We start from the raw sequence: 57,671 nt of genomic DNA, 5'->3' as shown, positions 1-57,671 counted from the left end.
GATGGTAAGCGTGCTCTGCGTATGGCACTTCAAACACGCGAGCAACACATCAAACGCGATAAAGCAACGTCAAACATTTGTACCGCACAAGTACTACTTGCAGTTATGGCAGGTATGTACGGTGTGTATCACGGTCCAGAAGGATTAAAAAATATAGCAAATAAAGTACACAATACTGCGGCAACTGTAGCAGATGCACTTGAAAAATTAGGATTATATCAAGTAAACGAGAGTTACTTTGATACTATCCAGATTAAGGCAGATGCTGCAAAGGTAGCTGCAGTTGCACAAGAGATGGAAATTAACTTCCACTATCCAGATGCAGAGACAGTGGCCATATCTATACACGAGGCAACAACACTTCAAGATGTAAACGATATTATTTCCGCTTTCGCGAAAGCGTACTCAAAAGAAACAATCACAGTAACAGAAATCGCCAAAGGAAATGCGATTCCTGAAACAGTAGCACGTGAGACATCATTTTTAACGCTCCCAGTCTTTAACACATACCACTCTGAAACAGAGTTAATGCGTTACATCAAAAAACTTGAGCGTAAAGATTTATCATTAAATCACTCAATGATCTCTTTAGGGTCTTGTACGATGAAGCTTAACGCTGCTTCTGAAATGCTGCCACTTTCTGATCCGCAGTGGGGGAATATGCACCCATTTGCACCACTAGATCAAGCAGAAGGGTACCAGACTATGCTTAAAAAACTAGAAGATCAACTTACTGAAATCACTGGTTTTGCAGGCACTTCATTACAACCTAACTCTGGTGCACAAGGTGAGTATGCCGGTCTTATGGTTATAAGAGCATACCACGAGTCTCGTGGAGACAGCCATAGAAACATTTGCCTCATCCCATCTTCTGCACACGGAACAAATCCTGCAAGTGCAGTAATGGCAGGTATGAAAGTAGTGGTAACTAAAGCATTAGAAAATGGAAACATTGATGTAGATGACCTACGTGAGAAGGCTGAGAAGCACAAGGACAATCTTGCCGCACTTATGATTACATACCCATCTACACACGGTGTATATGAGAGTGCTGTAAAAGAAATCACGCAACTCATACACGATAACGGTGGCCAGGTATATATGGATGGTGCAAATATGAATGCACAAGTTGCCCTTACTAACCCAGGTGCGATAGGTGCAGATGTGTGTCACCTTAACCTACACAAAACCTTTGCTATTCCTCACGGAGGAGGCGGTCCAGGAGTAGGACCTATTTGTGTGGCAAAGCAACTAGTTCCATTTTTACCATCTAACCCTGTTATCACAACCGGAGGAGATAAAGCTATCACAGCAATAAGTGCTGCACCTTGGGGGTCTGCTCTAGCTTGCTTAATCTCTTATGCATATATCACTATGCTAGGTGAACCAGGACTGCGTCACTCTACTGAGTATGCAATCCTTAATGCAAACTATATTAAAGAAAGACTAGATGGTGCTTACCAGTGTCTTTATGTAGGAGAACGTGGTCGCGCAGCTCACGAGATGATTATAGACTGCCGCCCGTTTAAAGCAAAAGGTATCGAAGTGACAGACATTGCAAAACGACTTATGGACTATGGTTTTCACGCACCTACAGTATCGTTTCCGGTTGCAGGAACTATTATGATAGAGCCTACAGAAAGTGAAAGCAGGGAAGAGCTAGATCGTTTTTGTGATGCGATGTTATCAATAAGAAAAGAGATAGAAACAGCTACGGCAGATGAGCCTAATCATATTATGAAAAACGCTCCTCACACCCTAGCAATGCTCACAGCAGATACTTGGGACTTTACATACAGTAGAGAGCAAGCAGCATACCCACTAAGCTACGTTGCTGATAATAAATTCTGGCCTACCGTACGTCGTGTAGATGATGCATATGGTGATCGTAATTTAATATGCACTTGTGCTCCTATAGAAGAATATATGGAAGCATAACCCTCCTATCTAATCTATTAATGAAATGGTCTAAAGCGTATGCTTTAGACCATTTATATTATAAGAAAAAGTATAAAACATTATTTAAAATTAACAATATATCAATGATAGTGTAAGTGCGTATCATAACTCGCTTTAAATGGCGTTTAATAGGTTGAAAATTATAGATTTCATAAAAGAAGTCAGATTAACAAAGCCTCACCGCTATCCCGATACATTTTAGTAACTTTACCCGATTACAAAACACCCTTTATGGCAATTAAAATTACAGGTTTAGGCAGTTTTATACCTGACGTGATTCAAAAAAACGACCAGTTCCAAAATCATACATTTTTGAATATGGACGGCTCTGCAATAACTTCAGAAAATGGAATTATTATAGAAAAATTTAAAGCCATTACAGGAATTGAAGAGCGACGTTACGCACCTAGCGAGATGAACTCTTCAGACTTAGGTTCAAAAGCTGCAGAGCGTGCGATTAAAGATGCAGGAATAGACCCAGAAACACTAGACTATATCATCTGTGCTCACAATTATGGTGATGTACAAAAAGGTTCAAACTTTAGTGATATTGTACCTAGTCTTGCATCACGTATAAAACACAACTTACGTATACAAAACCCTAAATGCGTAGCTTATGATATCCTCTTTGGATGTCCAGGTTGGATAGAAGGAGTTATTCAAGCCCAGGCTTTTATTAAAGCTGGTATGGCAAAAAAATGTCTGGTTATAGGTACAGAGATGTTATCTCGAGTGGTAGATGATCACGATCGTGATAGTATGATTTATAGTGATGGCGCTGGCGCTAGTGTCATAGAAGAAGATGAGAGTGATACAGGTATACTTGCTTTTGAGACGGCTACATTTACCTATGATGAGGCTTACTTCCTCTTTAACGGTTCTTCGTATAACGCAGAGGCAAACCAAGACACAAAATACATCAAGATGTACGGTCGCAAGATCTACAACTTTGCCCTTACACAAGTTCCTCAGGCTATGAAGTCTTGTTTAGAAAAAAGCGGATGTAGCATTGACGATGTAAAGAAAATATTTATCCATCAGGCAAATGAGAAAATGGATGAGGCTATCGTGAGTCGTTTTTACAAACTGCACGATTTAGAAATGCCAGAGCACATTATGCCTATGAGTATAAATAAACTAGGTAACAGCTCAGTTGCTACAGTACCTACCGTTTTTGACCTTGTACGTCAAGGTGCGCTAGAAAATCACGAGATTAACAAAGGTGATGTTGTTATTTTTGCAAGTGTAGGTGCAGGGATGAATATCAATGCGATGATTTATCGTTACTAGACAATCTTTACTTTTGTAAAGAAGTTATCAAGCCTAACCATTTAATAAATTATTCTTGTACGAAAACACGTTTCCAAACAAGCGCTATAAGCACACGCTACATTTTTTAAAAGATGTGGTAAGCACAGACCAGAGCATACTTGACTTGGGCGTGCGCAATCCCTTTGTAACATATATGGAGCGTGAAGGTTACAACGTACAAAACACAACTGGCGAAGACTTAGATCTAGACACCACAGCTGTAAAAAATGCAGATGCACAGGTCGTTACGGCCTTTGAAATTTTTGAACATCTACTCTCTCCTTTTACCGTATTGCAAGACATAAAGGCAAATAAGATAGTGGCGAGCGTGCCTCTCAAATTATGGTTTTCTCCAGCCTACAGATCTAAAACAGATATGTGGGACAGACATTATCACGAGTTTGAAGACTGGCAGTTTGACTGGTTATTTGAAAAGGCTGGATGGGAGATACAAAAGCGTGAGAAGTTTACTAATCCCGTAAAAAAGCTAGGCTTACGCCCCTTGCTACGTCTCTTTACGCCTCGATATTATTTGATTTACGCCACTCGCAAGTAAGATGGATTTTTATATTGTCATCCCTTGTCACAATGAGTCGGCTTTTATTGGTCAGACGCTTGCATCTTTGGTAGCGCAAACGCATCTTCCTAAAAAAGTGGTAGTCGTAAATGACCAAAGCACAGATAATAGTGCCGAGATTGTTTCCGCTTTCGCGAAAGCGCACTCATACATACACCTACTCAACATCACAAGTAGCGACAAGCATCTACCAGGAAGCAAAGTCATAAACGCTTTTTACAAAGGTTTTGAAAGCATAGACGATGAGTATGATGTGATTTGCAAGTATGATGCAGATCTCATTTTCCCGCACGACTACTTAGAAAAGGTAAATAATGCTTTTATAGAAAATAATGCTATTGGAATGGCAGGCGGTTTCTGTTACATTGAAAAAGACGGAAACTGGGAGCTAGAAAACCTCACAAATAAAGATCACATAAGAGGTGCACTCAAGGCATACCGCAAAGCTTGTTTTAAAGATATAGGCGGCATAAAGAAAGCTATGGGATGGGATACTATAGATGAGCTACTTGCAAAATATCATAAATGGGAGATTCACACAGATGACACCCTGCACGTAAAACATCTTAAACCTACCGGAAATACATACAATAAAAGTGCACAATACAAGCAAGGCGAAGCGTTTTATGCTATGCGCTACGGGCTTATACTAACACTTATAGCTTCTAGCAAACTCGCCAAAAGAAAAGGTAATATAAAATTGCTCAAAGACTACCTAAGTGGCTATCTTAAAGCAAAAGCTGCAAAAAAAGAATACCTCGTGACTCCACAGGAGGGTGATTTTATAAGAACTACCCGCTGGGCTGGCATAAGAAAAAAGCTAGGGCTCTAATTCTTAACTTTTTCTTTAAAACAGTACCGTAGACATTAACTACATTTACAAAAATTGACTCATAATGAAGTTTACCTCTTTTACACAATATCTATCTCTTTGCCTTATTGGGCTTACTATTTCTTGCGCCTCTGTAAAGACCACAGCACAAAACAAAAAACCAAAAAATGTTATCCTTATGATAGCAGACGGAACTGGTTTAAGTCAGATCTCTTCAAGTCAGTTTTACAACTCACAGCCGTCTAACTATGACAGATTTAAACACATAGGGCTTATTAAAACTTCATCTGCCAGTGACCTTATAACAGACTCTGCAGCTGGAGCAACAGCATTTTCTACAGGAGTAAAAACATATAATGGAGCTATAGGTGTAAATACAGATACAATTGCTGTACCCACTATACTTGAAGACCTGGAGAAAAGAAATTTTGCAACTGGCGTTATTGCAACCTCAACGATTACACACGCGACGCCTGCAAGTTTTTATGCGCACCAGAAATATAGAAAAATGGAACTTGAGATTGCTCAAGATCTTGTCTCATCTGGTGTAGACTTTTTTGCCGGTGGAGGACGTAAGTTTTTTGAAAACAGAGAAGATGGCAATAACCTTGTTGCTGCACTAGAAGGTTCTGGATATGAGATGTACTTAGATCGTCTTGACCCTTCACTAAAAATGAAAGCCTCAAAAAAATACGGTTTTTTACTTGCAGACTCAGGAATGCCTAAAGTACTAGAAGGCAGAGGTTCTTTTCTTTATGATGCTACAAAACTGGGAATAAAAAGACTCTCAAAAAACAAAGAAGGTTTTTTCTTAATGGTAGAAGGCTCTCAAGTAGATTGGGGTGGTCATAATAATGATGGAGAATATCTAGTGAGCGAGCTTATAGATTTTGATACTGTAATAGGTCAAGTACTTGACTATGCTGCAAAAGATGGAAATACACTTGTAGTCGTAACTGCAGACCACGAGACGGGAGGCTTTACCCTCGCATCTGATGAGGGAGACTATAATAAAATAAATCCTTCATTTTCTACCGGTGGTCACAGTGCTACAATGGTACCTGTTTTTGCTTATGGCCCGGGCGCTACAGAGTTTATGGGTATTTATGAAAACACCGCAATTTACACTAAGATTAAAGCTCTTATAAAAGAGTAGGTATTCATAAAGGTATCTTAAATACTATTTTAACATACTGATAAATCCCTACTTTAGCTTTCTAAATTACTTCAATGTCATACCTACACTCTATAGGAGCGTACTTTATAATGATCAAAGATACCTTTGTAAAACCTACAAAAGGTAAGGTATTGAGCGATCTTATTTTTAAAGAAATAGACGACCTTATTATAGGCTCTCTTGGTATTGTAGCATTTATATCTTTCTTTGTGGGAGGTGTAGTTGCTATACAGACAGCGCTTAACCTTAATAATCCTCTTATCCCAAAGTCACTTATAGGGTTTGCAGCAAGACAGTCTGTTATACTAGAATTTGCACCTACATTTATCTCTATTATTATGGCAGGTAAGGTAGGGTCTTTTATTACATCTAGTATAGGTACAATGCGTGTAACAGAACAGATAGATGCCCTAGAGGTTATGGGTATCAACTCTCTTAACTACCTCATATTCCCTAAAATCGTTGCAATGCTTGTATATCCATTTGTGATTGCAATAGCAATGTTCTTAGGTATCATAGGCGCATATACTGCTGCCGTTTACGGAGGCTTTACCTCAAATGACGCCTTTTTATCTGGGCTACAAGAAGATTTTATACCATTCCAATTATTTTATGCCTTTTTCAAGACATTCCTTTTTGCGTTTTTACTAGCAACCATACCCTCATATCACGGGTATTTTATGAGAGGTGGAGCACTAGAGGTAGGTAAGGCGAGTACAACATCCTTTGTATGGACTAGTGTTGCCATTATCCTTGTAAACTTTATAGTAACTCAATTATTACTAAGCTAGATGATAGAGGTAAAAAACATACGCAAAGGTTTTGGAGATGTTGAGGTTCTCAAGGGATTCTCTACCACATTTAAACCAGGTCAAACTAACCTAATCATTGGTCAGTCTGGATCTGGAAAAACGGTTTTCTTAAAAACAATGCTAGGTCTTCACAAGCCAGATAGCGGCCAGATTATATATAATGGCAATGCATACTCAGATCTTAATGAAGAGCAGCAACGTGACCTCAGAGAGCAAATAGGGATGGTTTTTCAAGGGAGTGCCCTCTTTGACTCTATGACGGTAGAAGAGAACATCGCTTTCCCGCTCAAGATGTTTACCAAAATGAAAAAAAAGGAACGCATCGCCAGAGCAAATGAAGTGATACAGCGTGTAAATCTCGAAAATGCAAACCATAAACTTCCCTCAGAAATTTCTGGAGGAATGCAAAAACGTGTTGCCATAGCCCGCGCTATTGTAAACAATCCTAAATATCTTTTTTGTGATGAGCCCAACTCTGGTCTTGATCCAAATACGGCAACGGTAATAGATAATCTCATACGTGAGATTACTATAGAATATGATATTACCACAATCATAAACACCCACGATATGAACTCTGTAATGGAGATAGGTGATCACATTGTGTATTTACAAAAAGGCCATCTCGCTTGGGAAGGAACGCGTCACGAGATTTTTAAAACAGATAATAAAGATGTGACAAACTTTGTCTACTCTTCTAACCTGTTTAAAATGGTGAGAGAAGCTCAAAACGCAAAGTAGAAAGGTTTTTATAGCGCTTTCGCGAAAGCGTAAACCCCATTTTACAACAAAATAAAGCATTATGCTTAAGCTTTTTATTGTCAGCTTACTAATAATCACTACTAGTTGTATATCGCAACAAGAGAGAGAAGTTGTACAACCTAAGGAAAGTACTCCTATAACTTGTACTACAAAAGAATGTTCTGGAAAATATATAGGTCCAGAATTTGTAAATGGTTCCGATGTAGCGCATCAGTTTTCGAATACTATGTCAAAGGTAGTTGGTGATAAACTTAAAGAACTTTATCTCAATCAAGATTACAAGAAAGTAGACCTCCATAATATAATAATGACTACCGAAGGGATGGGTAGTGGAAATGTTCACTATTATCTGTCAGTTCCATTTATTGAAGTAAAAAAACCTTGTGAAGCATATACCTCATTTGACCACGTAGGTGGCTGGAACCACAGACCTGAACTTAAGAAAAGGATAAATCAACTTACGCCACTATTACTCAAAGACCAGTCTCTTGATATAAGTAAACTACATCAAACTGATGAAGGATTACAGGAGTACTGGATACAATGGAAAAATAATAAAACACAAAAAGGTTGCATTTAAGAGCAAAAGCAACAAAGCCACACTTTCGGTTACTTTCTTACCTCAACATTACCACTTACCACCACAGTATCTAGCGTAAAACGTTCTTTAATCCAGAGACCCATTTTTTGTTCTTGTCTTGATCTTACCTCTTGAGATAAACTATCTGCCCACATCACACGCACGACGGTGAGTGTATCTATAGCGCCACTAAAGTCTGTAGTAATCTCAGTCGCATACCCAAAACGCTTGAGCCCATCATAATTAATCTTAGCCTCATTGCGCATAGATGCAAATGGCAAAGTAGTACTTCTAAGTTGTGTCACCTCATTTTCTAGCAATCTTATTTGCTCATCTTTTGAGCTCATTGCTTCTTGATTTTTTACATAAAGATCTTCTAAGATTCCAGAACGCACCTCTGTACTTAATCTAGCGGCTAGCTCTCCGCTTTGATCTGCTCCTTGATGTACTACGAGCGTACAGTTCTCACAGTCCTCTGTTTTTTTAAATTCATCTTCCCACCTATCTATAATATTTTGAGGCACTAGACTCCCTATAAGGTAGACATCTATTCGTTTTTTCTCGGCATCATCAGTTTCTTTTACAATCTCTGCACCTTCATACTTAATCGTATTAGTCACAAAAGCTTTTGCTTTTGTAATAAAAATTTGCTGATTGAGCAGTCTTAAGAAAGTCCACACACTAGGCACTAAAACAAGTACCGCTATGAGCGTAGCCATACGCGTGGTGCGCTTTCTCCTTTTTTGATTTGCATATTTTACAAGAGGGAATTTGAGAAGCTTTGATACTGTAAATGTTGCTAGTGCTATAAATACAGCATTTATAGAGAATAAATACATCGCCCCAAGCGCCCAGTAAAGTCCCTCACTGTTACCTATAATAGATTGTGACAATCCATACCCTACAGTACATAAAGGTGGCATAAGTGCCGTTGCAATCGCTACACCAAAAATCACACTAGCAATTGTACCAGACTTAGTCTTTGCCACGATAAGTGCAAGACCACCAAAGATGGCTATAAAAACATCAAGTATAGTAGGCCAGGTACGAGCCATAAGCTCTGGAGTTTCTTCCTTTACTGGTGATAAACTAAAATATAGCGTTGCCGTGAGCACACTAAGTACAATCATAACGGCAAGGTTTACAAACGAGCGCTTCATCATAAGCGCATCGTTTATGGCGATAGAAAGTCCTACACCTACAATAGGTCCCATAAGCGGACTTATAAGCATCGCTCCTATCACTACTGCCGTACTACTCACGTTAAGACCTATACTCGCCACAAAAATGGAGAATATAAGAATCCACGCATTGTGTCCCTTAAAAGGGATATCCTTACGTATCGCCTCTACTGTAGTAGAGCGATCTGTGTCTTCTCGTATATCAAGAAGATCGTTTAAAAATTGCTTTATAGACTCCCAGACACTCTGCGCCTCATCGCGCATATCTTCTTTAGGATTTATATCTAACTCGCTAGGCTTTGGGTCAGGATTTGCCCCTATATTATCTTTGTTTTCCACTATCCTAAATTATTACCAAATTTTGATTGTACCTCATTACGAATCTCCTTGATGTCTTGCTCCTTACTTTTTGGCACAATAACGAGAACATCTTCTTTTTCGACGATAATGTAGTCTTTAAGTCCGTCTACAACTACCACTTTATCACTAGCTGTTCTTATAATATTCCCCGATGTGTTTGTTGCAATCACACGTGCATTTACTACGGCATCTTCACCAGAATCGCCTTGCATTTTATCATATAGCGACCCCCAAGTACCTAAATCATTCCAGTCAAAAGTAGCTGGGACGACTTTTACATTTTGATGTTTTTCCATCACGCCAAAATCTATACTTATATTTTCTGCCTTTGGATACTCTTCATCTATAAAGGCTTGCTCCTCTGGCAAGTTATAAACAGCATTCCCCTTGTTAAATAACGCATACATCTCTGGTAAAAACTCTTTAAAACTATTTACCACAGTTGCTACACTCCAGATAAACATTCCGGCATTCCAGAGGTATTCTCCGCTGGCTACAAATTCTTTGGCAGTAGGGTAATCTGGTTTTTCTGTAAAACGTTTTACCGCTTTCGCGAAAGCGTTATCACTCTTATCATAATTTATATAACCATACCCCGTGTTAGGAAAAGTGGGCTGTATACCTAAAGTTACAATAGCCTCTTCCTTCTCTGCCGCATCAAAGGCTTTTTGTAAATCACCTACAAAGGCATCTTCATCTTCAATCCAGGCATCGCTAGGTGCTACAATCATCACCGCATCTGGGTTTTCCTTTTCTACCTTAAGTGCCGAAAGTAAAATACAAGGAGCCGTGTTGCGCATTGCAGACTCTAGTACAATATTTTTTTGTGCGATTTGTGGTAATTGCTCTTTTACGAGATCGTTATAATCTACATTAGTAAGCACAAGTATTTGCTCTTCTGGAACAAGCTTTGAAAGACGCTTAAATGTTTTTTGTAATAAAGTTTCTCCCGTACCTAGCATATCGTGAAACTGCTTTGGGAAAGCTTGCGTACTTACAGGCCAAAACCTAGAACCTACACCTCCTGCCATAAGAAGGGCATAATAGTTTTTATTGTCTTTCATACTTGTGTTATTTTAAATGTTCTACCTCTGCATTAGGTTGAAAAAGATACACTTTTCCGGTTGCAACTTCCACACACTCATACCTTTTAACTCTTTTGCTTCCTTTCTGAAAAATTTTTCCATTTTGGATTCTAAAGGTGCTTCCTGTAGGTATTTCAAATATATAATTTTTATCAGACGGTGGGTCGTACATTTTTAAAGCTACAGAAAGATGTGCATCTGTATCACTACTTGCCTTTGGATTTTTAAAATGTCTTGCCAGATAAGGCAATAAATCTTGAGGGAATATCTCGGGTCGTATAAAGGGTAACATAAGGTGCTGGAAAGTATGCTTCCACTCTTTCCCGTGGGGTTTTATACGTCTACCGTATTTTTTAAACGCAACGAGATGTGCTATCTCGTGTACTAGTGTGACGAGAAATCTGTATTTGTTAAGGCTTACATTAACGGTAATCTGGTGTTGCCCGTCTGGTAATATTCTATAATCTCCGTGCCTGGTGAGTCGCTCATTTACAATTTTAAGATACACTCCGTGTTCTTTTATAAGCTCAAAAACAGGTGGTGCTGCCCGCTCCGGAATGTATTTTTTTAAGGTTTCAACCATACATTAAGGTGTACTTGCAGACACTTGCAGTGTTTTACCATTATAAAAAGCATTACCCTTACGAGAGAAGTCGTAAAGATAATCTGCCATTTGCACTGCACTAAGCGGCGCCTCATAACCCGGAAATGCTTCTTCTAGCATCTCTGTTTGTACAGCCCCTAGAGCTAGCACATTAAAAGCGATACCGCTTTCTTTATACTCTTCTGCTAGAAGTTCGTTCCAGGTGATAACTGCTCCTTTACTTGAGCTGTAAGCCGCAAGGCCAGGGAATTTCATACTCCCTTGTATTCCTCCCATACTTGATACAGTCACCACGTGGCTTCCTTTGCTCATATAAGGCAGCACTGTACGAGTCATCTCTGCTACACCAAAAACATTGACACGATACACTTGTTCAAAATCTGCAATGGTAGTCTCTGCAAATGGTTTGTTTAATAATGCACCTGCATTATTAATTAAGATATCGACACCTTCCCAATCGCTCTCTATAAAGTCTACAACTTTTTGAAAATCATCTTGATTTGTAATGTCAAAAGGAAATGCGGTAAGATTTTGTAGATTAAGATCTGCACAACTTTTATGCTTTCGCGAAAGCGCAAGTACCTGATGCCCCTCCTTTGCAAACTGCTTTGCAAGCTCAAAACCTATCCCTCTACTTGTACCGGTAATAATAACTCTTTTCATAACCTGTCTTATCTACTCTTTGCTATTGCTTTACAACCTTTACTTCTTGAGTCTTGCTATTTGCCAGTCCCTCTAGACCTGGTATAAATTGTTTTATGGCTTTTTGCATAAAAGCGATATCCATCTCTTCTACCTCATCATTTACACCGTGGTAATGATCAAAGTTTGTGAAGTCAAAAGAAGAAATCGTATGTGCCGGAACACCAAATTCTAAGAAAAACGGGTAGTTATCACTACGCATAAATAAGTTAAACTCTTTAGCCTTTGGTAAAAAGCCTACAACCTTAGATCCTGCGTATTTATTAAACACTTCAGGAAAATTAGACATCTCATATCCTGACGCATACACTGTGTGATCTTTACCTACCATAGGCACTCCTATCATCTCTATATTGAAAACCATATAGACAGCAGTGTTTGCGGCTTTCATTTCTTTAGCAAGATGCTTAGATCCCAACAGTCCTTTTTCTTCTGCCGAAAATAATGCAAATACGAGTGTTCGTTTATTGTTCTTTGTCTTAGCAAAATGATCTGCAAGTGCCAGGACTGCGGTTGTACCTGCTGCGTTATCATTTGCTCCGTTTGCAATTACATCACCATCTACAGCTTTACCATTACCTATGTGGTCGTAATGAGCACCTATAACAATAACCTCGTCTTTAAGCGCAGGATCTGTACCCTCAAGCACTCCTACAATGTTATAAGCATCACGCCCCTTTGCTTCAAAATTATCTCGATAAGTATTATAATACGGTTTTACCCCTGTATCTTTAAAGCGAGCTTCTATAAACTGAGCGGCCATCTCTATACCTTCACTACCGGTATCACGGCCTTGCAACTCATCTGACGCTAAAAAGGTCATCGTATTTTCTACAGATTTCATCTTCTTGATGTCTGGCATCACCATCGTTACCTGAGTAGGGCTAGACGCTTTTACCTCTGGTACATTCTCACCCTTAACACCCACTAATGGTGCTCCTGAATTACAAGCGGCAAGTAGTACCGCTGTGCTTATTACTACAAATTTTCTCATAAAGCTAAAGATAAAAAAACCCACGCAGATGCGTGGGTTTATACATTTATAATTACTGTGTGCCTATGCAAGCATAAGTACAGGATTCTCAATATATGTTTTAAGCGTTTGTAAGAACTGTGCTCCTGTCGCACCATCTACTGTACGGTGATCACAAGCAAGCGTAAGCTTCATCGTGTGACCTACTACAAGTTGACCATTCTTTACAACTGGCTTCTCTACAATAGCTCCTACAGATAATATTGCCGAGTTAGGCTGGTTAATAATAGACGTAAAATCTGTTATTCCAAACATACCAAGGTTAGATATCGTAAAAGTAGAACCTTCCATCTCTGGAATGGTAAGCTTCTTGTCACGCGCTTTACCAGCTAGTGTCTTTACCTCTGCATTAATTTGCTGTAATGACTTCTCATTTGCAAACTCTACTACAGGTACAACAAGTCCATCTGGTACAGCCACAGCTACACCTATGTGCACGTGGTGGTTAAGACGCATCTTATCATCAAACCATTGAGAGTTTACCTGAGGATGTTGCTTAAGCGCAATAGAAGTTGCTTTAATGATCATATCATTAAAAGAAACCTTTGTATCTGGCTGTGTGTTAAACTGCTTACGGAAACTCATCATATTCTCCATATTGAACTCAACGTTCAGGTAATAATGAGGTGCTGTAAACTTAGATTTACCAAGACCACGAGCAATCGCTTTACGCATTTGAGAGTTTTCTATCTCTTCAAAGCTTTCTTCTCCGGTTGCAACAAACTGCTGCACAGAACCGCCTGTAGAAGGTGTGAAGTTTTCAACATCACTCTTTACAATACGACCGTTTTCTCCAGTTCCTTTTACTTGAGCAAGGTTTATACCTTTCTCTTCTGCTATTTTCTTTGCTAGAGGTGACACAAAGATACGTCCTCCGTTTGTGCTAGTAGTTGTGGTTGCTTTTGCTGGAGCAGCAGCCTTAGGCGCACTGGTTGTATTTTCTTTTGAAGCTTTTGGCGCTTCCTTTTTCTCCTCTTTCTTTTCTTCTTTTTTAGGTGCAGATTTCGCAGGTGCTCCGCCACTTTTTATAACTCCAGAGACATCTGTCCCTTCTGGGCCTATGATAGCGAGTAGGGCATCTACCTTTGCAGTTTCACCTTCATTGATACCTATATGTAATAGCGTTCCAGACTGAAAAGACTCAAACTCCATTGTAGCCTTATCTGTTTCTATCTCTGCAAGAATATCGCCCTCTTCTACCATATCACCTACGCTTTTAAGCCAGGTAGCTACAGTTCCCTCTTCCATTGTGTCTGAGAGTCTAGGCATTGTTACTACAATAACTCCTTCTGGCACATCACTAGATGTGTCTTCTTGAGTATCATCTTCGGCTGTTGCCTCTGCGTTATCTTCTGAATCACTAGAATCTGAAGTTGAAGTTTCTTCTTCTTTCGCGGAAGCGTCACCATTAAGCAGTCCTGAGATGTCTTCTCCTTCTTCACCTATAATGGCAAGTAGGGTATCTACCTTTGCAGTTTGCCCCTCTTCTATCCCGATGTGTAATAAAACACCCTCGTTAAAAGACTCAAACTCCATTGTAGCTTTATCTGTCTCGATCTCTGCTAGTATGTCTCCTTCTTCTACCTTGTCACCTACGCTTTTTAACCAGGTAGCGACTGTTCCTTCTTCCATCGTGTCGCTCAGGCGCGGCATATTTATTACTTCTGCCATAACTTATAATCTATGAGGTATGAATGGATAATCTTCTTGATCGTATACTACGTCGTACATAACATTTACATCTGGGAATGGGCTTTCTTCTGCAAACTTCTCACACTCTGCAACGCGTTTCTTAACGTTTTTACCCATTTCATCTATCTCCTCTTGGGTTGCATAACCTTTTTCTAAGATAACCTCCTTAACCTGAGTAATAGGATCTATTTTTTGATACTCTGCTACCTCATCTTTTGTACGATAGTGTTGTGCATCAGACATAGAGTGACCTCTATAACGGTATGTTTTTAGTTCTAAAAATGTAGGTCCGTCACCACGTCGAGCTCTCTCAATAGCTTCGTCCATCGCTTCGGCTACGGCTACTGGGTTCATCGCGTCTACAGGTCCACAAGGCATCTCATATCCTAATCCTAGTTTCCAGATATCTTCGTGGTTTGCAGTACGAGCAACAGAAGTTCCCATTGCGTACCCATTATTTTCTACACAAAATACTACTGGAAGTTTCCAGAGCATTGCCATATTAAATGTCTCGTGTAGTGACCCTTGTCTTGCTGCTCCGTCTCCAAAGTAGCAAAGCGTCACTGCACCTGTCTTGTTATACTTATCTCCAAAAGCCATTCCTGCACCCAGTGGGATTTGCCCCCCTACGATACCGTGACCTCCGTAAAATCCTTTTTCTTTAGAAAATATGTGCATAGAACCTCCAAGACCTTGTGAGGTACCAGTTCCTTTACCATAAAGCTCTGCCATTACTCGCTTTGGGTCTACTCCCATCCCGATAGGTTGCACGTGATTACGGTATGCAGTAATCATTTTATCCTTAGATAAATCCATTGCGTGTAGTGATCCAGCTAGTATTGCTTCTTGCCCATTATACAGGTGTAGAAAGCCACGTACTTTTTGCTGAATATATACTTGAGCTAGCTTGTCTTCAAACTTGCGCCAGAAGAGCATCTCTTCGTACCAATTAAGGTAGGTTTCCTTCGTGATTTTTTTCATTTAAAAGCGTATAAATGCCACCCATTTTTAGGCGAATAACAAAAATAACGATTTAAAGGAATATGTAAAAACTGTAAGAGAGGAAAAATTACGCAATCGCTTTCGTAATAAATAGTTGCCTTTTTACGCTTTCGCGAAAGCGCACTCACACCCATCACAACCTAGGTTTTACTAATGAACCAATTATAGATACTTTGAAGTAAATAGCAGCGGAAGTATATTTTCTAAAGATGCACTCTTAACCACCTTGCCCTTTTCTCCCATAAAATAAAGCTCAATAGGTGCTTCTTGCTTGATCTCATACTCTGCAATAGCCTGTCTACACACGCCACAAGGTGGTATAGGATCTGTTGTTTCTTTATCTCTGGCGCGTGCTGTGATTGCCATCGTGAGCATCTTTGCATCTGGATACTGCGATGAGGCATAAAATATAGCTGTGCGTTCTGCACATAGACCAGCGGGATAACAAGCATTCTCTTGATTATTACCTGTAACAATTTCTCCATTATCTAGCAGAAGTGCTGCACCTACTAAGAAGTTAGAATATGGAGCATACGCTCGCTCCCTGGCAGCAAATGCTGCATCCATTAAAGATGAAATCGTTTCTGGAAGCTCATCCTTAGAGGAATACACATCAAGAAACGATTCGATTTTTATTTTTTCCATAAAGTTATTTCGCTTTAAGCGAAAGTCTTAATTCTAGTACTCGTCGTACTCTTCACCAAAGGTAAATGTAAGTCCAAAACGAAGCGTGTTTTCTAAAGGACTTCTTACAGATCCCGTCGAAAATAAATAAGATAGATCCAGATCTATTGAGTTAAACTCAAACCCAGCTCCTAGTGTTGCAAATTTACGCGCTCCTTTTATATCACTCTCATTAAAGTATCCCGCTCTTAAAGCAAACACATCATTATATGTATACTCTGTTGCAAGTGACCAGGTCACCTCCTTTAGCTCTTCACTAAATCCATCTGGCGCATCTCCAAAAGACTGAAAAATACCTGAGAAGAAGTTTACATCATCATCTTGACCTGCTATAATTACAACATCATCTTCAGATGTGATTTCTCCATCTCCATTAGTATCTACTCTTCCTCTTAAAGGAGGTGTAGGCACTAGTAATTTATTAAACTCAAGACCTACAAATATTTTATTGTAGCTATCTAGTATGAAATCAAAACCCCCTCCTAACTTTAGGTTAGTTGGGATAAAGTTTTCTTGACCAGCATCGTCATAACTCACTTTAGGACCTATGTTTGAGATATTAAATCCAGCTCTCCATCTACCATCAAAGTTGTTATACACCTGCTCTTCAGACTGGTAATAACCTGAGATATCTACCCCAAAAGAACTCGCTGGACTCGCATCTGCAAACTCATCAAGTTGCTGTATACGTAAGTTACTCTGTAAAAAACGTCCAGATACCGCCATAGAGAACTGATCATCTAGCTTAAGAGCATATGTCGCGTCTATAGAAAATTCATTTGGCTTGATATCTAAACCGGGGCCTTCTGCACCGGTTCTTGTATTAATTGTACCAAGACTAAAATAACGTAGACTAGCCGCAAATGCGCTACGATCATCAATACGGTTTGCATAGACTGCTTGGAGCAGTCCTATGTCGTTTACTAGATTCCCTAAATAGGGAGTGTAGTTTATACCCACATTATGTTGATCTGGCAGAAAGGCTAGCTTTGCCGGGTTCCACTGCACCGCATAAGCATCTGGGCTCGTTGCAACTCCCTGCTCTCCCATACCTGCAGCACGCGCGTCTCCTGCGATAGCAAGAAAAGGAACTGCAGTGGTAATTGTATTTGTGTCATCTTGTGCTTGAACTGACACATTAGACAAAATAAAAGCTGCTACTAACAGCGATAAAAACTTATTCATACTAAAGGGTAATTTTGGTAAATATAGACTTTTATTTTTTTTATAATTATAAGATTACAAGCTTCTCGATTTTCTCCACTCGCTTGTTTGTTAACGTAGATTTTACGGTTATCTTATAGATGTACACACCTTTTCCTATTGCTTGGCCAAAGTCATCTAGACCGTCCCAGGTGATATCACGAGACAAAAACCCTTCTGTCATCACAGACTGATTTATAGTCTTCACAACCTTACCTGTAACCGTAAATATCTGAACCTGAACATCAAGAGGCTCAAACGGACGATTATGATTAAACCAGAACTCTGTATAATTTACAAATGGATTAGGGTAGTTAAGGACATTCTCAAGCTCTATCTCATCATCTCCAAGAACAACAAATTGCAACTCTGCAGTAGATGAATTATTATAAACATCCCAAGCTTTAAATGAAAGTGTATGAGGACCCGGCTCTAAATTTCTAATTTTTCTAGCAGCTGTTCCTTTCATAAAATTATCAACCTCGGTCTCGTAGAAGTCATTCATAATAATAGGATTAGTTTCATCTCCATCTATAATCGCTACTATATCGTGACCTATACCACTAGCAGTGTTTATACCATTCTCATCTTCGAGTTTTGCCAGAATAATAGGAGAGTCATTTGTAATACCACCGTTTACAAAGTTTTCATCATTCATAAAAAGACGTATCCTAGGCCCTAGGTTATCTTCTGGAGCATCTTCATTAAGACCTCCTATAATGATGGTTTCATTTACTCCTGCCTGATCTTCTAAAACTCCCAGTCGCTCTGCATAAAAATTGAGTCTCCCGTTACCTAGTGGTATTGCTGTATCTCGTGGCATTCTAAATGTAAATTCAAAATTACCATTAGTCACTGAGGCCTGACCTCTATAGAGTACAGCTCCTAGTGTAGTAAAATCCATTATTGCAAGATCTCCTCCTATTTGTACTCCGTCATTACCTAGTGTTTGTCTCTCTACACGTTTATCATATAAGGTCACAGCAAGTGTGCCTGTATAATTTGTAAGCGTTTGCCCGAATTCTGTGGTCACTCGTCCATTAATTTTTACAAGATCCAGTGCTTTCAGAACAGGTAACTCCTCAGTAACGGGTACGTCATTTACTGCGCTCAATTGTATATCTGGTTTTGGAAAAGCTAGCTTCATAGCAGGATCGCCCACAAAGAATATTACCCTTCTTAACGGGTCAGAAATACCATTTTTTGAAGCTCTTATATTTTCTGCGACGCTCTGTACCTCATTAGTCCCGAAAGAATAGAGTTGCTCTACGAGTGCATTATTAAATTGTACTCCAAGCGTTACTGTTATCTCACGAGTTGTAGTAACAAGTCCTACGGCTCCCCCTTCTGCATTCCAAAAAAGCTCTTCACCACCAGTAGGTCGCTCTGGGTTATCAAATTTTCCAAACTCACACGTAACCGTTACCACAAGCGGTAATCGCTCACCATTATCAAGATTGTCAATTTCATTTTGAGTAACTATAGCCTCGGCTGCGAGAAGTTCTTCTCCACCGTGACCAAGGTAAGTCACAACAAGTGAACCTACTTCTATCGCATTTTCTATAGCTTCATTTACCTGAGGATACCTATCCCCACCAGCTGAAGATTGCTGCTGAAAAGCATCACTATGTATTTTTATAACATTTACAAAGGGCTTCTCTACACTTATCTGATCTCCTAAATTATCGAGCGTGCCCTGAAGCTGAGTAAACTCAAATGCCTCATCTACATCATCTGAGACAAGGACAAAATTATTACGCCACCTACCATAAGATGCTCTTGCGTCATAATTAATAATTTTATCTACTACTGTATTTGCCAGTTGTGGTGTATCAGCCACAATGCGCCCTACAGCCAGATCTAATTTATCTGAGGCGAGCATCCTTCCCTCATCTGGATCTAGGGAGCCATAAAAATCGTCACTCATAAAAGAACGCACAAGACTAAAACTATCAAAAGTTTGATATGTGGGCATTACATTATTATTACCTGTGATACGATTTTTATAATCTACAGAGGTATCTCCAAAGAGACATACGTATTTAAGCCTATTTGCATCAGACGATGCGTTTTCATAAACATATCTCACAAAATTGCGTATTGCCCCAATATCTGCCTTACCTCCACCAAACTCTTGATATATCTGCTCTAGCGTTACTGTCTTGACGTTAAGACCTCTAAAATCTCTATTATGTTGTGCTAACCTTTCGGCTTGTGACAAGAGTGTGTTACCAGTAATCATAAGATAGTCTACATCTTGAAAGCTACCGCTACTATTCAAAAATATAGTGCCCTTTAAATTTTGATTACTTACCAAGGCACTACCTCCCTCACGAAGCGGCTCATAATAATCTGATGGGTGTACCGCTACAAAACGCCTATCTGTACCAAGATTACTTTTAAAAGTAATAGCGCTCTGATCTTGTATCTGCAAAGCACGCACACTTGCCTGGTTTGTCACCTCCCATATCTGAGAATACCCCTGGGCATTAGAAAATGTATATGCCCCTACACCTGTCTCTAGAGCAGCATTTACATTGCGAAAATTAAATTGCTCTCCTGTACCACTTAACTGTGACGGCACCTCTAGACTTATAAAATCTAAATAACCGGTACTAGAAGGATTTCCACTATTATTGTAGGTAAGGGTAACCGTTACTTCTTCACTCGTAATGGGAACTTGTACCTCAAGCTCATCTCCCCTTGCAAGCACAATACCATTAATAGGTAAAATAGGTATAGAGCCTACACCAGCACCATTTACCGAAACATCAAAAGACGTAGAACTCTCTGATGTTGCTGCAGCTACCACCCGCAAGCTTGCTGTCTGACCGGCAACTACGTTTGTAAACTCAAAATCAAAAGACTGCTCATTCTCAAAACTAAAAGATTCTCCAAACCACCTTCTTCCTATTTTAACTAGACTTACCTCATCCTCTTCATAAAACTCATAATCATCATACGTGCTATAAGTCACAGAGGCCACCCCTGCAGGCTCTACATACGCCTGGATGCGCTGTCCATTATTACCATCTACGGTTATAAAATAATATGACCTGTCTGCATATGGATTAATGTGTGTATCTAGCTCTTCGTGATATGTTCGTGTGCTTTCTCCATAAAACAAGACACCATCATTTGAGTCAAAAGAGCCATCTTGACCCCCTTCTATTTGTACGGCAATCTCCCTCAAATCAAACTCTGTATTATCACTATTGAGAAATGGTAATGGCGAACCTCCATACCCGTATACTTTTATTTTTGAAGGATCAATGTTGTTTACATTCATCCCAAGGCTTTGCAAAAAGTTCCGGCTTATGCGGTGCACTCCAGTTTCCTCTACATAGAACTTATAAAAATTACCAGTTGCAAGTACACTATTTGTAATAGGCAAGGATGAGAATTGTTGAGATTGCGCTTTCGCGAAAGCGTAATTAACCCCAGCGCTCACTACTCTTTTTATTTGGCCATTTTGATTTACAAATGGATTAAATGTAATAACTCCATAATTTTTATCTCTAGCGCGAGCCGCCTTAATCTTAGGACGCACCTGTGATGGCAAATCATCCTTATTAATTAGCCCCTGTAGGTCGTATGGCAATGGCTCTAGCTGTATGTTTACAAACTGTGTTGTGACAGGATCCAGACGAGTAGCTGTAGGAAATTGCGTATGATACTCCCAGTTACCTTCATTATCTTGTGAGAGATTAATAGACTCTAATGTGTTGCCAGCACTGGTACTCCTTGTCATCTCACCCCAATCAAGGCGTAATTGCTCCGTTTGTGAGAAAGCAGTGATTGTAAGTAATAAAAATAATAAGGTAATGGTAGATCTCATTAGTATGGTAACGCAGTGGCGCAGGGCTTAGTATTAAAGCTGAGGCAATGGCAGTATTTTTTTTGTATAGACAATAATAAAGAATAAATCACGCCGTTACTAATGAGTTACCTATAACTAGTTAATATTTTTTTGGGTTCGACGTCGTAAAATGCTTGCACTTTAACGAGTTATTACTATATTGCAACCCCAAATCTAATGAACCTAATACCTATGAAACCACACTTAGCATTAAAAATGCTGGCGCTTGCTGTGATATCTCTTTCAGTAGCAAGTTGCAGTAAATCAAACGACTACAAAGATTCCTCTAGAGGAACTGGCTGGAAAGTAGACGGTAAAAACGGAGGTTTTAAACTTAAAACAGATTATGAAGAGCAAGCTACGGGACCAGGACTCGTATTTGTAGAGGGAGGTACTTTTACAATGGGTAAGGTACAAGATGACGTAATGCACGACTGGAATAACTCTCCAAACCAGCAACACGTACAATCTTTTTATATAGATGAAACTGAGGTTACTAACGGGATGTACCTAGAATACCTTGACTATCTTAAGAAGGTTTTCCCTCCAGAAGAAGAAAATTACAGAAACATTTACAAGGGAGCACTTCCTGATACATTGGTATGGAGAAACCGTCTTGGTTTTAACGAGACTATGACAGAAAACTACCTACGTCACCCTGCATATGCAAACTACCCTGTGGTGGGTGTGAGCTGGATACAGGCTGTAGAGTATGCAAACTGGAGATCTAACCGTGTAAACGAGTTAATTCTAGAAGAGCAAGGGTTTACGGCTAGAGGGGCTAGATTTGATGTAGACGCAAGCTCTACTTTTGATACAGAAACATACTTAAACGCACCAACACTAACCTATGGAGGAAGTGATAGTCTTGCTCGTGGTGGAAAATCTAGTGAGCGTAGAATGAAGCAAAATGATAGTACGAACATTTTTGTACAACGTTCTGACGGAGTTCTTTTACCAAACTATAGACTACCTACAGAAGCAGAGTGGGAGTATGCAGCTCTAGGTCTTACAGAGTTAAGAAGCTACAATGTTTATCGTGGTCGTAAAAAATATCCTTGGGATGGATCATACACAAGATCGTCTAGTAGACGTACTCGTGGAGATCACTTAGCAAACTTTAAACAAGCAGATGGTGATTACGGAGGAATCTCTGGATGGTCTGATGATAATGCAGATATCACCGCAGAGGTAAAGAGCTATGAGCCTAATGACTTTGGCCTTTACGATATGGCTGGTAACGTGTCTGAGTGGGTAGCAGATGTTTATAGACCTATAGTAGATGATGAGTTTAATGACTTTAACTACTACCGTGGTAACGTTTACACAAAGAATGCAATAGGAGAAGATGGAAAGGTAAAAGTAGTTACTACAGACTCTATCGTATATGATACACTTGCAAACGGAAGTATTATCGCAAGAGATTTACCTGGAGAAATATTACAGGTACCGGTAGATGAAGATGAGACTTACCTAAGAACTCAATTTTCTACAAGTGACAACCGTAACTTTAGAGATGGTGACAGAAGATCTACAAGATACTTTGAGTCGTTTAATGACGATGCAGAAAATCCAGAATCTGGCAAAAAAATGTACAACTCGCCACAACATAGAGTTGAGCAAGATAGTGCCGGAACAATAGAGCGCCGTTATGATGACTCTAACAATAGAACGTCTTTAATAAATGACGAAGTGCGTGTTTACAAAGGAGGTTCTTGGAGAGACAGAGCTTACTGGCTTGACCCAGCACAGCGCCGTTTCTTACCACAAGGTATGGCAACAGATGATATTGGTTTCCGTTGTGCGATGTCTCGTGTAGGATCAAAATCAAAAACCGGAAAGAGAGCTAGATAACCCTCTTAATTAACATATATCAAAAAGCCCTCTCTCGTGAGGGCTTTTTTAATACAACAGTTTACAAGATATGACTATAGCAGAGTTGCATTTTCATTTTTTAGATAGCAATGGTGTTTGTACAGATACAAGAAGCCTTGAGAAAAATCAAATTTATTTTGCGCTCAAAGGCGAAAACTTCAACGGAAATAAATTTGCCCAGCAAGCCCTTAAATCTGGAGCGTCTCTAGCAATTGTAGATGAAAAAGAATATGTTACAGATAGGTCTGTGCTTGTAGATGATGTTTTAAGTACTTTACAACAACTTGCAAATTATCACCGCAACTACCTAGACATACCCATCATAGGCATCACAGGTAGTAACGGAAAAACCACTACAAAGGAACTTATTTATGCCGTGCTGTCTGAGCAGTACAACGTTATTGCCACAAAAGGCAATCTCAACAATCACATAGGGGTACCACTCACCCTACTAACTATGGATGCTAGCACAGAAATAGGTATTGTAGAGATGGGCGCAAATCATCAAGGGGAGATAAAAATGCTGTGTGAGATTGCACAACCTAATTTTGGGTATATCACAAACTTTGGCAAAGCTCATCTAGAAGGCTTTGGAGGTTTTGAGGGTGTGATAAAAGGTAAAAGTGAACTTTATAATTACCTCCGAGAAAACAATGAGCTCGTCTTTATAAATGATCAAGATGAGATTCAAGTACGACAGTCTGCAAATATTGTTTCAAAAACCTTTGGCTCATCACAAAGCGAGTACCCAGTATATCTAGAAGATGGCTCAGGAAACTTAAAGATTACTGTAGGTGAAACCACGATTACAAGTAATCTCATAGGTACATATAACTTCTCAAATATTGCTGTAGCTATGGCTATGGGCAATCACTTTGACGTGCCACTTACCCACATCAAAAATGGCATAGAAAAATATGTGCCGTCAAATAATAGATCACAAATTATTGACAAAGACACATACAAGATTATACTAGACGCTTACAATGCCAACCCGACAAGTATGGCTGCTGCATTAAAAAACCTGCAAGCCACAGGCACAAATGCAATTGCATTTATAGGAGATATGTTTGAAGTGGGTGAAACCTCAAAAGCAGAACATCAAGCCATTTTAGACCTTGCACATAATCTTAACATCTCAAAAGTCTATGCGATAGGCCCAGATTTTGGAACTTCTTCTCCTCACCCTGAACAAAAAGTTTATGGGAGTTATGACGCTTTCGCGAAAGCGTACTCAAAACAAATACCAGCAGACACAACAGTACTTATAAAAGGATCGCGAGGTATGAAAATGGAGCGTATCTTAGATATTCTCGCCTCTTAACTATTGCTTCATACATAAGGCGGTGATGTTTTAAGAACTGCCGTTAATACCTTAACTTTAAAAGCCACGTACACGTAAGGTTTTTAAAGTATGGATAAGAAATATATTGTTGCCTTTGACCAAGGTACCACCAGCACACGAGCTATCATTTTTGACAATAAGGGTACTATAAAGAATATTGCCCAAAGAGAACTCAAACAACATTACCCACAACACGGCTGGGTTGAACACGACCCTCTTGAAATTTATGAAGCCCAAAAAGCTGTTTTTAAAGAAGTTATATCAACTTCTGATATTGGTGCGGAAGAAATTGCTGCGATAGGTATTACAAACCAGCGAGAGACCACCGTAGTCTGGGATAAAAATACTGGAGAACCTGTTTATAATGCGATTGTGTGGCTAGACAAGCGTACAAAAACTATATGTGAGCAACTCAAATCAAAAAACTTAGACGAGTATGTGCGTAAGAATACTGGGCTCATCATAGACTCTTACTTTTCTGGCACAAAGATAAAATGGATTTTAGACAACGTACCAGGAGCATCTGATAAAGCAGCGCAAGGTGACCTCCTTTTTGGAACGATTGACACTTGGCTTATTTGGAAGTTTACAAACGGCAAAATACACGCTACAGATCACTCTAACGCGAGTCGCACGATGCTCTACAACATCATAAATCTAGAGTGGGATAAAAAACTACTAGATGCACTTACCATACCTACCTCAATGTTACCACAGGTACAGAACTCTGCATCACATTTTGGCGAGATTACAACAAATGGCATCAGCATTCCTATAAGTGGTGTTGCAGGTGATCAACAAGCTTCCCTCTTTGGTCAAGGAGGGTACAAGTCTGGTGTGGCAAAAAACACCTACGGCACCGGTTGTTTTGTACTTATGAATACGGGAAAGAAACCATTTAAATCTAAAAATGGATTACTCACTACCCTCTGTGCAAGTTTACCAGATGGCAAAGTAAAATATGCCCTCGAGGGATCCATCTTTGCTGGAGGTGCTTCTGTACAATGGTTACGTGATAAACTAGATGTTATAGACCACGCTCAAGACACAGAAAGCATCTGTGTAAACACCCCAGCTACAGATGATCTCTACGTCGTACCCGCATTTGCAGGGCTAGGCGCTCCGCACTGGGATATGGACGCAAAGGGAGCCATATATGGTCTCACACTAGACTCTACAAAAAATGATATTATAAAGGCCACTGTAGATGCCATTGCATATCAAACCAGAGATGTACTCGATGCAATGATAGAAGACTCTGGCAAGCAAATGAAAACCCTTAGAGTAGATGGGGGAGCTACGGCAAATAATTACCTAATGCAGTTTCAGTCTGACTTACTTAACGTACAAGTAGACCGCCCAAAAATGCTCGAAGTAACAGCATTAGGCGCAGCCTTTCTTGCAGGTATACAATCTGGTATTTGGAACAAAAAAGACATTGCCAAGATACGCCAAGTAGACACCATCTTTGAACCTAAAATCACTCAATATGAGCGATCAAAAATATATACCGGTTGGAAAAATGCTGTCGCAAGAACAAAGAGCACTACAAACCAAATGCTAGCTACGCAAGAAGACACACCACTTAGGTTTTCTGTACTTGATAGGCAAAGACAATTACAACGAGCGCAGCAAGAAAAATTTGACCTCATCATCATAGGTGGTGGCGTTACCGGGGCTGGTATTGCACTAGACGCATCCTCACGAGGGATGAAAGTATGCCTTATAGAAAAAAATGATTTTGCCTCAGGAACAAGTAATAAATCTACAAAGCTCATACACGGCGGCTTGCGCTACCTAAAACAAATGGAAATAGGACTTGTAAAAGAATCAGGTAGTGAGCGTGCTATTGTGCACACTCTTGCCCCTCACCTCGTAGTTCCAGAAAAGATGTTATTACCACTCATAGAAGGAGGAACTTACGGTAAGATGATGACTGCAATAGGCCTTAAAGTATATGATTTTCTTGCAAATGTAGAGGGAGCTGATAAACGCAAAATGTTAAGCGCAGAAGAGACTGCATCACGAGAACCCTTACTTAATACCAAAGATCTCATAGGTGGTGGTTACTATGCAGAGTATCGCACAGATGATGCGCGCCTTACGGTAGAACTTCTTAAGAAAGCTGCAAGCTTTGGTGCCACCATAATTAATTATTGTGAGATGACCTCTTTTAAGTATGATGCAAAAGGTAAAATCAAAAGCCTACACTGCTATGATCACAATAACGATAAGTCATTTAAACTTAAAGCACAAAACTATGTCTCTGCGGCAGGTCCCTGGGTAGATCTATTAAGAAAGAAAGATCACTCTATGAACAGTAAGCACCTACACCTTACAAAGGGAGTGCATATTGTTTTCTCTAGGGAGCGTTTCCCGCTTACACAATCTATCTATTTTGACGTGCCAGATGGACGTATGATTTTTGCCATTCCGCGTGGCAGGTCAACCTATGTAGGTACTACAGACACAAATTACAGTGGCAATCTCAACAGAGTGGTTGCTACGCAGGCAGACGCTACATATTTACTAGACGCTACAAATAATATGTTTCCAGACCTGCAACTCAAAATAGATGATATTGAGTCAAACTGGGCAGGCTTACGCCCTCTTATACACGAAGATGGCAAAGACCCATCTGAGTTAAGTAGAAAGGATGAGATTTTTGTCTCAGAGACGGGTCTTATATCTATTGCTGGTGGTAAGCTTACGGGATACCGCAAGATGGCTCAACGAGTAATAGATAAAGTACTTAAAGATATCCCAGAAAAGAAAAAAAGTCACCTCGTCACCTCCTATACAGATAAGATACCCCTCACTGCTACTCCATTATCAAATACCGAAGAGGTAGACGCTTACCAAGTCACTATTGCAAAACAACTTGAGACAGCGGGTATCATAGACTCCTACCAGAGCTGGTACCTCGCCACCACTTATGGTAAGCAAAGTGATACCATAATCTCAAAGATGAGTTACTTCTTAAATGACGACCCAGAAGAGCGACTCTTAAGAGCAGAGGTATGGTACAGTGTACACCACGAGATGACTAACAGCCTTTCGGACTTTTTTGTGAGGCGTACGGGTAGACTTTACTTTGACATCCATTCTGTACATCTCTATCGTGATCTTGTGCAAGAAGATATGATACAATACTTAGGGTGGGACGAAGCTCGTGTGGCAAAAGAAAACAAGTACCTCGATCTCTTACTACAAGACGCAAGTGCTTATTATGAAAGCGAGTTTGCCTAAAAAACTACACCCCATAGTTAAAAGCATTAGTAATGAGAATTATACAATGTTGAGGAGACCGCTTTCGCGAAAGCGCAATAAAAACACGCAAACGTTATAGTAACAAGGTTCGCAATAGAAGTGCTAATATTCTATTAAAAAGTCATATTTTAGACCCTAGACTAATAAATACTTAACCATATGGGACTCATTTCATTTCTTGGATTTACATTGCTAGTAGCAGGATACGCCTGGTGGAAAACCCGCGGCACAGACGAAAAAAGTGCAGACGGATACTACCTGGGAGGAAGAAGCCTAGGAGCACTTACCATAGCAGGGTCTTTACTACTTACAAACCTCTCTGCAGAGCAAATAGTAGGTCTCAATGGTCAAGCATTTTCTGAGGGTATCTTAGTAATGGCGTGGGAGACACTAGCAGCCATTGCGATGGTTGTAACGGCTGTTTATTTTTTACCAAAATATATGCACAAAGGTATCACGACGATACCAGAATTTATAGAAGAACGCTTTGACGAAAACACAAAAGCCATACTCTCGATCTTATTCTTACTAGCCTTTGGGGTAGTTCTCCTTCCTACTATACTCTACTCTGGGTCTATCGCATTTAGTACAATGTTTGACTTACCAGAATTACTAGGCCTGTCTGACGCTGCTACCATAATGGTATGTGTATGGACTATAGGGCTTATAGGTATTGTTTATGCCATATTTGGAGGGCTTAAAGCTGTAGCCGTATCTGACCTTGTAAATGCAATAGGCCTCTTGATAGGTGGGTTGTTAATCCCTTATTTTGGACTTAAGCTTATAGGTGACGGTAATGTAGGCGATGGACTCAACGAGCTATGGGCAGAAAATCAAGATAAATTTGATGTAACAGGTGATGTAACTTCTTCTATTCCTTTTGGAACAATTTTTACTGGGATGATGATTGCTCAGATTTATTACTGGGGTACTAACCAAGCGATTTTGCAACGTGTTTTTGGCGCAAAGAGCCTTAAAGAAGGGCAAAAAGGGATGATGCTCGCAGCATTTGTAAAATTCTTAATACCTGTGATAGTAGTACTGCCAGGTATTATTGCGTGGCACCTTTTTGGTGAAAACTTAGAATCTGCAGATAAGGCGTACCCTGTCCTTGTAAAAGAAGTATTACCACCTGCCCTAGTAGGCTTTTTTGCAGCCGTACTTTTTGGAGCGGTATTAAGCTCATTTAATAGCTTATTAAATAGTAGTGCTACACTGTTTGGTTTTGACTTATACAAGAAGTTTTTTAACCGCGACGCATCAGAGCATAAAGCGGTAAAAGCAGGTAAAATATTTGGACTTGGCCTTGCTATTGTGGCTATGATTATAGCTCCTTTTATTGCAAACGCGCCAGATGGATTATTTGATTATATACAGCAAGCACTAGGTAGTTTAAGTGTACCTATACTTTCTGTAGTATTAGTAGGTATTGTGAGTAAACGAGTGCCAGCAATAGGAGCAAAAATCGTGATGATTGCCGGAGTGATTATGTACTTAATAAGTATGTACCTCCGCCCTATCTTTCAAGAAAATGCTCTTACCGAAGCTGCTGCAAATGGAATTACAGACGCTGGAGAACTGGCAATTATAGAAGCAGAGGCTTTTCCTCACTTTTTACACGTGATGGGTATCTTATTTGTTGTAAATATTCTAATAATGCTTCTTGTGCGTGTTTTAAAGCCAAAACAAGATATCTACGTCCCAAAACAAACAGAAGCCATAGACACAACACCTTGGAAATATGCTTGGATTGTAGGCCTTTGTATCGTGTTACTTGTATTAAGCACGTATTTCATTTTTTAAAAAAGGGTTGAGTACGCTTTCGCGAAAGCAAAAAAAGAACACGCACCACTATGAAAATATTAGTCACCGGCGGATTAGGGTTTATAGGTTCTCATACCGTTGTAGAGTTACAAACTAAAGGCTACGATGTTATTATTATAGACGACTGTTCTAATGCTTCTCAAGAGGTGCTTGCGGGTATAACTGCCATAACTGGTATAGAGCCTGCTTTAGAAATTTTTGACCTACGTGAGAAAAAGCTTGTTGAAGATTTTTTCAATAAACACACAGACATAGGTGGAGTGATTCATTTTGCCGCTTCAAAGGCGGTGGGTGAAAGTGTAAAAAACCCGCTTCTGTATTATGAAAATAATATAGGGACGCTTACATACATACTACAACAGCTTAAAAAACTTGAGCTTCCTACATTTATTTTTAGTTCTTCGTGTACCGTTTATGGGCAGGCAGACGAGTTACCTATAACCGAAAGTGCACCCGTTAAACCAGCGGCTTCTCCATATGGAAACACAAAGCAGATAGGTGAAGAGATTATAAGAGATACCTGCTCAATACTGCCAGAACTAAAGGCGATAGCATTAAGATACTTTAATCCCATAGGAGCGCATCCTTCTACACATATAGGTGAATTACCGCTGGGAGTACCAGCAAATCTTGTTCCCTATATCACTCAGACGGCCATAGGACTTAGAGAGGAGCTATCTGTTTATGGTAACGACTACCCTACTCCAGACGGCACAGCCATACGCGATTATATACACGTAGTAGATCTAGCAAAAGCGCACGTCGTAGCTCTGGAGCGTTTACTTAATAACAAGAATAAATCTAACTACGAGGTCTTTAATATAGGTACTGGTACTGGTAGCTCTGTGATGGATGTTATCACTTCTTTTGAGAACGTTTCTGGTAAAAAATTAAATTACAAAATTGTAGCCAGAAGACCTGGTGACGTAGTTGCCGCTTATGCAGATACTACACTGGCAAATCAAGAGCTAGGCTGGACAGCAAAAAGTAGTCTAGATGATATGCTAGCAAGCGCTTGGAAATGGGAGCAAAAAGTGCGAAGTATTGAGTAACTTTATTCTCTCAATAAAAGTCACTTTACTCAAAAACTAGCTTATCAATAAGACCTCAAATCTCGTAAGGTATTACCTCTATCTCTGGGCGTTATACATTTTATTTTTTATAGCATTTGGCATTGTAAAAGCTCAGTTTCCAGATCTATTTGAAGCGCAATATGAGCAAAGTTTCTTAAAGGAACTCTTGCAAGACAACCCGCTTAAGTTATTTGTACTCGCGGTAATATTTGCTCCCATTATTGAGGAGATGATGTTCCGCACGCTTATAAAACCTTCTCACGCAGATGTGATATTGCTTTTATGCTCTTGGCCACTTTTTTACTCAAATAAATTTATCCCTACAGATGTGCACTGGGCTGTAAAACTTGGGTTTATAGCCGTATTCTTATTTACCATATTTACGATTCTTAAACAGCTTATACCCGAGCAAAGCACCCTCAAAATACGCAACTTCTTATCACGACATTCTACGGTTGTTCTTGTTGTGAGTTCGCTACTTTTTGGTATGGTACATATTAATAATTATGTAGACACCTTTGTGCTTAATGCAGCGCTCATTGCCCTTATTATACCTAGAATAATTTCAGGGTTTATGATGGGATTACTTAAAATCAAAAATGAAAACATCGTTTGGCCTATGGCACTCCACGCGATGAATAACGGTTTTGTAATCATTATTTTAATTATTTCTCGCACCACAACAAGCTAGGTCAGTATGCGCCTCACTCCTATCACATTAAAAGATCTTACTACCCTACGTGATCTTGCTATGCGTACATACTCGGCAGCTTTTGCTTCAAAAAATGCACCTGGTGTGATTGAGAGGTATTATGAAGACGCTTTCGCGAAAGCGAACCTCAACAAACAACTATCCAACCGAGATTCATACTGGTATTTTTATAAAGAGAAAGATGAAATTCTAGGCTATTTAAAACTCAATACAGGCAACGCCCAAACAGAGTTTCAAGAAAAAAATGGATTAGAAGTAGAACGTATCTACATAGATATCCCCTACTTAGGAAAAGGCTACGGAAGCGAGCTTATAGAATTTTCGATTTCTAAAGCAAAGGAGTTAGAAAAAAACTACATTTGGCTGGGCGTTTGGGAAGAAAACCCAGAGGCCATAAAATTTTATAAAAGACACGGTTTTAAGATAGTAGGCACTCACGATTATGATATGATTGCAGAGATTCAAACCGATTATATAATGCGACTTGATCTATGAACAAGCAAATAGAGGCTATTTCTGTTTTTGATATGCTTAAAATAGGTGTGGGACCTTCTAGTTCTCATACGCTAGGACCGTGGAGAGCGGCCATTAGATTTATTGAAAAACTTAAGACCAAAGGTGACTTTGAGCTCATAGAGCATTTAAAAGTAGACCTCTACGGCTCATTATCTCTCACTGGTAAGGGGCACGCTACTGATGTTGCCGTTATTATGGGACTTACGGGTGCAGACCCTACAACCTGCAATATAGAAGACATCCCGACTACGGTAGAACACATAAAACTTTTTAGAAGATTAGAGCTGGATGGGTCACTCACCTTTAGTTTTGACCCAGAAGAGGATATTATTTTTAATAGAAAATTTCTCCCTTTTCACCCTAACGGAATACGCTTTACAGCAACACTTACTAATGGGAAGAAAGTAAGAGAGGTGTACTACTCCATAGGCGGTGGTTTTGTAATTCAAAAAGAAAGAAAGCGAGCACAGCGCAAGAAGATAGCCTTTGAATGTTTCCCTAGGCCTATAGAAAAAGCAACCGAATTACTTAAATTCTGTAAGCAAGAAGGCAAGTCCATTTCTGAAATTATTTTAGAAAATGAATTGTACCTCAATACTCAAGAGGAGATTGATGAGCGTTTTAAACAGATTTGGGATGTAATGCTTGACTCTATGTACACAGGCTGTCACACTGAGGGAACGCTCCCGGGTGGTCTCAATGTGAGAAGACGCGCTTTTGACACGCACTTACGCTTACAAAAAAACACAGCATACACAGATAAGTACGAGTGGATAGAAGCTATACGTGGGCAAGAAGTACGCTTTCGCGAAATATTAAAATGGGTATCCTGCTTTGCTCTGGCAGTAAATGAGGTAAATGCATCTCTAGGACGTGTCGTGACCGCTCCTACTAACGGAAGCGCAGGCGTAATCCCTTCTGTGCTTATGTACTACATCGTTATAGAAAATCACGATGCAAACTTTGAAGATATTAAAAGGTTCTTACTTGTAGCTGGAGAGGTAGGAAGTCTCTTTAAAAAAGGAGCAACCATCTCTGCCGCAATGGGTGGATGCCAGGCAGAAATAGGAGTCTCTAGTGCTATGGCAGCAGCAGGTCTTACAGAGCTTATGGGCGGTACTCCAGAGCAAGTTCTTATGGCAGCAGAGATTGCAATGGAGCATCACTTAGGTCTTACCTGTGACCCTATAGGCGGACTTGTACAGATACCTTGTATAGAGCGCAATGCAATGGGAGCTATAAAAGCGATTAATGCCTGTGAGATGGCGCTAGATGCAGATGCTGCAAATGCCAAAGTCCCACTAGATAAAGTCATAGAGACGATGTGGCAAACAGCTCAAGATATGAACACAAAGTACAAAGAAACCTCAGAAGGTGGCCTTGCGATGAATGTTGCAATGTCAGATTGTTAAAAATATAAAACCACCTATCACGCAACCTTAATTGCTATTCTGTATCTTGGTTAAGAATCCTCACTAAATCCTACCACAAATGAGAATTACTAGAAGCCTACTTATTCTTTTTTTATTTACAACTCACTTTGCACTATCACAAACTACCAGAGAAGAAAGAAAAGCAATACGTGTAGAGAAGCGTATTAAAAAAATAGAGCGGAGAGATAGCATCTCAAGAATACCCGTAAAATCATATGTGAGCCTTAGTTTAGTAAGTCCTATCACACCTTTTCCTAGAATAAATGTGGGGTACACGAGATCGCTTAACACTCACTGGTCTGTGGGAGGTAGCGTGGGAGTAGGTTTTCAAGGCTTACCTTACACAAATGAAGACTCAAACAATTATAGTCTTTATGAAATACGTCCAGAGGTACTTTACTTTATAGGCAAAGGTGAGAAGTATACAAATTATATTGGGCTAGAGTTGTTTTACATAAACAGTAAAGAAACACTACTTTTTGACACTTTTGAGCCAGTAAATGATTTAAATGGAACTGTTACACAAGTATCATATGAGCGTGCAGATTATCAACGTGTGAAAAATGGATTTTTAGTAAACTTTGGTGAGTATACAAGATTATCAAACAAACTTATGCTACGTGTTAACTTTGGTCTTGGTATACGTTTTAAAGATAATAGATATAGTGATATTCAAAATCCAACCTTTAATAGATTTGATTTTGAAGATAACTTTTTCTTCGGCGATACAGACCCAAAGCGTATCGAGGGTTTCTCTACCGGTGTTGAATTTAATATGGACTTTAGATTAATATACAAGCTAGATTAGAGAGCTACTGCAGCTATCCTCGCTTCTCGCCACAACCCTCGCGATCACGTGTGTCTACTATGTAAAATATCTTCCAGACACCGTTGCGCTTAAAAAGTTGGAAACTATTAGTCCCGCAATGACTTAGACTACCGTTTATGTAAAAAGAATATGGCGTCCAGACATTTGCCATCTTGCCATCCATTTTTATCTCATAGCTATCTATACGCTCTTCAAACGTGGTGGTCGCAGGTATACTACAAATAGACTTTAAAAACCCACTAAAGTCTTGCTTGCTCAGTTGTACCTCGCCTAGTTCTCCCTTGCCTATAGATTGCATCATTACATCTGGATGAACGACCTTTTTAATTAAAATAGAGTCTTGAGTGTGAAATCCCTCAAAAAAAGTTTGCACCACCTCCTTAACTACCTGTTCACTATAAACATCTTGATTTGCAGTCCTGTAGTAATCTTTATCTGCCTTAACAAAGGCAAATAATAAGAACACCGCAATCATAGGAATAAAAAGATATTTGAGTCGCATCTATAATGTTTAACACATAGGTATCTAATTTACTACTTTTGTAACAGAAAAAATAAACAAATGTCTACAGCCAAGAAAGAATATAAAAGAGTAACCGTAAAGTCTCTTACTGAGATGAAATCTCGAGGAGAGAAAATATCAATGCTCACAGCCTATGATTATACAATGGCTCAAATTGTAGACGGTGCGGGTATAGATGTGATTCTTGTAGGTGATAGCGCATCAAACGTAATGGCTGGCCACGAGACAACATTACCTATCACTCTTGACCAGATGATATACCACGCCTCTTCTGTTGTAAGAGCGGCAAACAGAGCGTTAGTAGTAGTTGATCTACCTTTTGGTAGTTATCAAAGTGACCCTAAAGAAGCACTAAGATCTGCCATACGTATTATGAAAGAATCTGGAGGTCACTCTATAAAACTTGAAGGTGGTAAAGAAGTAAAAGAAAGCATAAAGCGTATCCTTAACGCAGGTATCCCGGTAATGGGTCACCTAGGACTTACTCCTCAAAGTATCTATAAATTTGGTACATATACAGTACGAGCTAAGGAAGAAGAAGAAGCTCAAAAACTCAAAGAAGATGCCCTTATGCTTCAAAAAGCAGGTTGTTTTGCTCTAGTACTAGAAAAAGTACCTGCTAAGCTTGCTCAAGAAGTTGCAGAGAGTTTAACCATACCCGTTATAGGGATAGGTGCTGGTGCTGGAGTAGATGGTCAAGTACTCGTAACACACGATATGCTGGGTATGACTCACGAGTTTAACCCGCGATTTTTACGTCGTTATCTAGATATGCATACTGAGATGACCTCTGCTTTTGAGAAGTACAGCGCAGATGTAAAATCACAGGACTTCCCTAATGAAGATGAGCAGTATTAATAGTACGCTTTCGCGAAAGCGGTAACCACCCACAATGCACTCCACGCCAGAAAACCTCAACGTTATATATGAAGATAACCACATTATCGTGGTTAATAAACGTAGTGGTGATATTGTGCAGGGAGATAAAACTGGAGACTTGCCACTGAGCGAAGTTGTAAAAAAATATATTGCCGTAAAATATAATAAGCCAGGAGCGGTTTATCTAGGTGTGGTACACAGACTAGACAGACCTACTTCTGGCATTGTTATTTTTGCCCGTACCAGCAAGGCGTTACCACGTCTTAACAAGATGTTTTCTGAGCGACAGACTAAAAAGACATACTGGGCACTTGTAAAAAATCCGCCTCCGGCAGAGAGTGGCACGCTTACACACTTTTTAAAACGCAACCCAAAACAAAACAAAAGCTACGCTCACAAACACGAGGTGCCAGACAGTAAAAAGGCTATTCTAGATTACAGAGTAATTAAAAAGCTTAAGACATTTTATCTTCTTGAGATAGACCTACACACTGGGAGACATCACCAGATACGCGCCCAGCTTACGGCCATAGGTTGCCCTATAAAGGGAGATCTGAAATATGGTTTTGACCGCAGTAATCCTGATGGTAGTATAAGTTTGCTTTCGCGAAAGCTTACCCTCACCCACCCCGTAAAGAAAGAAGAAATGACCTTTGTAGCTCAAGTGCCCGAAGGAGATGCTGTGTGGAAGGCCTGTAACTAGGGGTTTCTTACTTATTTCGCGACGCTCTTAAACTCTCTACCACTACACTAAATAAAATAAGAGAACCTCCTAAAACGGTACGCCACCCAGGTATTTCGTTAAGAAAAATAATACCAAGGATGATTCCGTAAATAGGTTGCACGCTTCCCATTAAACTAGCAGCCGTCACAGAAAACCTTTTAATACTAAAGAGAAACATCGTGTGTCCCAAAGCAGTAGTGATAAGGGCAAGCATACCTATGTAAGGAAGCTCTTTTACAAATCCTTCGGCATCAAAAATAAAATATGCCGGTATAAGCATTATTGCTATCACCAGCGTTTGATACCACATCACTACAGACCCGTTGTAGGAGCCTATTTTTGTTTTTACCAAGAGGTTACGTATTGCAAAACATAATGCCGACAGTAAACCTATTAATATCGCAAGGAAGTAGTCGTTTTCTGTATCAAAAGAAGGCGCAAGAAAGTAAATACCTATCAAGACAAGTACCCCTAGTAGCAAGTGCATTTTTGAAAACTGTGTTTTTAAAAACACAGGCTCGAGTAAGCTTGTCATTACTGGATATGTAAATAACGATAACATCCCTATCGCCACGTTAGACAATTGTAATGAGTAGAAATAGGTAATCCAGTGTAGTCCCATAAAAACTCCAGATAGCGCAATTGCGAGTATATCTTTTCGCGCAAGCGTAAAAGAAAAACCTTTCCACTTTACAAATAGTCCCAGTAGTAACATTGCAAGAAATGAGCGTATACCGATGGTTACGGCTGGAGGCAAATCGATGTATCTACCTAGTACTCCCGAGGTACTTACAAAAAGCATTGCTAGGTTAATTTCTAATATATGGCGGGTGGTGTTATTTGACATTAAATGGTGTTAGGGTATGTAAAAAGGTAACGGAGGGCGATTACCTTATTAATTTTTGCGCTTTTGCTTTAATCACATCTGCAACCGGTCTGTTTTCTATCTTACTTTCTAGCCAAGACAATACATCTAGATATAAGAAGGCTCTGCGCTCATACGGATCGTCTTCGTATTGCTTGAGTGTACTGTGAAGTTTTTTAAACTCGGCTTTAAGTTCGTGAGGGTAGATATCTCCCAGATTGCGCACAAATTTAATCATCTCCTTTTGTACCTCGTGCATATCATCCATCTTAATAAGAAACTTATAGGTGCTTCTTAACAATGACTCAAGATGGTAATCTTTGCCAGCTTCATAATGAGCGATGAGATTAAGAATTCGTGAGAAGCACATTAAATCTTCACGGCTCTTAAGGCTGTGATTATTTATAATTTTCTGGCAGTACTCGATACATTTTATGTTATCACCCGCTCCAAAATATAGACTCGCCATCTTGTAATAAAAGATCATCACGTGATGCTCATCTATACGGTATTTAGGTGATTTTAATCCAGTGAGAACCTCCTTAACGAGATCTTCACCATCTTTAAACTCGCCTATCATAAAGCGATGATTAAAGCGGTTACTACTCGTATATAAAAACAAGAGTGTATCTAGATTATCACCTTTAGGAAAATTAGGGTTTTCCTTTACAGTGGTGAGTTTCTCTAGCGCTTCTCTAAATTTTGACTCGTGTTTGAGATAAAATAATGACTCTAATAAATAATGTATCCCTTTGAGATAAAAAACAGGGTTCTGTTTTATCATTAAAGGGTTCTCATCAAATAAGCGCACATAACGATCTGCATATTTATAACAAGAAAGAAAATCTTGAATAAGAAAACTGTACCAGAGATGCGCTTTATATAACCACATCTTTTCTCTAAAATTGAGCAAGTCGTAATCATAATTAGGCAAGTGCCCATCAAAGTAATCTGTAAGCTCTTGCTTTTCCTTATCACTTTTTACATAGCCCGTTTTGAGCATAATGCTATAAAGTTGCAGCGACAAGTTAGATAGCTTGCTCGCCATAACGTTCTGCTCACTCAGGCTTTTGGCCTGCACAGCAAGCTCATCTGCACGGGTGGCTATACTTCTAGTGATATACTGGGTTTCTATAATTTTTTCTAGCTCTACAATCTCATATGCAACATTTTTCTCCTCATTCTCTAGCGCCATAGTTTTGGCTTTATCTAGAATTTTAAGGCTTTGCTTATACAACCCTTTTTGATATAGTATGGTTGCAAAATCTAGCTGCTCTCGTATTTGCACACGTATATTTTGATGTGCAGGAGTAAGCCGCAGGCTTATTAAGAGTTGTCTATAAAGATGCGCTTTGAGGTTGGATAGTTGTGTTTTGGTAACAATTCCAGACTTTAAAATAGCAGCCTCATTGTATGTTTTCTCTTTGTCTAAAAATTCAAAAAGTTGTAAAAATTTTGCCTCGCTATTTCCCACTAGTCGGCCTACGTACAGCTTGAACTGTCGCTTTTCACTCTTAGATAATGACTTTATTAAAATAAATAAAGAGTCATTATGATCATTAAGCGTTGTAATGATTTTTCTCATAACTAATTGACATACAGTTATTTGATTAGACTAAAATTAACCTTGATATCGTAAGACCTCTCATTTGAAAGATTCACAAAGAATAAGCAAGGTATAAATTCGTGTAGAAATGAAAGCTATGCAAAACGACAAAGTTCAGATTTTTGATACGACTCTTCGTGATGGAGAGCAGGTACCTGGTTGTAAACTAGACAAAAAAGAAAAACTCTCTATAGCAGAGCGTCTAGATGTTTTAGGCGTAGATGTTATAGAAGCTGGTTTTCCTATTTCCTCTCCGGGAGATTTTAGCTCTGTAGAGGAGATTTCAAAACTTGTAAAAAACGCAACCGTATGCGGTCTCACTCGCGCAGTAGAGAAGGATATTGAGGTTGCCGCACAAGCTTTAAAATATGCCGTTAGACCTAGAATCCACACGGGTATAGGTACTAGTGAGTCGCATATGAAGTATAAATTTAATGCAACACCAGAGCAGATTATAGAGCGCGCTGTAAAAGCAACCGCTTACGCGAAAAATTTTGTTGATGATGTAGAGTTCTATGCAGAAGATGCGGGTCGTACAGATAATGCATTTCTTGCAAAGGTGCTTGAGCGAGTCATCGCAGCCGGAGCAACCGTTCTTAATATTCCAGATACTACAGGATATTGTTTACCTGAAGAATATGGAGCAAAAATTAAATACTTGCGTGAAAACGTGAAGGGTATAGAAAACGTAACCCTCTCTTGCCACTGTCACAATGATCTTGGCCTAGCCACTGCAAACAGTATTGCAGGTGTGATAAATGGAGCAAGACAGATAGAATGTACCATAAACGGTATAGGTGAGCGTGCAGGTAACACCTCTCTAGAGGAGGTAGTAATGATCCTTAAACAACACCCCACACTTAATCTTCATACAGACATAAATACCCAACTCCTTTTTGACACGAGCCGTATGGTAAGTGATAAGATGGGAATGGTCGTACAACCTAACAAAGCGATTGTAGGTGCAAATGCCTTTGCACACAGCTCAGGAATCCACCAGGATGGTATGATAAAAAATAGAGAGACCTACGAGATTATGAACCCTAAAGATGTAGGAGTAAACGAGACATCTATCGTGCTTACCGCAAGAAGCGGCAGAGCAGCACTTGCCTACAGATCAAAAAAAGTAGGATACGAACTAACAAAAGTGCAACTAGATGCTGCTTATGAGCAGTTTCTTAATGTGGCAGACAGACAAAAGGAAGTAAAAGACAACGACATACATATGATTATGCAACACATACAGTGCAAAGCTGGAGCCGTAGCATAATTTATAAAACATCATAATTACACACGTAATTTACGAGAGCATACATAGCAATGGGAAAAACACTATTTGATAAAGTCTGGGATGCACACGTGGTAGACACGGTAGATAACGGGCCACAAATCTTATACATAGACAAGCACTTGATACACGAAGTGACCAGTCCGCAGGCATTTAATGAGCTTGAGGAACGTGGTATCCCTGTAGCGCGTCCAGATCAAATAGTTGCCACGGCAGATCATAATACCCCAACTCAAGATCAGCATTTACCTATTAGAGATGAGATGTCTCGCAAACAATTACAACAACTCACAGAAAACTGTGAGAAACACAACATCACCCTCTATGGTCTAGGTCATAAATACAATGGTATTGTACACGTGATGGCACCAGAACTGGGCATCACACAACCAGGTATGACTATGGTTTGTGGAGACAGTCACACCTCAACGCACGGAGCTTTTGGCACTATTGCCTTTGGTATAGGGACGAGCCAGGTGGGACAAGTATTTGCGAGTCAGAGCTTGTTACTTAACAAGCCTAAAAGCTTACGCGTTTCTGTAAATGGAACCCTTGCACCACACGTTTCTCCGAAGGATGTGATTCTGTACATCATCTCAAAAATTGGTACAAACGCTGGTACAGGTTACTTCTGTGAGTATGCGGGTAACGTTTTTGAGGAGATGAGTATGGAAGGCCGTATGACGGTTTGTAATATGAGTATCGAGATGGGTGCTCGTGGCGGTATGATTGCCCCAGATCAAACCACTTTTGATTATGTAGAAGGACGCAAATTTGCTCCGCAGGGTGACGCTTTCGCGAAAGCGGTATCCTACTGGAAAACACTCCCTACAGACCAAGATGCCACTTTTGACAAAGAATACCACTTTGATGCCGAAGATATAGCACCTATGCTCACCTACGGAACAAACCCAGGAATGGGAATAAAAATAAACGGCGCCATACCCGAAAAAGGCGATATGACCTTTGAGAAAGCGCTTGAGTATATGAACTTCAAGGGTGGATCACAATTACTAGACACGCCTATTAATTATGTGTTTTTAGGAAGTTGTACAAACTCAAGAATAGAAGATTTTAGAATAGCCGCATCATACGTGCGCGGAAAACATAAAGCTGCAAATGTGAACGCCTGGCTCGTACCTGGCTCACAACAAGTAGCAAAGCAACTCGAAGAAGAGGGGCTTAAAGAGGTGTTTGAAGAGGCTGGGTTTGCCTTACGGCAGCCTGGCTGTTCAGCCTGTCTAGCGATGAATGATGATAAAATTCCCGCTGGAGAGTACTGTGTTTCTACCTCAAATAGAAATTTTGAAGGTCGCCAGGGACAAGGCGCAAGGACGATTCTTGCATCCCCCCTTGTTGCTGCTGCAACCGCAATAGCTGGTAAAATAGTTGACGTCACAAAAGAAGCTGTAGCCTAATGGAAAAATTTACAAAACTCGTAAGCACAGCGGTACCGCTACCTATAGAAAATATAGATACAGACCAGATTATCCCTGCGCGCTTCCTGAAGGCCACAGATAAAAAAGGATTTGGCGATAACGTCTTTAGAGACTGGCGTTTTAAAAAAGATGGAACGCTGGATGCAGAGTTCCCTATTAATAAACCACAATATGCTGGAGCAAAAATTCTGGTAGCTGGAGATAACTTTGGTTGTGGTTCTAGCCGTGAGCACGCTGCTTGGGCAATTGTAGGGTATGGGTTTAAAGTAGTCATCTCAAGCTTTTTTGCAGATATTTTTAAAGGTAATGCACTTAACAACGGCTTGCTTCCTATTCAGGTAACGCCGGAGTATCTTAAGGAATTACTAGCAGGTATAGAAGCAAACCCTGAGTTACCTATTACAATAGATCTAGAAAATCAGGTAGTTGAGATGGCTGAAGTTTATGCTGAGCAAGGTCGAAGTACGAAAGCGGAATTTGAAATAGATCCTTACAAGAAAGTTTGTATGATTAATGGATATGATGATATTGACTTTCTACTAAGTAAAAAGGCCGAAATAGAAGCCTTTGAAAAAGAACGAATGGTGTTTTAAAAGAGCACAATATATAAATGGTTACCAGATCCTCGCCTGCTAAGGCGGGGATTTAGTACATAATTCAAACACACACTATGGATTTTAATATTGCAATCATACCTGGAGACGGGATAGGACCAGAAGTTACTGCTCAAGCAAAAAAAGCCCTAGAGGCAGTAGCAGACGAATACGGACATCACTTTACATATACAGAAGCAATGATGGGTGCTTGCGCCATAGACGCGACGGGCAACCCGCTTCCTGAGGAAACACTAGATATTTGTGAGGCATCAGACGCTATACTGTTTGGGGCCATTGGTGATCCCAAATATGACAATGATCCTACGGCCAAAGTTCGCCCAGAACAGGGCCTTTTGAGACTTCGCAAATCACTAGGACTCTTTTGTAATGTACGCCCTGTGAAGGCTTACGAGCAACTTATAGATAATTCACCTCTTAAAAGAGAGATCATTTCTGGCGCAGATATGTCTATCTATCGCGAACTCACAGGTGGTATCTATTTTGGTGAAAAACACCTTAGTGATGATGGTCAAGTAGCCTCAGACGGTTGCTCCTATTCTGTAAAAGAAATTACAAGAATGGCACATCTAGCCTTTAAAGAGGCTCAAAACAGACGAAAAAAATTGACGCTCGTAGATAAAGCAAACGTGCTAGAAACATCAAGGCTGTGGAGAAAAACAGTAACTGAGATAGCAAAAGGATATCCAGATGTAGCGGTAGATTTTCTCTTTGTAGACAATGCAGCGATGCAAATGATTTTAAACCCAAAGCAGTTTGACGTGATCTTAACAGAAAACTTATTTGGTGATATTATATCTGATGAGGCTAGTGTGATAGGTGGTTCTATTGGACTTCTAGCTTCTGCCTCTATAGGTACAGAAAATGCACTTTTTGAGCCTATACACGGCTCTTACCCGCAAGCTACTGGCAAAGGCATTGCAAATCCGCTGGCTTCTATCTTATCTGCTGCGATGTTATTGAGACATCTCGGGCTTCAAGACGAGGCTGAAAGTATAGAAACCGCTGTAGAAAAATCTTTAGAACTAGGTTTTACAACAGAAGATCTCAAACCAGAAAACCCGTTAAGCACTTCAAAAGTGGGTGATTTTATTGCAGACTATATCTTAAACCCAGAAGACACAAACCGTAATTTTAAAAACATTCACGCAGGACAAAGCACGATTATTTAATAAGACTTTAGTTGTAAGAGTTACGCTTTCGCGAAAGCGTAATTCCACTCTTATTTTATCTCTATGATGTTTTAGCATTTATTTAATACACTGCTATGTAAGTTAGAAGAATAGAAATAGACCAAACTTTCTTTACTAACCAACATATTTTAAAGATGAAGAAAATGATTCTCGTATTAGGTATTGCAATACTTGCCTGTGTGTCTTGCCAAGAAACAAAAACTAAAACCACGACAACATCTAACGAGGTAGCTATAAACCCAGATCTTGCTGTAAAGCCAGACTCGTGGATTGAGAAACGTGTAGGTGAAGCACAAGCTAGACTTAATAAAACAGATGCCGGAAAAGTAGTGTGGCAAGCGATGGAAGCACACGGCGGACTGGATACTTATTTTAAAAATGGACCGCTTTCGTTTCATTTTGACTATAAACCTGAAGATGGGAGCACACGTCGTAACACTTATCAAACCATTGACACTTGGAGCAATAAGGCACGTCATCAACACGTAGAGGATCGCTCTCAAGAGTTTGGGTGGACAGGTGAGAAAGCTTGGAAAAAAGTTAAGGACTCTACCGCTTTTCCTTTTGATATGCGCTTCTGGGCGCTTACCCCCTACTACTTTCTAGCACAACCGTTTATACTAGATGGTGAAGGTGTTAATCTTGAAAAACTTGCAGATAAGACTCATAATAACACCACTTATGACGCTATTAAAGTAACTTTTGCAGCAGGAACGGGAGATGCTCCAGATGATTACTATGTACTTTATTTTGGGAAAGATAATCACAAACTAGCGGTAATACGTTACATCGTATCTTACCCTAAATATTTTCCTGATGGTGGTCACCTACCAGAAAAATTAATGACTGTAGAGGGAACTACTGTTGTAGACGGTATAGAGTTTGCCACAGGATACAAAACCCACTGGCTTACCGAAGATGAAAAAGCTGGCGAGCATATCACAACTATTGATGTATCTGATATTACATTTAAAAAAGATATAGAAAACAGCTATTTTGATATTCCTGAAAATGCGGTTTTGATAGAGTAGAGCTACAATAATCGTACTATCTAAAAACTTTAAATTCCATCAATAAATTGATGGGATTTTTTTATTCTCTTATCATTTGCTTTACCTACCGCGAGTTTTGCATCGCTTCATTACAAAATGCAAGCATAGATGGTTCTAAGGTTGATTTGTATAAAAAACAGCTATTCTAGTCATAGCTTATACGCTCTCGTATCCCACCGCCGGCACGATGTATAATTACATCTGCCTTGCGTTTACGTGCAATACTCTTTGCTTTACGTATAGCAGTGCTCTGCTTTTGATGCTTGGAAGTGATACGCTTGTTACCCTCGCGCCTTACAGCCCAGTCCCCTTCATAGGGGACAACGTGCTGATGCCAAGTACGTTTTCTACTTACCTTGCGAGAGTTTTCATATACGTTTTCTACTATTTCTAGTAATGAACGCAAAAAGGTTTTAATACTACTCATAATACGAAGATACTATTTTACACAAGCTCATTATGTGTCTAAAGTCTTACATACTTATTAAGATAACGCCTTGTTGAATTTTGCCTGTATTTTGTCAAGACTTAGGTTATGTATACTTCCTAAGTGTGAGTGCTCCTTTGTATTTCCTGCTTTAAAAGAACCATTTTCTACCTGCTCCCCTATTTGCTTATATGCTTCTCTAAAAGGCACACCAGCGGTTACAAGATCATTAATAGCATCTACCGTAAAGAGGTGTTGATATTTCTCATCATCCAGATTAACATCCTGCACTTGTACTTGAGCAATAGAAAATTCAAAAATATCTAGCACTACTTTAAGATCCTCAACAGACTTGATAGCATTTTCTTTAAGTAGCTGGTAGTCTCTATGGTAACCGCTTGGCAGATTATTTGTAATCATAATCATTTCTTGTGGGATTGCTTGCAACTGATTGCACTTACCACGAAGCAATTCAAAAACATCTGGATTCTTTTTATGCGGCATTATACTACTCCCCGTAGTAAGTGCATCTGGAAACTTAATGAATCCAAAATTTTGAGAGCAGTACAGACATATATCCATTGCAAAACGACTCAAGGTATTTGCAATATTTGCAACTGCTTGCGTTACCGTACGCTCAGATTTCCCTCTTGAGAGCTGAGCAGCAATTACATTGTATTTCAAATCGGCAAATTGAAGGTGCGCGGTAGTCATCTCTCTATCGATAGGAAAACTAGATCCATATCCAGCTGCACTCCCTAGCGGATTTTGATCTACGACCTTCTGCGCTGCTTTGAGTAAGTAAAGGTCATCTATAAGTAACTCTGCATAGGCAGAGAACCAAAGTCCAAATGATGAGGGCATCGCCACTTGAAGGTGTGTATATCCAGGTAGTAAGGTGTTCTTATGCGCCTCTGCAAGTTTTAGAAGTGTCGTAAACAACTTCTCTAAGCCTTCAGTTATTTGAGATAACTCTGCTTTAAAATAAAGGTTTAACGCCACAAGAACTTGGTCATTACGAGATCTCGCTGTGTGTATTTTTTTACCCGTATCTCCCAGTGCTTTTACAAGGTCACTTTCTATCTTAGAATGTACATCTTCAAAATCTGCTTCTATAACAAATGCTCCTTCCTGCTCCTGCTTGAGCATAAGGTCTAATTGCTTATTAAGCTGCTCGCTCTCTTCTTGTGTAAGTAAGCCTACAGATGCAAGCATCGTTGCGTGTGCTTTGCTGGCTAGCAAGTCATACTTAGCAATATGGATATCAATCTCACGATCATTACCCACCGTAAATGCTTCTATTTTTTGATCTGTTGGTATTCCTTTTTCCCAAAGTTTCATAGGTATCTTTTTAGTAGGTTATGCTGTTCACACTATTGCAACAACCCATATTATTTATGCGTTTAAAAATTTTTCTAAGAGCTCGATGTATAATGCTATCCCCTGCTCTATCTCGTGTACATAGACAAACTCATCTGCCATATGCGAGCGAGTGCTGTCGCCTATACCTAGTTTTAAAGATGGACAACTTAAACAGGCTTGATCAGATAAGGTAGGCGATCCATAGGTTTCTCTACCTAGCGCTATTCCTGCTTGTACAAGCTTGTGCTCTTTTGGGATGCGCGAACTATTTAATCGTAATGATCTTGGTTTTATCGTGTCGCACGGTACATTTGCCACCATATAATCTGCGATTTCTTGATTGCTGTAATGCTCGTTTACTCTTACATCTATGACGAGTTCTACCTGACTAGGCACTACATTATGTTGACTACCCGCATTAATTTGTGTTACTGTAACCTTAGTGGCACCCAGCGTATCAGACACTTTATCAAAAGTTATATTCTCAAACCACTGCAAGGTTTCTATCACATTATAAATAGCCATATTCTCCTTTATGTGAGCTGCGTGACCTGCCGTTCCTTTTACTACGGCGTCAAAAACCACCAACCCTTTTTCGGCAATGGCGAGGTTCATAAGCGTAGGCTCGCCTACAATGGCAACATCTATCTCTGGCAAATGCGCAAGCATACTATTAAGACCATTAGGACCACTTGACTCTTCTTCGGCAGAGGCTACAATTACAATATTATGAGACAACCCCTCACGCTCATAAAAATGTACAAACGCAGTAAGCAATCCCACAAGGCTAGCGCCTGCATCGTTACTTCCTAGACCGTATAATTTTCCGTCCTTAATCTCAGCGCTATAGGGATCTCTGGTGTATCCCTTGTTTGGCTTAACCGTATCGTGGTGCGAGTTGAGAAGCAGTAACGGTTTAGATGCGTCATAATGTTTATTAAACGCGTAGATGTTGTTACGCTTTCGCGAAAGCGTAATCCCCTTCTCCTCTAGCCAGTTTATGATAAGTAAAGCTGTGCCGTCTTCTTCACTAGAAAAACTTTGTGTCTCAATGAGTGATTGCAGTAATGCTACGGCGCTATCTATTTGAGTTTTTAAAGGCATAGTGTCGTGTGTTTTATAGTGTTATCACTCAGTACATCAACCTCGCCCAGATGCACTCTCATAACGCCTTGATCGAGCGCCTCAAAAGCAGTATCTAGTTTTGGAATCATACCTTCAAATATTTGTCCCGCTGTTTTCATCTCTTTATAAAGCCCTTTGTCTATGCGCGTTACTATCGATTCATCATTATTTACATCTTCAAGGACACCTGGTTTTGTAAAACAATAAAACAACTGAACGTTGTAGAGAGAGCTCATTGCTACCGCAATTTTGGCAGCAAGTGTATCTGCATTGGTGTTGAGTAATTGCCCATTACCATCGTGCGTAATTGCAGAAAACACAGGCACTTTACCGTCAGAAAGGAGGTCATTTATAAAACTCACATTCACTCTATTAATATCTCCTACAAAACCATAATCTACCGTCGTCACTTCGCGTTTATGCGCTCTCACGGCATCACCATCTGCTCCAGAAAGTCCTATGGTATTTTTACCTTTTGCCTGCAGGCCAGCGACAAGTTTCTTGTTGAGAAGTCCGGCATACACCATTGTCACAACCTCTAGCGTAGTCTCATCTGTAACCCTTCTCCCGTCTACTTTTACTGGGATATAACCCAGCTGCTCTTGTAAAGTAGATGCTTTATTTCCTCCTCCGTGTATGATAATAGCAGGACCAGAAATTGCCTTAAAATGCGTGTAAAATGAGGTGAGTAGCTCATCATAATCTACAATGTCTCCACCTATTTTTACTATGGTAAGTTGCTGTTTATTTATCATTGTCGAGTATGTTTTTAAGCACCCATTGTGCAGCCCACGTTCTATTACCAGCTTGCTGGATTACAGCGCTTGACTCGGTGTCTAGCACATCATCTGCAATGACAACGTTACGACGCACAGGTAGGCAATGCATAACTTTGGCTTGATTGGTTCCCTTAAGTTTTTCGGCATTAATTATCCAGTTACTGTCTTGCGATTGCACCTTACCATAATCTTCATAGCTGCTCCAGTTTTTTACATAAATAATGTCGGCATTTGCAAAGGCTTCTTTCTGGTTATGAATCACCGGTACTTCTCCACGTATTTCTGGATTGAGATCATAACCCTTTGGATTAGTAATTATGAAATTCACATTTGCCTTTTGCATCGTCTGGACAAATGAGTTTGCAACTGCGTGTGGCAATGCTTTAGGGTGTGGCGCCCAGGTCAACACGACATTAGGCTTTTTATTTGCTGCACGTAGACTTTCGGTGAGTTCGTAAATCGTAATTGCATCTGTAAAGCCTTGTAGCGGATGCGCCGTACTGCTTTCTAGATTTACAACCGGCACACTCCCATATTGCATAAATGCAGAAAGTACGACCTCTAGCTCATCTTGACTTTTATCTACCAGCCCAGGAAAAGCTCTCACGGCAAGCACATCACAATATTGCGATAACACCTGCGCAGCCTCTTTAATATGCTCTGCTTTTGTGCCATCCATCACAGTACCATCTTCAAACTCTAGTTGCCAGCTATCACTATTTACATTGAGTGTCATTGTTTCCATCCCAAGGTTTTTGGCAGCCTTTTCTGTGCTTAATCTTGTACGTAAGCTCGAGTTAAAAAATAGAAGACCTAAGGTTTTTTGTTTTCCCGCTTTCGCGAAAGCGTACGGATACTCCTTCATATACAGCGCTTCTTTAATCGCCATTTCTAAATTTGGGATATCATTTATAGATATGTAGTTCTTCATAACTCCTTGTGTAATGCTTCAAATAGTAAATCTATCTGTGGTTTTTGAATTGTAAGTGGTGGAAGTATTCTGAGCACGTGTTTGTTTTTTGCCCCTCCCGTAAAAATGTGATGCTCGTAAATTAGTTTTTTGCGCAATGCTCCTACATCGTAGCCTAAGTCTAGCCCTAGCATTAGTCCGCGACCTTTTACAGTCACCCGATTGCCAAAAGCAAGTGCTTTCTCCCTAAAGTAGGTTTCCATTTCCTTTGCGTGTGCCATCAAATGTTCCTTTTCAATCACTTCGAGAACCGCAAGTGTAGCAGCGCAAGCAAGATGATTACCGCCAAAGGTTGTTCCCAGCATCCCATAACGAGCTTCAATAGAGTGATGTACCAGCACACCACCCACAGGAAAGCCGTTACCCATTCCTTTTGCAATGGTGATAATGTCTGGCGTGATATTATATTTCTGAAAAGCAAAAAACTCTCCAGATCTACCAAAACCAGACTGCACCTCGTCTGCAATGAGTTTTACATCATATTTTTTACAAAGAGCCGCAACATCTTGATAAAACACTTCTGTAGATTGATCTAAACCTCCTACACCTTGTATAAATTCTAAAATCACCGCACAGCAATCTCCTTGCTGCAAAGTTTCCTCTAGTTGCTCCGTATTACCCAAGTCGAGTATGGATACTTTGTGTTGTGCATTTATAGGTGCAACAATACTAGGATTATCGGTAGCTGCAACGGCGGCAGAAGTTCTCCCGTGAAAGCTATTTTTAAACGCTACCACGCGACTTTTACCTGTGTCAAATGACGCTAGTTTTAATCCGTTTTCATTTGCCTCTGCTCCTGAATTACAGAAAAACAAATCATAATCATCACAACCAGAAAGCGCTCCTAACTTCTGAGCAACCTCCACCTGTAACTGATTTTCAACTGCATTAGAATAAAAGCCTATGGCATCCATCTGCGTTTTTAATTTTTCTATATAATGAGGATGCCCGTGACCTATAGAGATCACCGCGTGACCACCATATAAATCAAGATACTCTTGACCACTTTGATCATACACATAGCATCCCTCTGCCTTAACAGGAGCAACATCATAAAGTGGATATACATCAAATAATTTCATACTCTTTATTTTTAAGCACTATGAGATGCTATTAATTTTTTGATAACTAGCCACTATTCCCTTTATGAGAGAAGAGCTTAAACCTGAATGTTCCATCTCATTGAGACCTTCTATGGTACAGCCTTTTGGCGTAGTTACTTTATCAATTTCTGCTTCTGGGTGGTTTCCAGATTTAATAACCAGAGTGGCAGCTCCTAGACAAGTTTGCATAGCAAGTTCTTGTGCTTCTTTTGCGTCAAAACCTAGTTGTATGGCACCCTGCGTAGTTGCTCTTATCAATCGCATCCAGAAAGCAATACCACTCGCGCAAATTACCGTAGCAGCTTGCATTTGTCCTTCTGGAATAATAAGAGTTGTGCCTAGTTTATTAAAAATTGCTTCGGCTATGGCAATGCGCTTTTCGCCTACTGTATTACTACATAAACAGGTCATACTTTGACCTACAGCAATAGCGGTGTTAGGCATTGCGCGTATAATAAATTGATCGTCTCCTACAATTTCAGCGATTTGTGGCACTTTAAAACCAGTTATCGTAGAGATAATAATGTGTTTCTCAGTAAGCAATTCCTTAATATCCTCAAGTATACTTGCAAAATGACTTGGCTGTACTGCAAAAATGAGAATGTCACTTTTTGCAACAGCCTCACGGTTATCACTCGTAGTTGTTACTTCCTTGTACGCATCCCATTTTTCGATACTAGAAATATCTCTTTTAGTAAGATATAAGCTCGTCACCGCATTATTTGTGATGAGTCCTTTTGCGATGGCAAGACCTAAATTTCCAGTTCCTATGATTGCTATTTTCATATGTCTATATCTTAACTATTAGAAATAACTTGCCTTGAGTTGGAGCCCAGTATCTTGAGCCCAACCAAACATTAGATTCATATTTTCTACAGCTTGACCACTCGCTCCTTTTAAGAGATTATCAATCACACTCGTAATCAATAATTTATTGCCGTGTTTCTCTAAATGTATAAAGCAGTAGTTTGTGTTTACCACTTGTTTGAGGTGTAAAGGTGCTTTTACCGCTTTCGCGAAAGCGGAATCCTTATAAAAATCCTCATAAAGCGCATATGCCTCTTCAATCGTACCCTCAAAATATGTGTAGGCAGTAGCAAAAATCCCTCTAGAAAAATTACCACGCTGCGGAATGAAATGAAGTTCGCTGTTAAAACTCGCTTGTAGCTGAACGACAGACTCTCCTATCTCCCCAAGATGCTGATGGTTAAAAGCCTTGTAGTGTGAGAAGTTATTATCTCTCCACCCAAAATGCGTAGTAGCACTTGGTTTTACTCCGGCTCCCGTAGCACCTGTTACGGCATTAATATGCACATCTTTATTGAGTAAAGAAGCGCTCGCCAGCGGCAATAACGCTAGTTGTATTGTAGTAGCAAAGCAGCCAGGGTTCGCAATGTTTTGCGCGTTTTTTATTTCCTCTTTATTGATTTCTGGCAAGCCGTAAACAAATGTTCTATCCTTAAAAGTGACATCACTTTTAAGTCTAAACTCATTACTCAAATCAATGATCTTCGTACTTGAAGAAAAGCTATATTGCTCCAGAAATTTACCAGAGTTACCGTGCCCTAGACATAAAAAAACTACATCTACACTTGTGTTTACCTCACTTGTAAAAGCAAGATCTACATAAGCAAGATCTTGATGCACCACGCCTACTGCATTACCAGCATTACTTGTACTGTATATAAAATCTATCTCTACTTCTGGGTGATGAATAAGCAGTCTAATGAGCTCCCCAGCAGTATAACCTGCACCACCTATGATTCCTATTTTTTTCATTTGTTTTGGTTTGCTATGATTCTAGACTGATTACCTAATATTTTTATAAACCCTTTTGCTTCGGCGGCGGTCCATCCTTGGTTTTCTTCTCCATAACTCGCTACCTTAGATTGCATAAGGTCATAATCTGATGTGATGCCTACTACCTCAAATCTATATGGATGTAATACTACTTCTACTTCTCCAGTCACCGTATTCTGGCTGCTCTGTAAAAAAGCTTCAAAATCTCTCATTACAGGCTCTAGGTATAATCCCTCGTGTAAGTGAGTTCCATACCACAACGCAATGTTTTCTTTGTGTTGTAATTGCCATTTTGAAAGCGTGTGTTTTTCAAGAGTACGATGTGCTTCTAGTATAATTATAGGAGCTGCAGCTTCAAAACCTACTCTTCCTTTTATACCTATTATGGTATCGCCCACGTGCATCCCGCGACCTATGGCATACTTGCTTGCGATGTCTTCTAGTTGCTCTATAATCTCCACTGGTGAACCTTCCTTTCCATTGAGTGAAGTAGGTTCTCCTTGTGTGAATCCAATCTTTAAGGTTTGCGAATCGCTAGCCTCCAGCTGACTAGGATATGCATCCTCAGGCAGTGTTTGATGTGAGGTTAGAGTTTGAGCGCCCCCTACACTTGTACCCCACAAACCTTGATTTATAGAATACTGTGCCTTCTCCCAAGACCAAGAAATACCGTGACTCTGTAGGTAATCGATTTCTTGCTTTCGCGAAAGCGTTTGATCTCTTATCGGCGTTATTATTTCTAACTCTGGTACAATAGTCTGGAACGTCATATCAAAACGCACTTGATCGTTACCTGCACCCGTACTACCGTGAGCAATAGCATCTGCGTTCTGAGCTTTGGCAAATTTTGCAATCTCTATGGCTTGCACGATACGCTCTGCACTTACAGAAAGTGGGTAACTGTTGTTCTTAAGTACATTACCAAAGATGAGATACTTCACCACCGTATCATAAAAAGTAGCTATGGCATCTATGTTTGTATATGATGTAGCTCCTAGTGCAAGCGCTTTCTTTTTATTATTTGCGATTTCTTGATCTGTAAATCCGCCTGTATTTACACTTACAGCGTGTACTTCATACCCCATTTCTGCAGTAAAATATTTTACACAATAGCTTGTATCGAGTCCTCCTGAGTATGCTAAGATTAATTTTTTCATTACTTATTTTTTTTTGAGGAATAGCTTTTCCTTTATTTGTTTTAGCCTGTTAAAAACAGGTGCCTTTACAGTATTTTTTTCTGTGGATTTTGATTCTTTTGATGGGTCATAGAGCATCCCTGTGCATAAGCACATCTTTTGCTCTGTACGTGTGAGTACATCAAAGTTCTTGCAGGTCTGGCAACCTTTCCAGAAGCTTTGGTCTGTTGTAAGTTCTGAGAATGTAACAGGCTTGTACCCTAGATCACTATTAATCTTCATCACGGCAAGACCCGTAGTGATTCCGAAGATTTTTGCGTCTGGATAACGCTTTCGCGAAAGCGTAAATATCTCTCCTTTAATTTTTTTGGCAAGTCCCTGTCCTCTGAAGTCTGGGTGAACAATAAGTCCAGAGTTGGCAATAAATTTTTCGTGTCCCCAGGCTTCTATATAACAGAAGCCCGCAAAAACGTCTCCCTCTAAAGCAATGACAGCATTACCTGCTTCCATCTTTGAGATGACATATTCTGGAGTTCTACGAGCGATTCCTGTACCACGTACCTTAGATGACTCTGCGATGGTATCACAGATAATCTGAGCATATGGTGTGTGCGAAATCGTGGCTACAACAATTTGCATAGCGATGATTTAAGTTAAAATGTATATTGAAAATGTGACGGTTCCTTTTGTGGAAAACGGGATAGGACTCACCTACCATCCCTCATTAATGAGCTACCCTTACGGGCGGCGGCGGAAGCGTCGTACGGGAACAGGAAGTAATTGCATAGCAGGTCTTGCAGCAAGAAGTGCTGTAAGACTATTTGAGATATGTGCAATTATTCTGTTCATAATAATGGTCCAAAGGTAGTAACTTATTTGAGCTAGCAATACACTTTTAGAATTAATTATGTGAAAACTACCTTTTTTATATAATTAAATAAGATTTTCAGACTTTGCTATAAGAATCTTAAATAATGTCTTTTAGATTGTGAAATGCTCAACATAAGGGGTTTATAACAAAAGAGGCTAGCGCATAATGCGCTAGCCTCTTTATAGAAATAATAACTAAATCTTACAGTTACTTTGCAATATTGACCGCTCTGGTCTCTCGTATTACGGTAACTTTTACTTGACCTGGGTAGGTCATATCTGTTTGAATTTTTTGCGAAATCTCAAAAGATAACGATGAAGCTTTATCATCATTAACCTTCTCACTCTCTACAATAACACGTAGTTCACGTCCTGCTTGAATAGCATAAGCCTTCTTCACTCCTTGGAATCCGAAAGCTATTTCCTCAAGATCCTTGAGACGCTGTATGTATGAATCTAACACCTGACGACGTGCACCTGGTCTCGCTCCACTTATGGCATCACAAACCTGTACAATAGGAGAAAGCAAACTTGTCATCTCAATCTCATCGTGGTGAGCACCTATGGCGTTACAGACGTCTGGCTTCTCTCCATACTTCTCTGCCCATTGCATTCCTAAGATTGCGTGTGGTGTTTCTGTCTCTGTATCTGGCACTTTACCTATATCGTGTAAAAGTCCAGCTCTACGAGCAAGTTTTGCATTTACGCCTAACTCTGCTGCCATCACACTACAAAGTTTTGCAACTTCCCTACTGTGTTGTAATAGGTTTTGACCATAAGAAGAACGGTACTTCATACGCCCTACCGCTTTAATAAGCTCTGGGTGTAAACCGTGTATTCCTAAGTCAATTACTGTACGCTTTCCTACTTCTACAATCTCTTGCTCAATTTGTCTCGTTGTTTTCTGTACAACTTCTTCAATTCTTGCTGGGTGTATACGACCATCTGTTACAAGTTTGTGTAATGATAAACGAGCCACCTCACGACGCACACTATCAAAACAAGAAAGTATAATTGCCTCTGGAGTATCATCTACAATAATCTCAACACCTGTTGCTGCTTCTATAGCACGTATATTACGACCTTCTCTACCTATAATTCTACCTTTTACATCGTCACTTTCAAGGTTAAAAACAGATACACAATTTTCTACTGCTTCCTCTGTTCCTATGCGTTGTATGGTATTAATGATAATTTTTTTGGCCTCTTGCTCTGCAGTCATTTTTGCCTCTTCGATAGAAGTTTGCACGTGCTTCATAGCATCTGCCTTAGCTTGGTCTTTCAGAGTAGTTACAAGTTGACTTTTTGCTTCTTCGGCAGACAGTCCTGAGATTACCTCAAGTTGCTGCACCGTACTCTGGTGCATTTTTTCAGCTTCGGCCTTTTTCTTATCGACGTATTCTAAACGCTTATCGTAGTCTTTAATTCTATCTTCAAGAGATTGATTTAATTTTTTATTTCGCGAAAGCTCACCACTTACTTGAGATTCTTTGTCACGAGTGCGCTTCTCGGCCTCGTTCATTTTTTTATCTCTTCCTAAGATTACTTTTTCGTGCTCTGCTTTAAGCTCGATAAATTTTTCTTTGGCTTGAAGTATTTTATCTTTTTTGATAGACTCGCCCTCAGACTTAGCTTCTTTTAAGATGCCCTGAGCACTTTTCTTTGCGCGTTTAATGATTTGTGATGCATTGTTACGTTCTAACATTTTTGCAATAAGGAATCCTAATGCAAGAGCAATCACACCTACTATAAACAAGAGTGCGTTATGTTCCATAATTTTGACTTAATATTATAATGCCTTTACAGGCGCTACTGATGGTTGATTGTTAAGGCTTTTAAGCCTCACTATCTCGCGATGAGATATAAAAAAAGCCCACATTGATAGTGCATTTCGTATAAACTCCTAATAGTAAGGATTAGAGCTATAAAGCTGATCAAGGTTCCGTCTACCTAGAACAAGTCTAGTAACGGCGTGCTTTTACAACTTAGAGTCACTCTTTATAAAAAATAACTGTTGAGTTTATCAAAATAATAATCAATGCAGGCAGTAATATGCTGTTGTATGTAAAGAACGTTATGACAAACTATCATCAAGGAGGTCTGCCAGCTTTTGTAATCTAGCCGCAGTTTCCTCACTTAGAGAGTCTTCACTTATAGTTTTTTGGGTAACCTGAGATGCAAATTGAAGTGCACACATTGCGAGTACATCCTGTTTATCTCTAACGGCATAGCTTTGCTCAAATTGCTTGACCATTGCCTCAATCTCCTTTGTTGCTTTACGCAATCCCTCTTCTTGAGATGGATGAATCGTGAGTGGGTAAACACGATCTGCTATAGACAACTTGATTTTGAGCTTGTCTGCCATAATTTATTATTCTGCAAGCGATGCAATACAAGCATCTATCTCACGCACTAAAGAGTTTATCTTTAGTTTGGTTTCCCTTTTATAATCGTTACTGCCTAGTAATGCATTTGCGGTTTTGAGAGTCTTTATCTTCTGCTCACGATTTTCTAACACCTCTTTTAGTTTTAGATTTTCTTGTTGCAATGCGGTAAGTTCTGTTTCCAGTTCTACCCGCGTTTGCTTCACATCTTTGTATTGTTTCAACAAAGCAGCGATTTTGTACTCAAGAGAATCTACAACTTCAGAAAGACTACTCATAAAACATCTGCATTTCTACGTAACACAAAGTTAACATTTGAAAAATAGCCGTGCAATGGATAGTCGTTAAAATTTAAAAGTCACAATTTGTGGTAGTAAATCAATACTTTTTTAATGACAAATTTTCTTTTTTACGCTTTCGCGAAAGCGTAATCACACCCTTTATGATGCTAATAACAATTAGCAAAATTAAATACTTGACGTATCAAACTCTTAGTAAAATGTATATGCATAAACTTAATAACAAATGTTCTTGTGGGGCATTATACTTATTTTTGTAAAAACCAATTTCCTACTGTGACTTTTACAAAAACAACCGAAACGGATTCTCGCTACGACAATTTAGAACATATGAGCACCTCAGAGCTGCTCATTAATATCAATACAGAAGATAAAACGGTACCGCTTGCTGTTGAAAAAGCGCTGCCTCAAATTGAAAAACTTATAGAATTGATTGTTCTCAAAATGAAAAAAGGAGGACGCCTTTTTTATATGGGAGCAGGCACTAGCGGAAGACTAGGCGTAGTAGATGCCAGCGAGTGCCCACCTACATTTGGTGTAAGTAAAGATCTAGTAGTAGGAATAATTGCGGGTGGTGACAAAGCTATAAGAGATGCTGTCGAGTTTGCCGAAGATAGCACAAATCAAGGGTGGAATGACCTTAAGTCACACAATATAACAAGCGACGATGTGGTAATAGGTATTGCCGCATCTGGCACAACACCTTACGTAATAGCTGCTCTTGAGGCCTGTAATGCAAATGCTATTACAACAGGTTGTATCACTTGCAATGCTGGGAGTCCTCTTGCACAAACGGCTCTTTATCCTATAGAAGTAGTTGTAGGACCCGAGTTTGTAACAGGCAGTTCACGTATGAAAGCAGGTACAGCACAAAAACTTGTGCTGAATATGATCTCAACAGCTTCGATGATTAAAATGGGTCACGTTAAAGGTAATAAGAT

The 57,671-nt window shown here is 39.7% G+C and carries 51 protein-coding genes and 1 other RNA gene (2 of these 52 cut by a window edge); 25 read left to right on the top strand and 27 right to left on the bottom strand.

Translation table 11 applies throughout. The annotated features are described in order from the left end of the window. The 8 genes from gcvP to MED134_RS11930 all read left to right on the top strand — a co-directional run. Positions 1-1,938: the 3' portion of an aminomethyl-transferring glycine dehydrogenase gene (gcvP, locus tag MED134_RS11965; RefSeq protein ID WP_038599477.1), read on the top strand. The gene continues 912 nt to the left of window position 1, outside the view; the window shows 1,938 of its 2,850 coding nt (coding positions 913-2,850); the start codon falls outside the window, past its left edge; its stop codon occupies positions 1,936-1,938. Between the two features lie 252 nt (positions 1,939-2,190). Continuing rightward, the gene (locus tag MED134_RS11960) at positions 2,191-3,249 is read left to right on the top strand and encodes a 3-oxoacyl-ACP synthase III family protein (RefSeq protein WP_038599475.1); all 1,059 of its coding nucleotides are present in this window, start codon (positions 2,191-2,193) and stop codon (positions 3,247-3,249) included. Positions 3,250-3,304: 55 nt separating this feature from the next. Beyond that, complete coding sequence (locus MED134_RS11955) at positions 3,305-3,826, top strand: methyltransferase (protein ID WP_038599472.1); 522 nt, start codon at positions 3,305-3,307, stop codon at positions 3,824-3,826. A gap of 1 nt (position 3,827) precedes the next feature. Continuing rightward, entirely contained in the window at positions 3,828-4,679 is an 852-nt protein-coding gene (locus MED134_RS11950) for a glycosyltransferase family 2 protein (protein WP_038599469.1), read from the top strand. A gap of 64 nt (positions 4,680-4,743) precedes the next feature. Next, positions 4,744-5,835, top strand: coding sequence for an alkaline phosphatase (locus MED134_RS11945; protein ID WP_038599466.1), 1,092 nt, complete (start codon positions 4,744-4,746; stop codon positions 5,833-5,835). Positions 5,836-5,909: 74 nt separating this feature from the next. Continuing rightward, positions 5,910-6,647, top strand: a complete 738-nt coding sequence (locus MED134_RS11940) for an MlaE family ABC transporter permease (RefSeq protein WP_038599464.1) — start codon at positions 5,910-5,912, stop codon at positions 6,645-6,647. Next, positions 6,648-7,409: an ABC transporter ATP-binding protein gene (locus MED134_RS11935; protein WP_035327447.1), complete on the top strand. Its 762-nt coding sequence runs from the start codon at positions 6,648-6,650 to the stop codon at positions 7,407-7,409. 247 nt (positions 7,410-7,656) lie between these two features. Further along, positions 7,657-8,010 carry a hypothetical protein gene (locus tag MED134_RS11930; RefSeq protein WP_148305666.1) on the top strand — a complete coding sequence of 118 codons (354 nt, stop codon included), beginning with the start codon at positions 7,657-7,659 and terminating at the stop codon, positions 8,008-8,010. A 29-nt stretch (positions 8,011-8,039) separates the two neighbouring features. Here the strand turns inward: MED134_RS11930 and MED134_RS11925 are convergent, their stop codons facing one another. The 10 genes from MED134_RS11925 to porU form a co-directional block, all read right to left on the bottom strand. Then, positions 8,040-9,530, bottom strand: coding sequence for a DUF389 domain-containing protein (locus MED134_RS11925; protein ID WP_038599458.1), 1,491 nt, complete (start codon positions 9,528-9,530; stop codon positions 8,040-8,042). Continuing rightward, positions 9,530-10,615, bottom strand: coding sequence for a mannose-1-phosphate guanylyltransferase (locus MED134_RS11920; RefSeq protein ID WP_038599455.1), 1,086 nt, complete (start codon positions 10,613-10,615; stop codon positions 9,530-9,532). The genes MED134_RS11925 and MED134_RS11920 overlap by 1 nt, the downstream gene beginning before the upstream one ends. A gap of 7 nt (positions 10,616-10,622) precedes the next feature. After that, a complete protein-coding gene (locus tag MED134_RS11915; protein WP_038599452.1) occupies positions 10,623-11,219 on the bottom strand; it encodes a SprT-like domain-containing protein in 597 nt (198 codons plus the stop codon). 3 nt (positions 11,220-11,222) lie between these two features. Beyond that, positions 11,223-11,903, bottom strand: a complete 681-nt coding sequence (locus MED134_RS11910) for an SDR family NAD(P)-dependent oxidoreductase (protein WP_038599450.1) — start codon at positions 11,901-11,903, stop codon at positions 11,223-11,225. 22 nt (positions 11,904-11,925) lie between these two features. Continuing rightward, positions 11,926-12,936, bottom strand: coding sequence for a M28 family metallopeptidase (locus MED134_RS11905; protein WP_038601237.1), 1,011 nt, complete (start codon positions 12,934-12,936; stop codon positions 11,926-11,928). Positions 12,937-12,999: 63 nt separating this feature from the next. Then, positions 13,000-14,646 carry a pyruvate dehydrogenase complex dihydrolipoamide acetyltransferase gene (locus MED134_RS11900; protein WP_038599447.1) on the bottom strand — a complete coding sequence of 549 codons (1,647 nt, stop codon included), beginning with the start codon at positions 14,644-14,646 and terminating at the stop codon, positions 13,000-13,002. A gap of 3 nt (positions 14,647-14,649) precedes the next feature. Next, positions 14,650-15,648 carry a pyruvate dehydrogenase (acetyl-transferring) E1 component subunit alpha gene (gene pdhA / locus MED134_RS11895; protein WP_038599444.1) on the bottom strand — a complete coding sequence of 333 codons (999 nt, stop codon included), beginning with the start codon at positions 15,646-15,648 and terminating at the stop codon, positions 14,650-14,652. Positions 15,649-15,831: 183 nt separating this feature from the next. Next, positions 15,832-16,314, bottom strand: a complete 483-nt coding sequence (locus tag MED134_RS11890) for a cytidine deaminase (protein ID WP_038599441.1) — start codon at positions 16,312-16,314, stop codon at positions 15,832-15,834. 33 nt (positions 16,315-16,347) lie between these two features. Further along, positions 16,348-17,538 carry a type IX secretion system outer membrane channel protein PorV gene (porV, locus tag MED134_RS11885; protein WP_038599438.1) on the bottom strand — a complete coding sequence of 397 codons (1,191 nt, stop codon included), beginning with the start codon at positions 17,536-17,538 and terminating at the stop codon, positions 16,348-16,350. Between the two features lie 46 nt (positions 17,539-17,584). Then, the gene (gene porU, locus MED134_RS11880; protein ID WP_038599436.1) at positions 17,585-21,394 is read right to left on the bottom strand and encodes a type IX secretion system sortase PorU; all 3,810 of its coding nucleotides are present in this window, start codon (positions 21,392-21,394) and stop codon (positions 17,585-17,587) included. Positions 21,395-21,607: 213 nt separating this feature from the next. Here porU and gldJ point away from each other — a divergent pair, with 213 nt between their 5' ends. The 9 genes from gldJ to MED134_RS11835 all read left to right on the top strand — a co-directional run bounded on the left by gldJ (position 21,608) and on the right by MED134_RS11835 (position 34,271). After that, a complete protein-coding gene (gene gldJ, locus MED134_RS11875) occupies positions 21,608-23,269 on the top strand; it encodes a gliding motility lipoprotein GldJ (RefSeq protein ID WP_038601236.1) in 1,662 nt (553 codons plus the stop codon). A 70-nt stretch (positions 23,270-23,339) separates the two neighbouring features. Next, positions 23,340-24,614 carry a UDP-N-acetylmuramoyl-tripeptide--D-alanyl-D-alanine ligase gene (locus MED134_RS11870; RefSeq protein WP_038599433.1) on the top strand — a complete coding sequence of 425 codons (1,275 nt, stop codon included), beginning with the start codon at positions 23,340-23,342 and terminating at the stop codon, positions 24,612-24,614. 90 nt (positions 24,615-24,704) lie between these two features. Further along, on the top strand, positions 24,705-27,884 hold the full coding sequence (gene glpK / locus MED134_RS11865) for a glycerol kinase GlpK (RefSeq protein WP_038599430.1): 3,180 nt from the start codon (positions 24,705-24,707) through the stop codon (positions 27,882-27,884). Positions 27,885-28,064: 180 nt separating this feature from the next. Further along, positions 28,065-29,708 carry a solute:sodium symporter family transporter gene (locus tag MED134_RS11860; protein ID WP_038599427.1) on the top strand — a complete coding sequence of 548 codons (1,644 nt, stop codon included), beginning with the start codon at positions 28,065-28,067 and terminating at the stop codon, positions 29,706-29,708. Positions 29,709-29,758: 50 nt separating this feature from the next. After that, positions 29,759-30,781, top strand: a complete 1,023-nt coding sequence (galE, locus tag MED134_RS11855) for a UDP-glucose 4-epimerase GalE (protein WP_038599425.1) — start codon at positions 29,759-29,761, stop codon at positions 30,779-30,781. Between the two features lie 187 nt (positions 30,782-30,968). Continuing rightward, positions 30,969-31,493 carry a CPBP family intramembrane glutamic endopeptidase gene (locus MED134_RS11850; RefSeq protein ID WP_052084230.1) on the top strand — a complete coding sequence of 175 codons (525 nt, stop codon included), beginning with the start codon at positions 30,969-30,971 and terminating at the stop codon, positions 31,491-31,493. Positions 31,494-31,499: 6 nt separating this feature from the next. Beyond that, entirely contained in the window at positions 31,500-32,009 is a 510-nt protein-coding gene (locus MED134_RS11845) for a GNAT family N-acetyltransferase (protein WP_038599419.1), read from the top strand. Further along, the gene (locus MED134_RS11840) at positions 32,006-33,442 is read left to right on the top strand and encodes an L-serine ammonia-lyase (protein WP_038599417.1); all 1,437 of its coding nucleotides are present in this window, start codon (positions 32,006-32,008) and stop codon (positions 33,440-33,442) included. The genes MED134_RS11845 and MED134_RS11840 overlap by 4 nt, the downstream gene beginning before the upstream one ends. A gap of 79 nt (positions 33,443-33,521) precedes the next feature. Then, positions 33,522-34,271, top strand: coding sequence for a hypothetical protein (locus tag MED134_RS11835; RefSeq protein WP_038599414.1), 750 nt, complete (start codon positions 33,522-33,524; stop codon positions 34,269-34,271). A gap of 13 nt (positions 34,272-34,284) precedes the next feature. Here MED134_RS11835 and MED134_RS11830 read toward each other — a convergent pair whose 3' ends face one another. Next, entirely contained in the window at positions 34,285-34,794 is a 510-nt protein-coding gene (locus MED134_RS11830; RefSeq protein WP_038599411.1) for a nuclear transport factor 2 family protein, read from the bottom strand. A 60-nt stretch (positions 34,795-34,854) separates the two neighbouring features. Between MED134_RS11830 and panB the strand changes: the two genes are divergently transcribed. Together panB and MED134_RS11820 are read left to right on the top strand one after the other, a co-directional pair. After that, positions 34,855-35,673 (top strand): 3-methyl-2-oxobutanoate hydroxymethyltransferase, encoded by an 819-nt coding sequence (panB, locus tag MED134_RS11825; protein WP_035327403.1) that lies wholly within the window; start codon positions 34,855-34,857, stop codon positions 35,671-35,673. A gap of 34 nt (positions 35,674-35,707) precedes the next feature. Continuing rightward, positions 35,708-36,397: an RluA family pseudouridine synthase gene (locus MED134_RS11820; protein ID WP_035336357.1), complete on the top strand. Its 690-nt coding sequence runs from the start codon at positions 35,708-35,710 to the stop codon at positions 36,395-36,397. Positions 36,398-36,404: 7 nt separating this feature from the next. On the opposite strand, the gene MED134_RS11815 is transcribed toward MED134_RS11820, so the two are convergent. Then, positions 36,405-37,265, bottom strand: coding sequence for a DMT family transporter (locus tag MED134_RS11815; RefSeq protein WP_038599407.1), 861 nt, complete (start codon positions 37,263-37,265; stop codon positions 36,405-36,407). Positions 37,266-37,305: 40 nt separating this feature from the next. Further along, positions 37,306-38,868, bottom strand: a complete 1,563-nt coding sequence (locus tag MED134_RS11810) for a hypothetical protein (RefSeq protein WP_038599404.1) — start codon at positions 38,866-38,868, stop codon at positions 37,306-37,308. A 118-nt stretch (positions 38,869-38,986) separates the two neighbouring features. Between MED134_RS11810 and MED134_RS11805 the strand changes: the two genes are divergently transcribed. The 5 genes from MED134_RS11805 (at position 38,987) to MED134_RS11785 (ending at position 44,454) form a co-directional block, all read left to right on the top strand. Further along, positions 38,987-40,159, top strand: a complete 1,173-nt coding sequence (locus tag MED134_RS11805) for a 2-isopropylmalate synthase (RefSeq protein ID WP_084811693.1) — start codon at positions 38,987-38,989, stop codon at positions 40,157-40,159. A gap of 50 nt (positions 40,160-40,209) precedes the next feature. Further along, positions 40,210-41,595: a 3-isopropylmalate dehydratase large subunit gene (gene leuC / locus MED134_RS11800; protein WP_038599401.1), complete on the top strand. Its 1,386-nt coding sequence runs from the start codon at positions 40,210-40,212 to the stop codon at positions 41,593-41,595. Further along, positions 41,595-42,209: a 3-isopropylmalate dehydratase small subunit gene (leuD, locus tag MED134_RS11795; protein WP_038599398.1), complete on the top strand. Its 615-nt coding sequence runs from the start codon at positions 41,595-41,597 to the stop codon at positions 42,207-42,209. The genes leuC and leuD overlap by 1 nt, the downstream gene beginning before the upstream one ends. Before the next feature lie 77 nt (positions 42,210-42,286). Next, complete coding sequence (gene leuB, locus MED134_RS11790; protein WP_038599395.1) at positions 42,287-43,402, top strand: 3-isopropylmalate dehydrogenase; 1,116 nt, start codon at positions 42,287-42,289, stop codon at positions 43,400-43,402. A 164-nt stretch (positions 43,403-43,566) separates the two neighbouring features. Further along, the gene (locus MED134_RS11785) at positions 43,567-44,454 is read left to right on the top strand and encodes a hypothetical protein (protein WP_237747113.1); all 888 of its coding nucleotides are present in this window, start codon (positions 43,567-43,569) and stop codon (positions 44,452-44,454) included. 166 nt (positions 44,455-44,620) lie between these two features. On the opposite strand, the gene MED134_RS11780 is transcribed toward MED134_RS11785, so the two are convergent. The 14 genes from MED134_RS11780 to MED134_RS11720 all read right to left on the bottom strand — a co-directional run bounded on the left by MED134_RS11780 (position 44,621) and on the right by MED134_RS11720 (position 56,709). Next, complete coding sequence (locus MED134_RS11780) at positions 44,621-44,902, bottom strand: DUF2188 domain-containing protein (RefSeq protein ID WP_038599389.1); 282 nt, start codon at positions 44,900-44,902, stop codon at positions 44,621-44,623. 57 nt (positions 44,903-44,959) lie between these two features. Then, complete coding sequence (gene argH / locus MED134_RS11775) at positions 44,960-46,243, bottom strand: argininosuccinate lyase (RefSeq protein ID WP_038599386.1); 1,284 nt, start codon at positions 46,241-46,243, stop codon at positions 44,960-44,962. A 54-nt stretch (positions 46,244-46,297) separates the two neighbouring features. Continuing rightward, positions 46,298-47,368, bottom strand: coding sequence for a M20 family metallo-hydrolase (locus MED134_RS11770; protein WP_038599384.1), 1,071 nt, complete (start codon positions 47,366-47,368; stop codon positions 46,298-46,300). Then, the gene (gene argB, locus MED134_RS11765; protein WP_038599382.1) at positions 47,359-48,144 is read right to left on the bottom strand and encodes an acetylglutamate kinase; all 786 of its coding nucleotides are present in this window, start codon (positions 48,142-48,144) and stop codon (positions 47,359-47,361) included. Before argB ends, MED134_RS11770 begins: the two co-directional genes overlap by 10 nt. Next, positions 48,134-49,099, bottom strand: coding sequence for an N-acetylornithine carbamoyltransferase (locus MED134_RS11760; RefSeq protein ID WP_038599379.1), 966 nt, complete (start codon positions 49,097-49,099; stop codon positions 48,134-48,136). The genes argB and MED134_RS11760 overlap by 11 nt, the downstream gene beginning before the upstream one ends. Next, a complete protein-coding gene (locus tag MED134_RS11755; RefSeq protein ID WP_038599376.1) occupies positions 49,096-50,220 on the bottom strand; it encodes an aspartate aminotransferase family protein in 1,125 nt (374 codons plus the stop codon). Before MED134_RS11755 ends, MED134_RS11760 begins: the two co-directional genes overlap by 4 nt. Positions 50,221-50,238: 18 nt before the next feature. Next, positions 50,239-51,027, bottom strand: a complete 789-nt coding sequence (gene proC / locus MED134_RS11750) for a pyrroline-5-carboxylate reductase (protein WP_038599373.1) — start codon at positions 51,025-51,027, stop codon at positions 50,239-50,241. Between the two features lie 18 nt (positions 51,028-51,045). Next, complete coding sequence (argC, locus tag MED134_RS11745) at positions 51,046-52,020, bottom strand: N-acetyl-gamma-glutamyl-phosphate reductase (protein ID WP_038599370.1); 975 nt, start codon at positions 52,018-52,020, stop codon at positions 51,046-51,048. Then, positions 52,017-53,198 (bottom strand): argininosuccinate synthase, encoded by a 1,182-nt coding sequence (gene argG, locus MED134_RS11740; RefSeq protein ID WP_038599367.1) that lies wholly within the window; start codon positions 53,196-53,198, stop codon positions 52,017-52,019. The genes argC and argG overlap by 4 nt, the downstream gene beginning before the upstream one ends. Before the next feature lie 3 nt (positions 53,199-53,201). Further along, positions 53,202-53,816, bottom strand: coding sequence for a GNAT family N-acetyltransferase (locus MED134_RS11735; protein ID WP_038599364.1), 615 nt, complete (start codon positions 53,814-53,816; stop codon positions 53,202-53,204). A gap of 439 nt (positions 53,817-54,255) precedes the next feature. Then, a complete protein-coding gene (gene rny / locus MED134_RS11730) occupies positions 54,256-55,821 on the bottom strand; it encodes a ribonuclease Y (protein ID WP_038599361.1) in 1,566 nt (521 codons plus the stop codon). A 123-nt stretch (positions 55,822-55,944) separates the two neighbouring features. Further along, positions 55,945-56,067, bottom strand: a non-coding RNA gene (gene ssrS / locus MED134_RS14975) — 6S RNA. Positions 56,068-56,121: 54 nt separating this feature from the next. Next, on the bottom strand, positions 56,122-56,412 hold the full coding sequence (locus tag MED134_RS11725) for a cell division protein ZapA (RefSeq protein ID WP_035327370.1): 291 nt from the start codon (positions 56,410-56,412) through the stop codon (positions 56,122-56,124). A gap of 6 nt (positions 56,413-56,418) precedes the next feature. Continuing rightward, positions 56,419-56,709 carry a hypothetical protein gene (locus MED134_RS11720; protein ID WP_035327369.1) on the bottom strand — a complete coding sequence of 97 codons (291 nt, stop codon included), beginning with the start codon at positions 56,707-56,709 and terminating at the stop codon, positions 56,419-56,421. Positions 56,710-57,006: 297 nt separating this feature from the next. Here MED134_RS11720 and murQ point away from each other — a divergent pair, with 297 nt between their 5' ends. Beyond that, positions 57,007-57,671 carry the 5' portion of an N-acetylmuramic acid 6-phosphate etherase gene (murQ, locus tag MED134_RS11715; RefSeq protein ID WP_038599347.1) on the top strand. It continues 151 nt past the right edge of the window, so 665 of the gene's 816 nt are visible here — the first part of the coding sequence; it begins with the start codon at positions 57,007-57,009; its stop codon lies beyond the right edge, outside the window.

Source organism: Dokdonia sp. MED134 (genome assembly GCF_000152925.2).
Taxonomy (GTDB): Bacteria; Bacteroidota; Bacteroidia; order Flavobacteriales; family Flavobacteriaceae; genus Dokdonia.
This window is presented reverse-complemented; position numbering and strand designations above follow the sequence as displayed.

What these genes read in the sequence shown, in the direction of transcription:
- panB (WP_035327403.1), top strand. Translation starts at nt 34,855, where the DNA reads ATGTCTACAGCCAAGAAAGAATATAAAAGAGTAACCGTAAAGTCTCTT.
- MED134_RS11755 (WP_038599376.1), bottom strand. Translation starts at nt 50,220, where the DNA reads ATGAAATTATTTGATGTATATCCACTTTATGATGTTGCTCCTGTTAAG.
- gldJ (WP_038601236.1), top strand. Translation starts at nt 21,608, where the DNA reads ATGAAACCACACTTAGCATTAAAAATGCTGGCGCTTGCTGTGATATCT.
- MED134_RS11860 (WP_038599427.1), top strand. Translation starts at nt 28,065, where the DNA reads ATGGGACTCATTTCATTTCTTGGATTTACATTGCTAGTAGCAGGATAC.
- argB (WP_038599382.1), bottom strand. Translation starts at nt 48,144, where the DNA reads ATGATAAATAAACAGCAACTTACCATAGTAAAAATAGGTGGAGACATT.
- MED134_RS11915 (WP_038599452.1), bottom strand. Translation starts at nt 11,219, where the DNA reads ATGGTTGAAACCTTAAAAAAATACATTCCGGAGCGGGCAGCACCACCT.
- galE (WP_038599425.1), top strand. Translation starts at nt 29,759, where the DNA reads ATGAAAATATTAGTCACCGGCGGATTAGGGTTTATAGGTTCTCATACC.
- MED134_RS11830 (WP_038599411.1), bottom strand. Translation starts at nt 34,794, where the DNA reads ATGCGACTCAAATATCTTTTTATTCCTATGATTGCGGTGTTCTTATTA.
- MED134_RS11760 (WP_038599379.1), bottom strand. Translation starts at nt 49,099, where the DNA reads ATGAAGAACTACATATCTATAAATGATATCCCAAATTTAGAAATGGCG.
- MED134_RS11835 (WP_038599414.1), top strand. Translation starts at nt 33,522, where the DNA reads ATGAGAATTACTAGAAGCCTACTTATTCTTTTTTTATTTACAACTCAC.
- MED134_RS11725 (WP_035327370.1), bottom strand. Translation starts at nt 56,412, where the DNA reads ATGGCAGACAAGCTCAAAATCAAGTTGTCTATAGCAGATCGTGTTTAC.
- MED134_RS11930 (WP_148305666.1), top strand. Translation starts at nt 7,657, where the DNA reads ATGTCAAAGGTAGTTGGTGATAAACTTAAAGAACTTTATCTCAATCAA.
- MED134_RS11920 (WP_038599455.1), bottom strand. Translation starts at nt 10,615, where the DNA reads ATGAAAGACAATAAAAACTATTATGCCCTTCTTATGGCAGGAGGTGTA.
- MED134_RS11805 (WP_084811693.1), top strand. Translation starts at nt 38,987, where the DNA reads ATGCAAAACGACAAAGTTCAGATTTTTGATACGACTCTTCGTGATGGA.
- MED134_RS11810 (WP_038599404.1), bottom strand. Translation starts at nt 38,868, where the DNA reads ATGAGAAAAATCATTACAACGCTTAATGATCATAATGACTCTTTATTT.
- MED134_RS11735 (WP_038599364.1), bottom strand. Translation starts at nt 53,816, where the DNA reads ATGCAAATTGTTGTAGCCACGATTTCGCACACACCATATGCTCAGATT.
- MED134_RS11785 (WP_237747113.1), top strand. Translation starts at nt 43,567, where the DNA reads ATGATTCTCGTATTAGGTATTGCAATACTTGCCTGTGTGTCTTGCCAA.
- MED134_RS11890 (WP_038599441.1), bottom strand. Translation starts at nt 16,314, where the DNA reads ATGGAAAAAATAAAAATCGAATCGTTTCTTGATGTGTATTCCTCTAAG.
- argC (WP_038599370.1), bottom strand. Translation starts at nt 52,020, where the DNA reads ATGAAAAAAATAGGAATCATAGGTGGTGCAGGTTATACTGCTGGGGAG.
- rny (WP_038599361.1), bottom strand. Translation starts at nt 55,821, where the DNA reads ATGGAACATAACGCACTCTTGTTTATAGTAGGTGTGATTGCTCTTGCA.
- glpK (WP_038599430.1), top strand. Translation starts at nt 24,705, where the DNA reads ATGGATAAGAAATATATTGTTGCCTTTGACCAAGGTACCACCAGCACA.
- MED134_RS11820 (WP_035336357.1), top strand. Translation starts at nt 35,708, where the DNA reads ATGCACTCCACGCCAGAAAACCTCAACGTTATATATGAAGATAACCAC.
- MED134_RS11770 (WP_038599384.1), bottom strand. Translation starts at nt 47,368, where the DNA reads ATGCCTTTAAAAACTCAAATAGATAGCGCCGTAGCATTACTGCAATCA.
- MED134_RS11950 (WP_038599469.1), top strand. Translation starts at nt 3,828, where the DNA reads ATGGATTTTTATATTGTCATCCCTTGTCACAATGAGTCGGCTTTTATT.
- leuC (WP_038599401.1), top strand. Translation starts at nt 40,210, where the DNA reads ATGGGAAAAACACTATTTGATAAAGTCTGGGATGCACACGTGGTAGAC.
- leuB (WP_038599395.1), top strand. Translation starts at nt 42,287, where the DNA reads ATGGATTTTAATATTGCAATCATACCTGGAGACGGGATAGGACCAGAA.
- MED134_RS11940 (WP_038599464.1), top strand. Translation starts at nt 5,910, where the DNA reads ATGTCATACCTACACTCTATAGGAGCGTACTTTATAATGATCAAAGAT.
- MED134_RS11845 (WP_038599419.1), top strand. Translation starts at nt 31,500, where the DNA reads ATGCGCCTCACTCCTATCACATTAAAAGATCTTACTACCCTACGTGAT.
- MED134_RS11910 (WP_038599450.1), bottom strand. Translation starts at nt 11,903, where the DNA reads ATGAAAAGAGTTATTATTACCGGTACAAGTAGAGGGATAGGTTTTGAG.
- MED134_RS11935 (WP_035327447.1), top strand. Translation starts at nt 6,648, where the DNA reads ATGATAGAGGTAAAAAACATACGCAAAGGTTTTGGAGATGTTGAGGTT.
- MED134_RS11905 (WP_038601237.1), bottom strand. Translation starts at nt 12,936, where the DNA reads ATGAGAAAATTTGTAGTAATAAGCACAGCGGTACTACTTGCCGCTTGT.
- porV (WP_038599438.1), bottom strand. Translation starts at nt 17,538, where the DNA reads ATGAATAAGTTTTTATCGCTGTTAGTAGCAGCTTTTATTTTGTCTAAT.
- proC (WP_038599373.1), bottom strand. Translation starts at nt 51,027, where the DNA reads ATGAAAATAGCAATCATAGGAACTGGAAATTTAGGTCTTGCCATCGCA.
- pdhA (WP_038599444.1), bottom strand. Translation starts at nt 15,648, where the DNA reads ATGAAAAAAATCACGAAGGAAACCTACCTTAATTGGTACGAAGAGATG.
- argG (WP_038599367.1), bottom strand. Translation starts at nt 53,198, where the DNA reads ATGAAAAAATTAATCTTAGCATACTCAGGAGGACTCGATACAAGCTAT.
- MED134_RS11870 (WP_038599433.1), top strand. Translation starts at nt 23,340, where the DNA reads ATGACTATAGCAGAGTTGCATTTTCATTTTTTAGATAGCAATGGTGTT.
- MED134_RS11960 (WP_038599475.1), top strand. Translation starts at nt 2,191, where the DNA reads ATGGCAATTAAAATTACAGGTTTAGGCAGTTTTATACCTGACGTGATT.
- MED134_RS11780 (WP_038599389.1), bottom strand. Translation starts at nt 44,902, where the DNA reads ATGAGTAGTATTAAAACCTTTTTGCGTTCATTACTAGAAATAGTAGAA.
- MED134_RS11720 (WP_035327369.1), bottom strand. Translation starts at nt 56,709, where the DNA reads ATGAGTAGTCTTTCTGAAGTTGTAGATTCTCTTGAGTACAAAATCGCT.
- porU (WP_038599436.1), bottom strand. Translation starts at nt 21,394, where the DNA reads ATGAGATCTACCATTACCTTATTATTTTTATTACTTACAATCACTGCT.
- MED134_RS11900 (WP_038599447.1), bottom strand. Translation starts at nt 14,646, where the DNA reads ATGGCAGAAGTAATAAATATGCCGCGCCTGAGCGACACGATGGAAGAA.
- MED134_RS11945 (WP_038599466.1), top strand. Translation starts at nt 4,744, where the DNA reads ATGAAGTTTACCTCTTTTACACAATATCTATCTCTTTGCCTTATTGGG.
- MED134_RS11840 (WP_038599417.1), top strand. Translation starts at nt 32,006, where the DNA reads ATGAACAAGCAAATAGAGGCTATTTCTGTTTTTGATATGCTTAAAATA.
- leuD (WP_038599398.1), top strand. Translation starts at nt 41,595, where the DNA reads ATGGAAAAATTTACAAAACTCGTAAGCACAGCGGTACCGCTACCTATA.
- MED134_RS11815 (WP_038599407.1), bottom strand. Translation starts at nt 37,265, where the DNA reads ATGTCAAATAACACCACCCGCCATATATTAGAAATTAACCTAGCAATG.
- argH (WP_038599386.1), bottom strand. Translation starts at nt 46,243, where the DNA reads ATGAAACTTTGGGAAAAAGGAATACCAACAGATCAAAAAATAGAAGCA.